This window comes from Brevundimonas sp. (genome assembly GCF_046299535.1).
GTDB lineage: Bacteria > Pseudomonadota > Alphaproteobacteria > Caulobacterales > Caulobacteraceae > Brevundimonas.
The window spans coordinates 1-57,671 of the sequence record NZ_JBKBIB010000011.1 but is presented as its reverse complement, the minus strand read 5'-3'; the positions used below and the strand labels follow the sequence as shown (position 1 = coordinate 57,671).

General features: G+C 65.5%; 45 protein-coding genes and 1 pseudogene (1 of these 46 running past the window's edge). 36 read left to right on the top strand and 10 right to left on the bottom strand.

Annotated elements, in window-relative coordinates; genetic code table 11:
• A protein-coding gene (locus tag ACK4FB_RS10560) for a RimK family alpha-L-glutamate ligase (protein WP_409751678.1) crosses the window boundary here: on the top strand, positions 1-561 show its 3' portion. 312 nt of this gene lie to the left of the window's left edge; only the last 561 of its 873 coding nucleotides appear in the window; its start codon lies beyond the left edge, outside the window; it ends in the stop codon at positions 559-561.
• Here ACK4FB_RS10560 and nth read toward each other — a convergent pair.
• The gene (gene nth, locus ACK4FB_RS10555; RefSeq protein ID WP_409751675.1) at positions 492-1,232 is read right to left on the bottom strand and encodes an endonuclease III; all 741 of its coding nucleotides are present in this window, start codon (positions 1,230-1,232) and stop codon (positions 492-494) included. The genes ACK4FB_RS10560 and nth overlap by 70 nt on opposite strands.
• 67 nt (positions 1,233-1,299) lie before the next feature.
• Here nth and ACK4FB_RS10550 point away from each other — a divergent pair, with 67 nt between their 5' ends.
• Positions 1,300-2,019 carry a hypothetical protein gene (locus tag ACK4FB_RS10550; RefSeq protein ID WP_409751673.1) on the top strand — a complete coding sequence of 240 codons (720 nt, stop codon included), beginning with the start codon at positions 1,300-1,302 and terminating at the stop codon, positions 2,017-2,019.
• Here the strand turns inward: ACK4FB_RS10550 and acs are convergent.
• Positions 2,000-3,934, bottom strand: coding sequence for an acetate--CoA ligase (gene acs, locus ACK4FB_RS10545; protein ID WP_409751670.1), 1,935 nt, complete (start codon positions 3,932-3,934; stop codon positions 2,000-2,002). The genes ACK4FB_RS10550 and acs overlap by 20 nt on opposite strands.
• Before the next feature lie 108 nt (positions 3,935-4,042).
• On the opposite strand from acs, the gene ACK4FB_RS10540 reads away from it, so the two are divergent.
• The 11 genes from ACK4FB_RS10540 (at position 4,043) to ACK4FB_RS10490 (ending at position 19,733) form a co-directional block, all read left to right on the top strand.
• Positions 4,043-4,792: a creatininase family protein gene (locus ACK4FB_RS10540; RefSeq protein WP_409751667.1), complete on the top strand. Its 750-nt coding sequence runs from the start codon at positions 4,043-4,045 to the stop codon at positions 4,790-4,792.
• A 43-nt stretch (positions 4,793-4,835) separates the two neighbouring features.
• Positions 4,836-5,300 (top strand): phasin, encoded by a 465-nt coding sequence (locus ACK4FB_RS10535; RefSeq protein ID WP_409751664.1) that lies wholly within the window; start codon positions 4,836-4,838, stop codon positions 5,298-5,300.
• 69 nt (positions 5,301-5,369) lie between these two features.
• A complete protein-coding gene (locus ACK4FB_RS10530) occupies positions 5,370-6,152 on the top strand; it encodes an enoyl-CoA hydratase (RefSeq protein ID WP_409751661.1) in 783 nt (260 codons plus the stop codon).
• Positions 6,153-6,263: 111 nt separating this feature from the next.
• Entirely contained in the window at positions 6,264-6,533 is a 270-nt protein-coding gene (rpsT, locus tag ACK4FB_RS10525) for a 30S ribosomal protein S20 (protein ID WP_409751659.1), read from the top strand.
• Positions 6,534-6,957: 424 nt separating this feature from the next.
• Positions 6,958-8,385, top strand: coding sequence for a chromosomal replication initiator protein DnaA (gene dnaA / locus ACK4FB_RS10520; RefSeq protein WP_409751877.1), 1,428 nt, complete (start codon positions 6,958-6,960; stop codon positions 8,383-8,385).
• 119 nt (positions 8,386-8,504) lie between these two features.
• Entirely contained in the window at positions 8,505-9,623 is a 1,119-nt protein-coding gene (gene dnaN / locus ACK4FB_RS10515; RefSeq protein WP_409751656.1) for a DNA polymerase III subunit beta, read from the top strand.
• A 136-nt stretch (positions 9,624-9,759) separates the two neighbouring features.
• Positions 9,760-10,932: a DNA replication/repair protein RecF gene (gene recF / locus ACK4FB_RS10510; protein ID WP_409751653.1), complete on the top strand. Its 1,173-nt coding sequence runs from the start codon at positions 9,760-9,762 to the stop codon at positions 10,930-10,932.
• Positions 10,933-13,362, top strand: a complete 2,430-nt coding sequence (gene gyrB / locus ACK4FB_RS10505; protein WP_409751648.1) for a DNA topoisomerase (ATP-hydrolyzing) subunit B — start codon at positions 10,933-10,935, stop codon at positions 13,360-13,362.
• Between the two features lie 433 nt (positions 13,363-13,795).
• A complete protein-coding gene (locus tag ACK4FB_RS10500) occupies positions 13,796-14,569 on the top strand; it encodes a Hachiman antiphage defense system protein HamA (RefSeq protein WP_409751646.1) in 774 nt (257 codons plus the stop codon).
• Entirely contained in the window at positions 14,556-17,996 is a 3,441-nt protein-coding gene (locus ACK4FB_RS10495) for a DEAD/DEAH box helicase (protein WP_409751643.1), read from the top strand. Before ACK4FB_RS10500 ends, ACK4FB_RS10495 begins: the two co-directional genes overlap by 14 nt.
• A 159-nt stretch (positions 17,997-18,155) precedes the next feature.
• Complete coding sequence (locus ACK4FB_RS10490; RefSeq protein ID WP_409751640.1) at positions 18,156-19,733, top strand: endonuclease NucS domain-containing protein; 1,578 nt, start codon at positions 18,156-18,158, stop codon at positions 19,731-19,733.
• A 328-nt stretch (positions 19,734-20,061) separates the two neighbouring features.
• Here the strand turns inward: ACK4FB_RS10490 and ACK4FB_RS10485 are convergent, their stop codons facing one another.
• Together ACK4FB_RS10485 and ACK4FB_RS10480 are read right to left on the bottom strand one after the other, a co-directional pair.
• Positions 20,062-21,477 (bottom strand): hypothetical protein, encoded by a 1,416-nt coding sequence (locus tag ACK4FB_RS10485; protein WP_409751637.1) that lies wholly within the window; start codon positions 21,475-21,477, stop codon positions 20,062-20,064.
• Positions 21,474-25,853: an AAA family ATPase gene (locus ACK4FB_RS10480; protein WP_409751634.1), complete on the bottom strand. Its 4,380-nt coding sequence runs from the start codon at positions 25,851-25,853 to the stop codon at positions 21,474-21,476. The genes ACK4FB_RS10485 and ACK4FB_RS10480 overlap by 4 nt, the downstream gene beginning before the upstream one ends.
• A 208-nt stretch (positions 25,854-26,061) precedes the next feature.
• Between ACK4FB_RS10480 and ACK4FB_RS10475 the strand changes: the two genes are divergently transcribed.
• From ACK4FB_RS10475 to ACK4FB_RS10450, 6 genes and pseudogenes are all read left to right on the top strand, one after another.
• The gene (locus ACK4FB_RS10475; RefSeq protein WP_409751632.1) at positions 26,062-26,886 is read left to right on the top strand and encodes a DUF2971 domain-containing protein; all 825 of its coding nucleotides are present in this window, start codon (positions 26,062-26,064) and stop codon (positions 26,884-26,886) included.
• Positions 26,887-27,877: 991 nt separating this feature from the next.
• Positions 27,878-28,696, top strand: coding sequence for a Tn7 transposase TnsA N-terminal domain-containing protein (locus ACK4FB_RS10470; RefSeq protein ID WP_409751629.1), 819 nt, complete (start codon positions 27,878-27,880; stop codon positions 28,694-28,696).
• A complete protein-coding gene (locus tag ACK4FB_RS10465) occupies positions 28,696-30,747 on the top strand; it encodes a Mu transposase C-terminal domain-containing protein (RefSeq protein WP_409751626.1) in 2,052 nt (683 codons plus the stop codon). Before ACK4FB_RS10470 ends, ACK4FB_RS10465 begins: the two co-directional genes overlap by 1 nt.
• Positions 30,744-31,805, top strand: coding sequence for a TniB family NTP-binding protein (locus ACK4FB_RS10460; RefSeq protein ID WP_409751623.1), 1,062 nt, complete (start codon positions 30,744-30,746; stop codon positions 31,803-31,805). Before ACK4FB_RS10465 ends, ACK4FB_RS10460 begins: the two co-directional genes overlap by 4 nt.
• Positions 31,805-32,182, top strand: a pseudogene (locus ACK4FB_RS10455) (TniQ family protein); the annotation flags it as partial. The gene ACK4FB_RS10460 and the pseudogene ACK4FB_RS10455, both read left to right, overlap by 1 nt.
• A 423-nt stretch (positions 32,183-32,605) precedes the next feature.
• Positions 32,606-34,477, top strand: coding sequence for a hypothetical protein (locus ACK4FB_RS10450; RefSeq protein WP_409751892.1), 1,872 nt, complete (start codon positions 32,606-32,608; stop codon positions 34,475-34,477).
• Positions 34,478-34,701: 224 nt separating this feature from the next.
• On the opposite strand, the gene ACK4FB_RS10445 is transcribed toward ACK4FB_RS10450, so the two are convergent.
• Positions 34,702-35,229 carry an NUDIX hydrolase gene (locus ACK4FB_RS10445; RefSeq protein WP_409751620.1) on the bottom strand — a complete coding sequence of 176 codons (528 nt, stop codon included), beginning with the start codon at positions 35,227-35,229 and terminating at the stop codon, positions 34,702-34,704.
• 404 nt (positions 35,230-35,633) lie between these two features.
• Between ACK4FB_RS10445 and ACK4FB_RS10440 the strand changes: the two genes are divergently transcribed.
• From ACK4FB_RS10440 to ACK4FB_RS10390, 11 genes are all read left to right on the top strand, one after another.
• Positions 35,634-38,147 carry a membrane-bound PQQ-dependent dehydrogenase, glucose/quinate/shikimate family gene (locus ACK4FB_RS10440; protein ID WP_409751618.1) on the top strand — a complete coding sequence of 838 codons (2,514 nt, stop codon included), beginning with the start codon at positions 35,634-35,636 and terminating at the stop codon, positions 38,145-38,147.
• 700 nt (positions 38,148-38,847) lie between these two features.
• A complete protein-coding gene (locus ACK4FB_RS10435; protein ID WP_409751615.1) occupies positions 38,848-40,461 on the top strand; it encodes an FMN-binding glutamate synthase family protein in 1,614 nt (537 codons plus the stop codon).
• 45 nt (positions 40,462-40,506) lie between these two features.
• Positions 40,507-41,706: an MFS transporter gene (locus ACK4FB_RS10430; protein ID WP_409751612.1), complete on the top strand. Its 1,200-nt coding sequence runs from the start codon at positions 40,507-40,509 to the stop codon at positions 41,704-41,706.
• Positions 41,707-41,898: 192 nt separating this feature from the next.
• Positions 41,899-43,380 carry a SulP family inorganic anion transporter gene (locus ACK4FB_RS10425; RefSeq protein WP_409751609.1) on the top strand — a complete coding sequence of 494 codons (1,482 nt, stop codon included), beginning with the start codon at positions 41,899-41,901 and terminating at the stop codon, positions 43,378-43,380.
• 10 nt (positions 43,381-43,390) lie between these two features.
• Complete coding sequence (locus ACK4FB_RS10420) at positions 43,391-44,239, top strand: universal stress protein (protein WP_409751606.1); 849 nt, start codon at positions 43,391-43,393, stop codon at positions 44,237-44,239.
• Positions 44,239-44,919 carry a hypothetical protein gene (locus ACK4FB_RS10415; RefSeq protein WP_409751603.1) on the top strand — a complete coding sequence of 227 codons (681 nt, stop codon included), beginning with the start codon at positions 44,239-44,241 and terminating at the stop codon, positions 44,917-44,919. The genes ACK4FB_RS10420 and ACK4FB_RS10415 overlap by 1 nt, the downstream gene beginning before the upstream one ends.
• Positions 44,920-45,218: 299 nt before the next feature.
• Positions 45,219-45,434: a hypothetical protein gene (locus ACK4FB_RS10410; protein ID WP_409751600.1), complete on the top strand. Its 216-nt coding sequence runs from the start codon at positions 45,219-45,221 to the stop codon at positions 45,432-45,434.
• Positions 45,431-45,637 carry a hypothetical protein gene (locus ACK4FB_RS10405; protein ID WP_409751597.1) on the top strand — a complete coding sequence of 69 codons (207 nt, stop codon included), beginning with the start codon at positions 45,431-45,433 and terminating at the stop codon, positions 45,635-45,637. Before ACK4FB_RS10410 ends, ACK4FB_RS10405 begins: the two co-directional genes overlap by 4 nt.
• The gene (locus tag ACK4FB_RS10400) at positions 45,634-46,200 is read left to right on the top strand and encodes a hypothetical protein (RefSeq protein ID WP_409751594.1); all 567 of its coding nucleotides are present in this window, start codon (positions 45,634-45,636) and stop codon (positions 46,198-46,200) included. Before ACK4FB_RS10405 ends, ACK4FB_RS10400 begins: the two co-directional genes overlap by 4 nt.
• Positions 46,197-46,580: a TraR/DksA family transcriptional regulator gene (locus ACK4FB_RS10395; RefSeq protein WP_409751591.1), complete on the top strand. Its 384-nt coding sequence runs from the start codon at positions 46,197-46,199 to the stop codon at positions 46,578-46,580. The genes ACK4FB_RS10400 and ACK4FB_RS10395 overlap by 4 nt, the downstream gene beginning before the upstream one ends.
• A gap of 87 nt (positions 46,581-46,667) precedes the next feature.
• Positions 46,668-46,868, top strand: coding sequence for a hypothetical protein (locus ACK4FB_RS10390; protein ID WP_409751588.1), 201 nt, complete (start codon positions 46,668-46,670; stop codon positions 46,866-46,868).
• Between the two features lie 15 nt (positions 46,869-46,883).
• On the opposite strand, the gene ACK4FB_RS10385 is transcribed toward ACK4FB_RS10390, so the two are convergent.
• Positions 46,884-47,120 (bottom strand): cold-shock protein, encoded by a 237-nt coding sequence (locus tag ACK4FB_RS10385; RefSeq protein ID WP_409751586.1) that lies wholly within the window; start codon positions 47,118-47,120, stop codon positions 46,884-46,886.
• A gap of 700 nt (positions 47,121-47,820) precedes the next feature.
• Here ACK4FB_RS10385 and ACK4FB_RS10380 point away from each other — a divergent pair.
• The 6 genes from ACK4FB_RS10380 to ACK4FB_RS10355 all read left to right on the top strand — a co-directional run bounded on the left by ACK4FB_RS10380 (position 47,821) and on the right by ACK4FB_RS10355 (position 52,348).
• The gene (locus ACK4FB_RS10380) at positions 47,821-48,450 is read left to right on the top strand and encodes a glutathione S-transferase N-terminal domain-containing protein (RefSeq protein WP_409751583.1); all 630 of its coding nucleotides are present in this window, start codon (positions 47,821-47,823) and stop codon (positions 48,448-48,450) included.
• 66 nt (positions 48,451-48,516) lie between these two features.
• Positions 48,517-49,584 carry a peptide chain release factor 1 gene (gene prfA / locus ACK4FB_RS10375; protein ID WP_409751580.1) on the top strand — a complete coding sequence of 356 codons (1,068 nt, stop codon included), beginning with the start codon at positions 48,517-48,519 and terminating at the stop codon, positions 49,582-49,584.
• A 53-nt stretch (positions 49,585-49,637) separates the two neighbouring features.
• Positions 49,638-49,961, top strand: a complete 324-nt coding sequence (locus ACK4FB_RS10370; protein WP_409751577.1) for a ribonuclease — start codon at positions 49,638-49,640, stop codon at positions 49,959-49,961.
• Positions 49,962-50,034: 73 nt separating this feature from the next.
• Entirely contained in the window at positions 50,035-50,547 is a 513-nt protein-coding gene (locus tag ACK4FB_RS10365) for a hypothetical protein (RefSeq protein ID WP_409751574.1), read from the top strand.
• Entirely contained in the window at positions 50,544-51,362 is an 819-nt protein-coding gene (locus tag ACK4FB_RS10360) for a phosphatase PAP2 family protein (RefSeq protein WP_409751571.1), read from the top strand. Before ACK4FB_RS10365 ends, ACK4FB_RS10360 begins: the two co-directional genes overlap by 4 nt.
• Positions 51,363-51,475: 113 nt before the next feature.
• On the top strand, positions 51,476-52,348 hold the full coding sequence (locus ACK4FB_RS10355) for a right-handed parallel beta-helix repeat-containing protein (RefSeq protein ID WP_409751568.1): 873 nt from the start codon (positions 51,476-51,478) through the stop codon (positions 52,346-52,348).
• Here the strand turns inward: ACK4FB_RS10355 and aguB are convergent.
• The 4 genes from aguB to ACK4FB_RS10335 form a co-directional block, all read right to left on the bottom strand.
• Positions 52,345-53,241 (bottom strand): N-carbamoylputrescine amidase, encoded by an 897-nt coding sequence (gene aguB, locus ACK4FB_RS10350; RefSeq protein ID WP_409751565.1) that lies wholly within the window; start codon positions 53,239-53,241, stop codon positions 52,345-52,347. The two genes, ACK4FB_RS10355 and aguB, sit on opposite strands and share 4 nt — an antisense overlap.
• Positions 53,238-53,633, bottom strand: a complete 396-nt coding sequence (locus ACK4FB_RS10345) for a four helix bundle protein (RefSeq protein ID WP_409751562.1) — start codon at positions 53,631-53,633, stop codon at positions 53,238-53,240. The genes aguB and ACK4FB_RS10345 overlap by 4 nt, the downstream gene beginning before the upstream one ends.
• Positions 53,630-54,625 carry an agmatine deiminase family protein gene (locus ACK4FB_RS10340; RefSeq protein ID WP_409751559.1) on the bottom strand — a complete coding sequence of 332 codons (996 nt, stop codon included), beginning with the start codon at positions 54,623-54,625 and terminating at the stop codon, positions 53,630-53,632. The genes ACK4FB_RS10345 and ACK4FB_RS10340 overlap by 4 nt, the downstream gene beginning before the upstream one ends.
• A gap of 135 nt (positions 54,626-54,760) precedes the next feature.
• Positions 54,761-57,277, bottom strand: coding sequence for a TonB-dependent receptor (locus tag ACK4FB_RS10335; RefSeq protein WP_409751556.1), 2,517 nt, complete (start codon positions 57,275-57,277; stop codon positions 54,761-54,763).
• Positions 57,278-57,671 lie beyond the last annotated feature (394 nt).

Sequence of the window (57,671 nt, the reverse complement as noted above, 5' to 3'; positions counted from 1 at the left end):
GGGCGGCTGGCCGAGGCGGGGGCGCCCATCGTGCCGACCGTCTATGCGGAGAACGTGACCCAGGATCCCATCGAGGCCGCCTTCACCGACTTCGACGCCGAGGCCCTGATCGTGAAGCCTGCGGTGTCAGGCGGGGCCTACCGCACCACCCGCCTGCGCCGGGGCGAGGCCCTGACCGAGACGCCCCACGGCACGACCATGATCCAGCCCTATCTGAAGGGGCTGGAGACCGAGGGCGAACTGTCGCTGCTGTTCTTCGGGGGCCGCTTCAGCCACGCCATCCGCAAGGTGCCGGCGGCGGGCGACTTCCGCAGCCAGCCGGATTTCGGCGGCCATGTCACGGCGATCACGCCGCCCGACGACGCCCTGGCCGTGGCGGAACGGGTGCTGTCCATCATCGGCGAGGATCTTCTGTACGCCCGCATCGATCTGGTGCCCGGCCCGGACGGGTCGCCCGTGCTGATCGAGGCCGAGCTGATCGAGCCGGACTTCTACCTGGGCTTCGACCCGGAGCGGGGCGCGGGCTTTGCGCGGGCGGTGGCGGCGCGGGTCGGGCGCTGAACCGCCGCCGCCTCGGCCATCAGGTCGGGCCGCGCCGGGCACAGATCGGAGATGACGCAGGCCTCGCACCTGGGCCGCCGCGCGATGCAGGTGTAGCGGCCGTGCAGGATCAGCCAGTGGTGGGCCTTGGGCAGCCAGTGGTCGGGCACCACGTCATGCAGCTGGGCCTCCACCTTGTCCGGGGTGTTGGCGTTGGCCAAAGCGAGGCGGTGTGAGACGCGGAACACATGGGTGTCCACCGCGATGGCCGGCTCGACGCCTAGTTCGTTGAGCACCACCGAGGCGGTCTTTCGCCCCACCCCCGGCAGGGCCTGAAGGTCGTCGCGGTTCAGCGGCACCTCGCCGCCGTGCCGTTCGATCAGGATCTGCGACATGGCGATCAGGTTCTTCGCCTTGTTCCGGTACAGGCCGATGGAGGCGATGTAGGGGATCAGGCCCTCGACGCCGAGCGCGGCCATTTTCCGGGGCGTGTCGGCCACGGCGAACAGCCCGGCCGTGGCCTTGTTCACACCGACGTCCGTGGCCTGAGCCGACAGGGCGACGGCCGAGACGAGGGTGAACGGATTGGTGAAGTTCAGCTCGGTCTTCGGCTCGGGCATCACCCGCGCCAGACGGGCGAAGATCTCCTCCACCCGGTCGGGGTCGGGGGGGAAGCGTGACACGGCAATCATGGCCCTTCATCCCGCGTGACAAGGATTTGAACAAGGGGCTTAATGGTCGAAACGGGGAGAGACGTTCATGAAGTCCGCAATCGCCTTGATCGCCGCCGCCGTCCTGCTGATCCCGCTCACGGCGACGGGCCAGGACTACGGCGAGGTGGACGAGATCGTCGTCACCGGCTCGCGCCTCGCCGGTTGGGGGCCCGAAGAGGTGCCCCAGGTGCGGCTGACCCGGCGGGCGGATAATCTGGTCATTCAGGTGCAGGTAATCTGCGACACGCGCGACCCCGCCAGGCGACGCGCCGAGTTGCTGGAGACGCTGAGAAACATGGCGCGGTCGGCGGCCGGTCGGGACGACATCGACCTCAGTACCGGATCGGACATCCTCTCATCCTTCGACGAGACCATGGCGGGCGGACTGACGATCGGCGTTGATCGCACGCGCGCCGACACCAGCTTGGTCACCCTGACGATCAAGACGCCCGTCCGCGCCGATGACACTCTGGATGCCGCCACGGCACGCATCGAGCGCTTTGTGGAACAGGCCCCCAAGGCCGGACGCACCGAAATCGTCCTGTCGGGGGACTGGGAGCTCACCCTGATCGGTCCCGACCGGTATCGCGCCGAGATACTGGCAGCCATCGCGGCGGACGCCCGTCGCACCGCCGAAGCCTTCGGAGATCAATATGCGGTACAGGTGGATGGGCTTGCCCACCGCGTGACGTGGACCCAGTCCGGGCCGCTCGATCTGTCGCTGTTCATTCCCTACCAGTTGACGGTCACCCCGGCCGGTTCCTGACCAGATCGTCCACCACAGCCGGGTCGGCGAGGGTGGAGGTGTCGCCAAGGGCGCCGGTCTCGTTCTCGGCGATCTTGCGCAGGATGCGCCGCATGATCTTGCCCGAGCGGGTCTTGGGCAGGCCGGGGGCCCACTGGATCACGTCGGGGCTGGCGATGGGGCCGATCTCGGCGCGGACGTGGGCGACCAGCGCCTTGTGCAGGGCCTCGGACGGCTCCTGATCCGCCTTCAGGGTCACGTAGGCCCAGACTCCTTGGCCCTTGATGTCGTGGGGATAGCCCACCACCGCAGCCTCGGACACCGCCGGGTGGGACACCAGGGCGCTTTCGATCTCGGCGGTGCCGAGACGATGGCCTGAGACGTTCAGCACATCGTCGATGCGCCCGGTGATCCAGTAATAGCCGTCCGCATCGCGGCGGGCGCCGTCGCCGGTGAAATACTTGCCGGGGAAGGTGGTGAAATAGGTCTCGATGAAGCGGTTGTGGTCGCCATAGACCGTGCGCATCTGGCCGGGCCAGGAGTTGGTGATGCACAGCGGGCCCTCGGCGGCGCCCTGCAGAATGTCGCCCTCGTTGGTGACGATGGCGGGCATGACGCCCGGGAGGGGCTTGGTGGCCGAACCGGGTTTGAGCTCGGTGGCGCCGGGCAGGGGGCTGATGAGGATGCCGCCCGTCTCGGTCTGCCACCAGGTGTCCACGACGGGGCAACGGCCGTCGCCCACGACCCGGTGATACCACAGCCAGGCCTCGGGATTGATGGGCTCGCCCACCGATCCCAGCAGGCGCAGGGACGAGCGGTCGTGCTTCGTCACCCAGTCGTCGCCCTCGCGCATCAGGGCGCGGATGGCGGTGGGGGCGGTGTAGAAGGTGTTGACCTTGTGCTTGTCCACCACCTGCCAGCAGCGCCCGGCGTCGGGCCAGGTGGGCACGCCCTCGAACACCAGGGTCGTGGCCCCGTTCGCCAGCGGGCCATAGACGATATAGCTGTGCCCCGTGACCCAGCCCACGTCGGCGGTGCACCAGTAGATGTCGCCGGGTTTGTAGTCGAACACCAGCTCGTGGGTGTAGGCGGCCCAGGCCAGATAGCCGCCGGTGGTGTGCAGCACGCCCTTGGGCTTTCCGGTGGAGCCGGAGGTGTAGAGGATGAACAGCGGATCCTCCGCGTTCATGGGCTCGGGCGCGCATTCCGTGGAGGCCGCCTCGCGCACGTCCTCATAGACCACGTCGCGGCCCTCAGTCAGGGGCACGTCGGCGCCGGTCCAGCGGATCATCAGCACCTTGTCGACGGCGACCTTCTCCAGCGCCTTGTCCACATTGGCCTTGAGCGGGATGCGCTTGCCGCCGCGCCTGCCCTCGTCGGCGGTGATGACGATGGTCGAGCCGCAGTCCTCGATGCGGCCACCGAGGCTGTCCGGCGAGAAGCCGCCGAACACCACAGAATGCACCGCGCCGATGCGGGCGCAAGCCAGCATGGCCACGGCCGCCAGCGGGATCATGGGCATGTACAGGGTGATGCGGTCGCCCTTTTTCGCGCCCAGATCCCTGAGCACATTGGCCATGCGGCACACCTCGGCGTGCAGCTCGGCGTAGGTCATCGCGCCGTCGACGGACGGGTCGTCGCCCTCGAACAGGATGGCGGTCTGGTCGGCGCGGTCGGGCAGGTGCCGGTCGATGCAATTGACGCTGGCGTTCAGCTCCCCGTCGGCGAACCAGCGGATGCGGAAATCGACCCGATCGAAGCTGACGTCCTTGACCTCGGTGAAGGGCTTCGACCAGTCCAGCCGCTCGCCCACGCCGCGCCAGAAGCCTTCCGGATCACGCGCCGCGCTCTCGACCGCGCGGGCATAGGCGGGGGCGTCCATGTGGGCGTCGGCGGCCAGCTCGGCCGGAACGGGGATGCGGGTGTGATCGGTCATTGGGGGCTCCGTGGGGGAGGTCGCGTCTTTGCGGCGCCGGTCAAACAGGCGTATGCGCTGGGCCGCCGCTTGCCAAGCGGACCACTGTCTCTAGTTCCGGAGTTTTCCATGCTGATCCACCTGTCGTCCTGGCCCGAGATCGACGCGCGCCTCAAGGCGACGAAGACCGTGGTCGTGCCGATCGGCTCCAACGAACAGCATGGCCCCACCGGCCTGCTGGGCACCGACTGGCTGTGCCCCGAGATCATCGCCCACGCGGCGGAGAAGCAGGACGAGGGTCTGGTGGTGGCGCCCACCTTCAATATCGGCATGGCCCAGCATCACCTGGCGTTCGCGGGCACCATCTCCCTGCGGCCCTCCACCTTCATGGCGGCGATCACCGACTGGGTCTCGTCCCTGACGCGGCACGGCTTCGAGCGCATCTATTTCCTGAACGGGCACGGCGGCAACGTGGCCACCATCGAGGCGACCTTCTCGGAGATCTACGCCGAATGGTCCTTCGTGGAGGAGCGCCCGCCCTTCGCCCTGAAGCTGGTCAACTGGTGGGACCTGCCGGGGGTGCACCGGCTGTGCACCGAGATCTTCCCCAAGGGCCACGGCATGCACGCCACCCCGTCGGAGATCGCCGTGACCCAGGCCGCCTATCCCGACCGCATCAAGACCGCGGACTATGCGCCGCAGATCGCGCCCGTGGGGCCGATCCGCGACGCCCTGGACTATCGGGCGCGGTTCCCGGACGGGCGCATCGGCTCGGACCCGGCCCAGGCCTCGCCGGAGAAGGGCCAGCGCATCATCGACGCGGCGGTCCCGGCCCTGCTGGCCGACGTGAAAGCGTTCTCCGCCGAGGTCGCCCCCTGACCGCCGCTTGCATGGCGGTCGCGTCCGCCCCAGGCTCGCGGGCATGAGCAAGCCTGAAAGCGACCTGAGCGCCGCCGAGATGAACGACCGCCTGATGCGTGACGCCGGGGCCGTGATCCAGCGGCGGCTGGAGATCATGGCCGAGGCCCTGTGCGACCCGGCCGGCGCCGACCTGACCGAACTGGCCCTGATGAGCGACGAGAAGCTCGCCGCCTTCACCGAGGCGTCCGGCCGGTCGGCGGCGGGCGCGGGCGCGGTGGCCGGGCGCCTCGCCAGCGCATGGGTCGCTGAGGCGGATATCGGCGCCAGGGCGCTGGATCAGGCCATGAAGGCCCCGGACGCGGCCCAGGCGGCGGTGATCCAGGCCCAGTGGGCCCTGGGCTGGTGGGGCCGCGCGGCGGAAACGGCCATGGGGCTGAACGCCGAAACGGCCCGGATCCAGGCCGAGGTGCTGGCCCCGGTGCAGGCGGCGGTCAGCGCCAATGCCCGCCGGTTGAAGCGCGACTGAGGTCCCCGCCCCGGTTCCAGTGGGGCAGGGGACGCGCTAGACGGGGGCGCGAACCCAAGGAGACAGATCATGGCCGACTATGAAACCCTGCTGATCGAACGGCACGCCGACGGCTATGCGGTCGTGACGTTGAACCGGCCCAGGGCGCTGAACGCCCTGAACAGCCAGGTTTTCGCCGACCTGACGGCCTTTCTGGACAGCGTCGAGCGTGACGACGCGGTGCGCTGCCTCGTCCTGACGGGGTCGGAAAAGGCCTTCGCGGCCGGCGCGGACATCAAGGAGATGGCCGACCAGTCCTATGCCCAGATGTTCACCGACAATTTCTTCGCCGCCGGGCACGACCGCATCACCCGGTTCCGGAAACCGATCATCGCGGCGGTGTCGGGCTATGCGCTGGGCGGCGGCTGCGAGCTGGCCATGCTGTGCGATTTCATCATCGCCTCGGAGACGGCGAAGTTCGGCCAGCCGGAGATCAATCTGGGCGTGGCGCCGGGCATCGGCGGGTCCCAGCGCCTGACCCGGCTGGTGGGCAAGTCGAAGGCCATGGACATGATGCTGACCGCCCGCATGATGGACGCCGCCGAGGCGGAGCGCGCCGGGCTGGTCAGCCGCGTGGTTCCGGGCGAGCGCCTGCTGGAGGAGGCGCGGGAAGCGGCGGCCAAGATCGCGGCCCACAGTCCCCTTGCGGTCATGGCCAACAAGGAGCTGGTCAATGTGGCCCTGGAGAGCACCCTGACCGAGGGCGTGCGCTTCGAGCGGCGGCTGTTCCATAGCCTGTTCGCCTTCGAGGACCAGAAGGAAGGCATGTCCGCCTTCGTCGACAAGCGAAAGCCGGAATTCAAAGGGCGCTGAGTCCAGAGTCGCGTTGACCCCTGCGCACCCATCGGCTATAGGCCCGCCCTCTTGAGATTTCCACGCCGTGGAGGAGTGCTCCGCGGCGTTTCCCGTTCGAAGGTTTGACTGATGGCTAATAACCCCGGCGCCAAGAAGGCGATCCGCAAGATCGCCGCCCGGACTGAAGTGAACACGGCTCGCCGCAGCCGCGTCCGCACCTTTCTGAAGAAGTTCGACACCGCCGTCGCCGGCGGGGACGTTGAAGGCGCCAAGACCGCCTTCCACAACGCCCAGTCCGAACTGATGCGCGCGGTGTCCAAGGGCGTGGTTCACAAGAACACCGGCGCCCGCAAGGTCTCGCGTCTGCACGCCCAGTTGAAGAAGCTGGCCGCAGCCTGATCTGACGGCCTGTCACGGGCCTGTCATACCAAAATCCAATGATTTCAACAGCGAAGGAGAGTTCTCTCCTTCGCTGTTTTGCCGTGTGCGGCTAAGTTGAGATAAAGAATTTCGCCTCCTCCCAGGCTGCCGATCGGCGGTTTCCCCAAGCGCGGGAGGCGCTTAGCGGAGTCAAACAATTTATCCGCATGACGCGCAGCGAATCAGCGTTGACGGCGACCCCGCTGAGCGTAAGTTTTGGGGTCTAACGCACTTCCATCCCAACACGGATGAAGACGGCGCGGGACCCTGTTCCGCGTCGGCGGGAGAAGTCCGTCTGCGAGGCCGACCCCACCGCCGGAACCCCTGTTCCGGCGGCCCGGAGAAGTCGTCCCGGAGATCAGGCGGGCTTGCGGCTGGTGGATTGAAAGAGGTGGCTTACCAAATGGCGGGCAGCGCGGCGGAACAGAGACTGACGGATCCGGAACGGATCTGGGACGAAGCGGCGACGCGTCTGCGCGCCGAGATCGGCGAGGGTCCGTTCAGTTCCTATATCGCGCCGTCGGCGGTGCGATCCGACGCGTCGGGCCGGCTGGTGCTGGTGACGCCCACCGCCTACGCCCGGGACTGGGTCCGCAGGAACGCCTTGCGCCGCATGAACGAGCTGTGGCTGGGCCTGGACGGTCTGTCACGCCATCTGGACGTGCGCTGCCGGGCCGAGTTCGGCTCGCCCGCGCCGACCGTTTCCGGCTCCGCGTCCCAGGGACAGGCGCCCGCGGCGCAACCCCGCGCCACGGTGGGTCCGGTCACCGACGGTCCCCGGGCCGTGCGGGCCGCGGGCCTGCAGGACCGCCTGACCTTCGACGCCTTCGTGGAAGGCCCCGGCAACGCTTTCGCCCTGGCCATCGCCAGACAGACCGCCAGCTGGGCCGAGGGCCATTTCAACCCGGTGTTCCTGTGCGGCCCCTATGGCCACGGCAAGACCCACCTGCTGAACGCCATCGCCTGGGAGGCGCAGCGTCTGCGTCCCAACGCAAAGGTGATCTATCTGACCGCCGAACGGTTCCTGTCCACCTTCGTGCGGGCCGTGCAGGACCGCCAGACGGCGGCCTTCAAGGAAAGCCTGCGCTCGGCCGACATGCTGCTGCTGGACGATGTCCAGTTCGTGGGCGGCAAGAGCTCGACCCAGGAAGAGCTGCTGAACACCCTGACCGCCCTGATCGAGGACGGAAAGCGCGTGGTCATGGCCGGCGACAAGCCGCCCACGGCCATGACCGACATCGAACCGCGCCTGCGCTCGCATCTGGCCGCCGGTCTGACCTGTCCGGTGGAGCCCGCCGACCGCGCCGTGAAGCTGGCCGTGGCCAGAAAGCGCTTCGAGGCCCTGGGCCGGCTGGGTCTGGTGTCCGGCGAGGCGCGTCCCGAAGTGCTGGAGCAGCTGGTGGACCGCACGCCGGGTTCGGTGCGCGAACTGGAAGGCGCAGTGAACACCCTGGCCGCCTCCGCCGGGCCGCGTCTGGCCGAGCTGACGGCGGACGAGGCCTCGGTGCTGCTGGGCGCCGCCCTGCGCGGCGGGCCCGAGCGCCGCATCACCGTGGACGAGATCCAGAAGACGGTGGCGGAGCACTTCAATCTGAAGCAGGCGGACCTGCTGAGCGAGCGGCGCACGCGCATCATCGCCCGCCCGCGCCAGATCGCCATGTACCTGTGCAAGCAGCTGACCACGCGCAGCTATCCCGACATCGGCCGCCGCTTCGGCGGGCGGGACCACACCACGGTCCTGCACGGGGTTCGCCGCATCGAGGAAATGATGCCCGCGGACGACCAGATCGCCCGCGATGTGGAGACCCTGACCCGCAAGCTGCGGGGATAAGCGCCCCCGGTCTGTGGAGCGCCCGTTTCCCCTGTTGAAGCGGGCGCGCAAGCCGCTAATGTCCAAGGCCCACAATTGCAGCGGCGGCGGTTGAGTCGTCGTCATCCGGGCGAGACCAAATGCAGCTGACGATCGAACGCGCGGCGCTCCTCAAGGCCCTTGGCCACGTGCAGAGCGTCGTCGAACGACGCAACACCATCCCGATCCTGTCCAACGTCCTGCTGTCGGCAGGCCGGGACCGCTTGAGCTTCGCGGCCACCGACCTGGACATGGAGATGGTGGATGAGGCCGAGGCCATGGTGCACACCGAGGGCCAGATCACGGCCCCGGCCCACACCCTGTACGAAATCGTGCGCAAGCTGCCGGAAGGCGCTGAGGTGTCGCTGCTGTACTCCGGCGACGATCCCCGTCTGGTGGTCCAGGCCGGCCGGTCCAAGTTCAACCTGCCGGTGCTGCCGGCCGGGGACTTCCCGGTCATGTCCGCCGACAGCGCCGGAGCCCGGTTCAGCCTGCTGAAGGAAGATCTGGTCCGGCTGATCGACAAGACCCGCTTCGCCGTCTCCACCGAGGAGACGCGCTACTATCTGAACGGCCTGTATCTGCACACCGTGTCCGAGGGCGGGCAGGCGCTGCTGCGCGCCGTGGCCACCGACGGCCACCGCCTGGCCCTGGCCGAGACCCCGGCGCCGGAAGGCGCGGCGGGCGGCCCTGGCGTGATCGTGCCGCGCAAGACCATCGATCAGGTGCGCCGCCTGCTGGACGACGGCTCCGGCCCGGTGGAGGTGCAGGTCAGCGCCCAGAAGATCCGCTTCGAGTTCGGTCAGGCCAGCCTGACCTCCAAGGTCATCGACGGCTCGTTCCCCGACTATCTGCGGGTCATCCCCAAGGGCAACGACAAGCGCGCCGACATCGACAACGCCGTGTTCGCCCAGGCCGTGGACCGGGTCTCCACCATCTCGGCCGAGAAGAGCCGCTCGGTGAAGCTGGGCCTGGACAACGACCGGGTCACCCTGACCGTACGCAACATGGAAGCCGGTCAGGGCGTGGAGGAGGTCGAGATCGGCTATTCCGACGAAGCCTTCGAGATCGGCTTCAACGCCCGCTATCTGCTGGACGTGGCCGGCCAGATCGAGGGCGAGACCGCCACCTACATGTTCGCCGACCCGGCCAGCCCGACCCTGGTGCTCGATCCGGGCGATCCGGGCGTGCAGTACGTGCTGATGCCGCTGAGGGTGTGATTCTGAGTGGCGCGTGGCGAGTGGCGAGTGGCGAGAAGGCTAGACTGACCGCTTTGGGGTGGTTGCGCCCGGGCCTTCTGAACCAGCGCTGGCCCGTCTCGCCACTCGCCACTCGCCACGCGCCACCGATCACGCAGTGATCACGTCCCTCACCCTCTCCGATTTCCGCTCATACGCCAGCGCCAGCCTGCGCGTGGGCTCGGGGCCCATCGTGCTTCATGGGCCGAACGGGGCGGGCAAGACCAATCTGCTGGAGGCGGTGAGCCTGCTGACGCCGGGGCGGGGGCTGCGCGGGGCGCCGGTGGCCGAGCTGGGACGGCGCGAGCCGGGCGAGGCCGCGGGCCGCGCCTGGGCCGTGGCGGCGGTGCTGGCGGGGGCGGACGGCGGCGACATCCGGGTGGGCACAGGGGTGCAGGCGCCGGGGGCGTCGCGCCGCATCGTGCGCATCGACGGCGAGACCGCCCCGCCCGGGCGAATGCTGGACTATCTGCGGCCGGTGTGGGCCACGCCCGAGCATGACCGGCTGTTCTCGGACAGCCGGGCCGAACGGCTGAAATTCTTCGACCGGCTGGTGTTCGCCGCCGACCCCGGCCACGCGGCCAGCGTCTCGGCCTATGAGAAGGCGCTTCGGGAGCGGCTGCGCCTGCTGACCGAGGCGGCTGAGGGCAGGCGGCCCGCCGATCCGGCCTGGCTGGACGCGCTTGAAGCAAGACTGGGCGAGCAGGGCGCCGCCGCCGCCACGGCGCGTGCGAGGGCGCTGAAAGACCTGCAGACCGGCATCGACGCGCGGGGCGACCGGCCCTTCCCCCAGGCCGATCTGGGCCTGACCGGCGAGGCCGAACAGCGGGCCGCCGCGGGCGCGGAGGCGGCCGAGATCGCCGCCGGAATCGCCGCCGGAATGAAGGCGTCGCGGGCCCGCGATTCGGCCTCGGGGCGCTCGCTTTTCGGTCCGCACCGGTCGGATCTGACCGCCCTTCACCGGGAAAAGAACCGCCCGGCGGCCGAAGGCTCGTCCGGCGAGCAGAAGGCCTTGGTTCTGAACCTGATTCTGGCGCAGGTCGGGCGGCTGAAAAGCATGCCGGAAAACCGGGATTCACTGGCCAATTCAGGCGCAAACCCTGTATTGTTGCTGGACGAAGCGCCGGCCCATCTGGATGCCCGCCGGCGCGCCGCCCTGTTCGAGGAGATCGTGGCGCTGGACCTTCAGGCTTTCCTGACCGGCACCGACGAAACGCTCTTCTCTGACCTTCACGGTCGAGGCCGGTTCGTGCGCGTCGACGCAGGAACGCTCGCCCCATCGGATGACTGAATGACCGACCAGAACCGCACCCCGGACACCGCCGAGGAAGCCGCCTACGGCGCAGAATCCATCAAGGTGCTGAAAGGGCTCGACGCCGTGCGCAAGCGGCCGGGCATGTACATCGGCGACACCGACGACGGCTCGGGTCTGCACCACATGGTCTATGAGGTGGTGGACAACGCCATCGACGAGGCCCTGGCCGGTCACGCCGATCTGGTGCAGGTGATCCTGAACGCCGACGGCTCGGTCACGGTCACCGACAACGGGCGCGGCATTCCCGTGGACATCCACGAGGGCGAGGGGGTGTCCGCCGCCGAGGTCATCATGACCCAGCTGCACGCGGGCGGAAAGTTCGACCAGAATTCCTACAAGGTCTCCGGCGGCCTGCACGGCGTGGGCGTGTCGGTGGTCAACGCCCTGTCGGACTGGCTGGAGCTGGTCATCTATCGCAACGGCAAGAAGCACCAGATGCGCTTCGAGCGGGGGGATACGGTCAAGGCGCTGGAAGTGGTGGGCGACGCGCCCATGCGCGACAACGGCAAGGTTCTGACCGGCACCGAGCTGACCTTCTTCCCGTCGGTGACCACCTTCAGTCACATCGATTTCGACCTGAAGACCCTGGAGCATCGCCTGCGCGAGCTGGCGTTCCTGAACTCGGGCGTGGTCATCAGGCTGGCCGACAATCGCGGCGCCGAGCCGTTCGAGGAGATCCTGCACTACGAGGGCGGGGTCGAGGCCTTCGTGCGTCACCTGGACAAGTCCAAGTCTCCCATCCTGAAGGACGTCATCGTCATCCGGGGCAAGAAGGAGAACATCGAGATCGACCTGGCCCTGTGGTGGAACGACAGCTACCACGAGACCATGCTGTGCTTCACCAACAACATCCCCCAGCGGGATGGAGGCACCCACCTGTCGGCCTTCCGCGCCAGCCTGACGCGGGTCATGAGCGCCTATCTCGACAGTTCGGGGATCGGCAAGAAGGAAAAGATCTCGGTCACCGGCGAGGACGCGCGCGAGGGCCTGACCTGCGTGCTGTCGGTCAAGGTGCCGGATCCCAAATTCAGCTCGCAGACCAAGGACAAGCTGGTTTCGTCAGAGGTGCGGCCCGCGGTGGAGTCCCTGTGCTCGGAAGGGCTGTCCACCTGGTTCGAGGAGCACCCCACCGAGGCCCGCCAGGTGGTGGCCAAGATCGTCGAGGCGGCCACGGCGCGCGAGGCGGCCCGCAAGGCCCGCGACCTGACCCGGCGCAAGTCGGCGCTGGAGATCAGCTCCCTGCCCGGCAAGCTGGCCGACTGTCAGGAGCGCGACCCGGCCAAGTCCGAACTGTTCATCGTGGAGGGCGACTCCGCCGGCGGCTCGGCCAAACAGGGCCGCAACCGCGAGAACCAGGCCGTGCTGCCCCTGCGCGGCAAGATCCTGAACGTGGAGCGGGCGCGGTTCGACCGCATGCTGTCGTCCGACACCATCGGCACCATGATCCTGGCGCTGGGCACCAGCATCGGGCGCGACGATTTCAACATCGACAAGCTGCGCTACCACAAGATCATCATCATGACCGACGCCGACGTGGACGGCGCCCACATCCGCACCCTGCTGCTGACCTTCTTCTACCGGCAGATGCCGGAACTGATCGAGCGGGGCCACGTCTTCATCGCCCAGCCGCCGCTCTACAAGGTCGCCAAGGGCAAGCAGTCCCGATACCTCAAGGATGAGGCGGAGATGGACGCCTATCTGATCGAGGAAGGATCGGACGGCGCCGAGCTGGACTTCCCCTCGGGCGAACGGCGCACCGGCATGGACCTGCAGGCGCTGGTGCGCGAGGCCAAGGGCTTCAAGTCGCTGGTGGACCGGCTGTCCTCGCGGGCGCCCGCCTTCGCCATCGAGCAGGCGGCCCTGGCCGGTCTGTTCGGCGAGAAGGGCGGTGATCCTGTCTATGCGGCCCGCCACCTGGATCTGTACGCCGAGGAAGGCGACGGCCCATGGTCCGGCGAGATGGGCGAGCAGGGCGCCATCGTGTTCCGCCGGACGCGCCGCGCCGTGGCCGAGCAGATCGTTCTGGAAGAAGCCCTTGTCCGGTCGCTGGACGCGCGCCGTCTGGGCGAGCGGGCGGTGGCCTTCGACGGCCTGTTCCGCGAGCCGGCGATTTTCCGCCGCAAGGACAAGTCCACCACCATCCGCGGGCCCATGGACCTGCTGGCCGCGGTTCTGGACGCGGGCCGCAAGGGTCTGGCCATCCAGCGCTACAAGGGGCTGGGCGAAATGAACCCGGACCAGCTGTGGGAAACCACCCTGGACGCCAACGCCCGCACCCTGCTGAAGGTGCAGGTGGACCACGCCGACAGCGCCGACGACCTGTTCGCCAAGCTGATGGGCGATGTGGTGGAGCCCCGCCGGGAGTTCATCCAGGAGAACGCCCTGGACGCCGAGGTGGACGTCTGACGCGGCCATGAAGCTTGGTCCGCGTCACAATTGATGAGAACTGAACCACAATTGATGAGACCTGGGTCATAGTGGATGAGAATTATCTGCGGGCCACCCACTCGCGGATGATCGGGCTCTTGTGCGCTGAAGCGAGCAAAGAGCGGTGACCTTCGACCACCCAATGCGAAGTGTGACCGAAGGCCAGCGAGAGCTGGCCTTCCTGCACCAGCCTCTCGTGGAGACGTCGACTTCGCGCCATAAGCGGAACTTGGCCTCGCGGCAGAACTGCGACATTCGTCTCAACCTAAGGGGTCGACGACCTGCAGCTTCATGAGCGTTCGTAGCCGCAAGTCGTTTAGCGTCAAATGATGCGCATTCTGCTACAGGTTGTCGCGGCGCAGACGCACACGGCCTTGGCGCATGGGATGATTATTGGGGCGGGGGTTTATCCATGTTTGACCAGTGGTGCCACACCACGGTCCAGAAGAATGGGCTGAAGCAGTACATCACCATCGTCGAGAAACCGGGCGGCCGGGCCGCCATCACAGATGCGCTCGCGGTGACGGTGCGAGGCCACTACGACGACCTGGGACGTATTGCCGACGATGTTGAAGCTCTCGGCTACGACGGCGCGGCGGAGATTCTCAAGGAACTGCTGCCCACCGGCGTGCGGGCGCGGGCCGGCGATCTCGGCGAAATCTTGGCGTCCGAACTGACGGTCGAACAACTGGAATTCGACGTGCCGGTGCGGCGTATGCGGTTCAAGGACGGCCGTGAAGTGCCCATGCGGGGCGACGATTTCATCGGCGTGAACTATGCGACCGACGATGGCGGCCTCTGGCTTCTCAAGGGCGAGTCCAAGAGCCGCCGGACCCTGGGCAAAACGACGATCACTCAGGCGCGCAAGGCGCTGCGCCGGGATGACGGTCGGTGCACGCCCTCGTCCCTCTTGTTCGTCGCCAACCGGCTGCTGGAGGGCGACGACGAGCATAAGGACTTGGGCCGGCGCATCCGCAACGAAGTGGGCCGCAAGGCGCTGGCGAAAAACCGTATCGACCACGCGCTGTTCACGATGTCGGGCAACGGTCCGATCCCAGCGTTGGTCGCGGACTACAACGACGCGGAGGCGGGCCGCAATCACGCGGTGATCAACCTGCACATCCGTGACTACACCGACTTTATCTCCGAGGTTTTTATCGCGGCAGGCGACCTTGGAGACGCCTGACGAACTTCAGGCGTACTTGGGCGAGATGATCCAGCCCGGGCTGTGGGGGCAACTCCTCGCACGCGGGTCGGCATGGTCGCTGATGCGGCAGGACGGCGTATTGCCCGATGGGGCGCCGGCATTCGGCCGGACCATCGGCGCGGACTTGGCCGAATATGCGTTCTCAGTGCTGCGCGCCGCGCTGGCGCTCAAGGAGACGGGCGAAGGTGACGAACTCTGCACCCGGGCTTTTGAACGCGCAGCGAATGCCTTTGAGTCACTGGTGCGCAACGGCGATGCCGCGTCCTCGGAGCGCGGCTTCTATCGCCTGCTAGCCGCCGCCGGCTATCACCTGGCTGGCTATTCGGCCATCGCCTTCTCGCTGTTCTCGGAGATTGAGGGGACGCTCAACACGACCGTCGGCGAAGACGCCGTGGTTCGGCTGATCCTGCGCGACCTGCGCGGGCTTCGCCGGTTGACACGCGATTGGCTGGAGGCCGAGGAGAATACGGACGACGCCATCACCGCGGCCTTGGAAGACGGTGAGATTGACGCCGACGACGCGATCGCCCTCATCCTGAACGGCGTCTTGTGCGGCAGTCTCGCCCACTACGATTTTGCCCTACAGACGGGGGACGGACGCCATTACGCCCGGGCCTTGGCGATCCTCGACCGTGGGGTGAGGCTGGCGAACCACGCGGCCAACGTCCCGATGTGGTGGGTGATTAGGATCTGCAGGGCGCTACTGTCGGACCTGTGGGGGCATTCGCTGCACCAGGTGCTGCCCGGCGAGCCACCCGAGGGCGGGGCCGAGCTCTACCCCCGCTATCGCGACCTCTTCATCCGCAGTCTATACGGCCGTCGCATGGCGGAAGTGGAACTTTGGCCCTCGCAACGGGAGGCAGCCGCCCGCTCCACCGACCTGACCGACGACCTCGTCGTTGCCTTGCCGACCAGCGCCGGGAAGACCCGCGTGGCCGAACTCGCCGCCCTCATGACCCTGTCGGTGGGCAAGCGCGTCCTGATCGTCACGCCGCTGCGCGCGCTGTCGGCCCAGACCGAACGCTCCTTCCGCAAGACCTTCGCGCCCCTTGGGTTCAAGGTCTCATCCCTCTACGGTGCCTCCGGTGTCTCGGAAGGTGACGCGGATGCGCTGCGTACGCGATCGATCGTTATCGCCACGCCAGAGAAACTGGATTTCGCCCTCCGCAGCGACCCGACGCTGATCGACGATGTCGGGCTGATCGTGTTGGACGAGGGCCATCTGATCGGGCCGTCGGAGCGGGAGATCCGCTACGAGATTTTGGTGCAACGGCTGCTCCGGCGCGGCGACGCGGCCGACCGCCGGATTGTCTGCCTGTCGGCGATCCTGCCGGAGGGAGAGGCGCTGGACGACCTGACGTCGTGGATCAGGAGCGACGCTCCGGGCGAGCCCGTCAAATCGATCTGGAGGCCGACCCGGCAGCGGTTCGGCTCGCTCACCTGGCAGGGGCACTCGGCGCGACTTGGGTTCGATCTCGAAGCGCGGGGACCGTACGTCGCCCGCTTCGTCGAGCAGTTGCCGCCGCGCGGCCAGGAGAAAAACCCCTACCCACGCAACGTCCAAGACCTCAGCGTCATGGCGGGCTGGAAGTTCGCCCAGCAGGGCAAGCGGACTTTGGTATTCGTCACCCAGGCCAATTGGGTCGAAGGCTTCGGCAAGGCGGCGCTAAACCTTGTTCGGCGGGGCTACCTGCCGAGCCTGGTGGAGGACCCGGCGCCGCTGGCGCGGGCCTTGGAGGTAGGCCGCGAGTGGTTGGGCCCGGATCATTGCGCCGTGAAGGCGCTGGAGATCGGCGTCGCCATCCACCACGGAAAGCTGCCAAACCCGTTCCTGCGCGAGCTTGAGTTGCTGCTCGGCGAAGGGGTCATCAAGGTGATCGTGGCCTCTCCGACGCTGTCCCAAGGCCTAAACCTCAACGCGGCGGTGCTCTTGGCTCCGTACTTGGTCCGCTCCGGCCAGCCGATTACCGGCGAGGAGTTCGCCAATGTCGCCGGCCGCGCTGGTCGCGCGTTCGTTGATGTCGAAGGTCTGGTGGCCCACGTCATAACCGAGAACGCCGACTACAAGATGGAGCAGTGGCGCCAACTCGTCGCGTCGGCGCGGGCGCGCAAGCTTGAGAGCGGCTTGGTCCAGGTCATCTCCGCCGTCATTGAGAAGTTGACCGCCACCGGCGTCTTCGCCCGAGCCGACGCATATGAATACCTGGCCAACAACCTGACGGGATGGCGTACCGCGGGGCAGCCTGCCGCCGCCGCTGGTGATGACGATGAAGAGGCCGAGGATAGCTTGCCGGTCCTGGTCGAGAAGCTGGACGCCATGGTGTTCGGCTTGGTCGAAGCCTTAGACGCCGACAGCGCCGAGCTGCCGAAACTCCTCGACGAGTCCCTGAACGGTTCGCTATGGGCGCGCCAGATCGCCCGCCTCGACGCCAACAAGGCCGACTGGCACCGGTTTATCCTGCGCACGCGAGCCGCCTTGATATGGGCGCACACCACGCCGGAGACCAGGCGCGGACACTACGCCATGGGGGTGGGCCTGGACTCCGGGCTCGTCTTGGACGGTTTGGCCGAAGAGCTTGCCGTCCTCATTGACCAAGCCGACTTGGCGGCGATCCAGGCCGACGCCGACGCGCTCGGCGACACCTTGGTGGAATTGGCGAGCCGTATCCTGGTGATCCGTCCCTTCGCGCTCGATGGCGGCTTGCCGGTGGGCTGGCAGGCTATCCTGCGCCAGTGGATCACCGGGGCGGATGTCGCCTTGATCGGTGCCGATCGGATGAAGACGGTCGAGGACGCATTCGCCTACAAGCTGGTCTGGGCGCTGGAGGCGATCCGCACGCGGCGTGTGACCCAAGGCTGGGAACCCGACTTGGTCGCTGGCGGAGCCGCCGCGGCGGTGGAGACCGGAGTCCCGAGCCTTATGGCGGCGATGCTGATTCGGGCTGGGTTGCCGTCGCGCCGCGCCGCGATGGCGGCCATCGAGGCCGGCGACGCGGCGTTCTTCGACCTTGATGGCATGAAGCTGTGGCTCGAAAGCGAGGAGATCGTGGCGCTCACGGCCCAAGCGAGTTGGCCGACAGCCGAAACCCAGGACCTTTGGCGCCGTTTCCACGCCGACGTACTGGGCGCCGCAGCACCCGCCTGGCGCACGACGAGCGTTCGCCGTCGGCTACATCTGCAACACGGCCAGCCGCGACCGGCCGATGGCGAATACAGACTGGAAATCGACCCGGCGACCAACTTCGCCTGGGTGTTGACGGCGGACTTCCGACGGCTGGCGCGGATCGAACGGTGGGTGATCGACGAGCACCCGGCGCTCTACCGCGTGTCCTTCATCGCCGGGGACAACCTTGCGCATGTCGAACGGGTCGGTCCCGGCTCGGCGACATGGGAGCCTACGGCATGACAGCGGCAAGAAGCTCCGCGCCTTACCGCCCGAAAGTGGATATCCCGAACTTCTCCTCGGATTCAGACCTGCACGCATTCGAAAGCTGATCGACGCCGTGCGCGCCTGCACCCACGTGGGGGCCAGGCGCAAGCGTCGCGGTGTGATAGACCCGATTAAATGAGCAGCACCGCGACATCCCCCGTCAAACCGGTACTTGGCCTCTTCGCGAACGAGGCCGAGATGCGAGATCATCTGATCGCGGACCTAGGCAGGATTGAGGGGGGCCTGACCTTCCTGAAGTCAGAGTATGTCGTTGCCAATCCGGACGGCGCTGGTGGGCGGATCGACATTCTCGCCCGTGATCCCTTTGGCCACATCGTTTGCATCGAACTCAAGCGCAGCGATCAGTCCGCACGAGACACCCTCAACGAACTCAGCAAGTACATCACCCTCCTCGTAGCGCGAGACCGAGTACCTCGGGAGATGATCCGGTGCGTAGTCGTCTCCACCCATTGGCATGAACTCCTCCTGCCGCTTTCCTATCTTGCTGCATCGACCGGCGTGGATATCACTGCGTTGAAAGCCACCGCGCAAGATGGTGAGCTCGCGGTCGAACCTGTCGAGCTTCAGCCCCTCCGCTTCCTCCCGCAGTTAGCCCCGGATTTCGATAGGATCTGGTTCCGGGATGAGAAAGCGCGCACCCGCTTCGTCGACCTGACCAGAGCCAGGTCCGCATCGATGCCATTTGTCCGCCTTGCATTACTCAAGTTCGCCGCGTCCGCGCCGGCCCCACTCGATAGGGATCCTTTTGCGCTGGTCGTCTGTGTCTGGCGCCTACGGCAAGAGGAGCATGCCCAAGTGGCAGCCGTGACTGGCAAACCGATAGGCGCAGACTTCCCTTATATGGCCCCAGGGTGGGAGGCTGAAGCAGACGCCAAGGACTGGATCGCCGATACCTGCCACCCCGATGCCCCGGAGACCTGCCAAGGCTGGGGACACGCGACTTCCGAGAGCCTGCGCGCAAGCTTTTCCGACTACCGCTTGGAAGGCGTGGAGCGCATCGGCGACTGGCCACGCCTTGAATTCATAAACGACGACGACGCCATCCTAGAACAGGTCCTCGCGGGCTCGCCGGTTCGTGGCTCCCATCGACAGGATCGCTATACCTTCACCGACACCCTCACGCCGAAGGTCCGCAGTTCGTGGAAGCTAGGAACGAAAGCATTCCTCGATTTCGCGAGATTCGAGCCCAGGTGGAGTGAACCACTTCGCTCGTTCATCGCAACCTTGGACGGGAGAGATGTCCCCGTCCGGCTGGAAGTGAGGGATCTCCGTCACCTGATGTACGCACTTTGGCAGGCTCACACGCGGCCAAATCTGACGACCAGCTACGCAGGGGTCGCCGTTGACGAGCGCGGCCCTCAGCCATCGGGTATCCGCTGCGGTTACTCCTGGGACGGACTGACGTGTCCGTCCGATCCAGGTGTCGCGCTGGCCGCAGTCTACGGAAACGCGTCTGACGCGGCCCATGCCTTCGGCAGCGCGGTCGACGAAAACCGATACGACTTGGCATTCAAGCTGCACGGGTTTCGCCCCTTCATAGCCACCCTCGAAGACGGCAAATGGGTCGTGCCAGCGGAGGAGTTTCCTATCCGCTCCATCAACGAATTCGCCAGCGCCAATCCAGCTTATGTCGAAACGCTCGCGAAGATATTAGGCAAGCACATGTTAATCTTGGGGTCGATCACCCACTAGAACTAGAAACTGCCAGGCCGCCGCCGCACTCTGCTCGCCACCTCTCCACACGTAGTGTGAGATGCGACGACACCAAAAGCCGTCATTCCGAACAGCCGCTTCGAGCCCATTGCGGACCAATGCCAGTCTGGACACGAGTGTCTTAGACGGGCTCACTGCATCAACTCCGGAAGTCCGCCCCCAGCACCCTTAAATGCAGTCTGTGTAATGCCACCATGTAAGGCGAATCAGACGATCGCGCTTGGCTGGAACTCGGGACTTGGCTCCGCGACTGGGCGGACAGACGTGTCGGCCCGCCCAAGGTTACGCGCATCCACTTTTCAGCTCTCTATGTTTCTGCCCAGAACGTCGCGTCTTGGACGATATAGTCTGAATAGGACTGCTTCCTGATTCCATGCCGCGCGCTGACCCAAACGCCGAGCTCGCCGCCCGAACCCTTTACAAGAGCTTCGATGTTTGCGGCCTTGGCACCAGTCAGACTGTTAATCGGCGACCGGAGATCCGCAGGCTGACCCGGACTCCACCCGTCGTACCAGTGCCGCCAGGTCGAGACGTTGTCTAAACCGAGGCGAAGCCTCACGACGTCCTCATGGCTGTCGAGGACGGCGGGCCCGAACAGCACGGGTGAGGCGAGCGACATGCCGGCCAGGATGTCGGAATGAAAGCGCCCGGGCCAAGCCGGATGGATTTCCTGGACTAGGATCAAGGGTGGATCGAGCGGGATATCCTGAGGGCGAACCTGTTGCGCAAAGAGCCGCACGAACTCCCCGGTTTCCCCGCCGATTATCGCCGGTTTCAGGATCATCGGCTTTATCCCGGTGCCCCTGAAGCCCGGCCGTCCGACCGCCAGCGACAGCTCGAGCTCGAGCCATTCATCTGCGCTCCGGCGAGTGACGGTCAGATGCAGCGGGACCTCGTCCACGGCAAGGTCGCTCCTTGCCGCGCTCCAGAGTCTGAGAGCTTCGGCCCTAACATCCTCTTCGACTTCGATTCCCTGTGGGCGGCCCGTGGCCCACTCCGGCGCTGGGACGGATCGGAGCGTAGCTAGGCCCGGGGTGAGGGTCAGGGCGTGGAGCGCGTGGCCCTCCGCGACGTCATTCGGTAGAGGACCGCGGAGGGCCGCATGGGCCAAGGTCCGCAAATAAGCCGAGATATAGAGCTCGCGCTGACCAAGGTCGATTTGACCCACGCCCTCCCGATCGTGGTCGAAGAAATAGTAGGGGCGATCCGGAACCGGCCGGGGATGAGTAGACTGCAGCCAACACCAGTCGTGCTTCCACTGCTTCAGGAAAGGCCAACCGCTCTCTTCTTCCAGTCGCTCGAGCGTGCGGCGGAAAACCGGCGGGACGGCTGCATGCCAGTAGCGTTCGAACCAGGCCGCCACCTCGTCCGAGATCGGCGCGGGCGCGTCCGGAGAAAGGGCGTACCGAAAGGGGAACAGGCGCTCCGCATCAGCGAAGTTTCGGGCGAGGAGCAGGTCCGATAGGAAGGATGGCGCTTTCACCGCTCGGGAGACCTCATCGAAACTGAAGGCCCCGCAAAGGTCGAAGCCGTCGATGACGCCTAGTCCCAGCATGACCTCGCTTTCGAGGTCTCGTCGGCTGATCCAGACCAGGAGGGCTTCACGCGCGACCTGATCGCCGGCGCGGATCAGCCGGGCCAATCCCCGTGCGGCTTCCCAGCGCACGCGCGGGACCGGCCAAAGCAGGCGTTCGGTTAATAGGGCGGTAGCCAAGGCGCTCATCTTGCCCACTCCGGCGTCTGGATCGGTTGGCCGCACACCTCGGCCTCCAGAATATCAACCATTGTGGAGACATAGGCCTTGGCGAGATCGGTCTGGCCTACCTCGAGAAGGAAGAAGACCAGACGAGAGATGCCAATTACTGCCCCCTCCTGTTCGACGCGCAGGGAAAACACGGATTCCGAGGACTGGCGGATGAAATCCCGCCAGCGGTCTGGATAGTGTCGGGCCGCCAGCCTCAGCCGCCGTTCGCCCTCCTCGCGACTAGTGAACCAGCGCTGCCAACCGTAGCGGAGCACTTGGGACCGAACGAGCCAGAAGAAGGCCTTCGTGCGTCCCTGGGTTCGGTGCGAAATCTCGAAGGCGACGTCTAAGGCGGTTTCGATGTCTAAGCGCGGCCGGTTGGCGGCGACTTCCGCCCTGAAGGAGTCGAGCGCGGCCTCGGCCTGGCCGGCGCGGTCCCAGTGGCGAAGCCATTCTGCAGTCTGTTCGCGACGGGCTTCATAGTCTGTCAGCTTGCCAAGGGCTCCGAGATAGGAGGCCAGCCGATCCGGCGGATAGTCGCCCGGGGAGGGCAGTGGAACTAGAGACTCTTCCTCCTCCCCCGCCGCATCGGAGACCAAGGCCGTCTCTTCCCTCGGCTCGGTGCGTAGTACTTGGCCGCCAGTTTGGATGTGCACCGTCTGCCAGGCGGCCTCCGCCATGGGGCGGGCGGGCCCGGCGATGTCGCGCAGGGCTGCGCGTTCGCGCCGGTCGAGGAAGGTCTCAAGCAACGCCTGGCCCGCAGGGGTCTCGAGTTCGGGCGAGGCGGCGAGAGTTGTTGTCAGGGCCTCGGCGTAGCGCCAGTCTTCGGTTCGGACGAGTGAGGCATAGCAAGCCGGGATGTGATCGGGCGCGAACTTGGCGAGGAGCTCATAATACCCCTCGCGGGCGTGGTCGGTCTCGTCGCCGTCCGTATAGTCTGTGATCCTCTCATAGGCTCCGGCCAGGCGTAGCAGGGCGGCGCGAGCCAGCGTCGGGTCTACCGCTCCAATCATCTCAAGCGATTCTAGTACCTCGAAGGCGAAGGGGTCCTTGCGGTAGCCATAACCGATCAGGCCTTCTATGGCGCGCCTCAGCGCGGTCCGGGCCAAGTCGTCCACCCCATGATCGTGGGCGAACAGTGCGAGGCGGGTCGCCTCGGCAGTGCGCTCGTCGAACTGGCTGACCTCGGCGTCGAGCGCCCCAATGCGCACCTCGACAAAGACCCGAACGGCCTCTGGCGCATGCAGACGCAGCCGCCGTTCGCAGAAGGTCTCGAGCCAGAGTAGATCCAGCCAATAGGGGCTCGACCGCGCCGCGGTAAGGTCGTCCGCGGTCACAAAGGCAGCGGGGTCGACGGCGCGGCGCAGCAGGCAGAGATCGACGGCGATGTCTTGGAGGGCGAGGCGGACGTCGATAAGGGGCCGACGCTCGCCATGGGAGAGGCCGTGCCGCGGGGGATGGACGAACTTCTCATGGATCTCGCCGAGCGCTGGGATGCCATGACCGGCTCGCCAGCCCTGGGCGATATCCCGTGCTAGCCGTTCGGCGGCACGGAAGGCACCTGCCAGCCAGGTCGTCGTTTTGGCCGCAGGGATTTGTGCCCAGCCCACGGCTGGCCGGCCCTTGAGTCCTTCGGCGAGGGCGGAGAAGAAAACGTCGTAGAGGGCTGCACGCGCCCGACCCTCCGTGCCGTATTTCAGCTCGATCTCGTCTTCGAACAGTCTGGCAAGGTCGCGCCTGACCCGCGAGCGAGCGGGTTTGTCGCCTTTGATGACAGCCAGACAGCGGATCGCGGGATGGCTCCGGCCCTGGAGTGCCGGACGCATCGAGGGCGACAATCCCTCCAGACAGAGGGCGGCGAAGACCTGTCGGTCGGCGTCGCGGCCGGTGAACTGGTCCCCAGCGGAAAGGACGTTCTCCGGCTTTCCGGCCGCAAGTGCCTCGCGCCCGTAGAGCCCGATCAAGCCATCCGAGGCGGCGGATTGCTTGGCGAAGTCCACGGCACGCCGTGCATCTCGTGGCGTCATATTAGCGACCACCTCGACGGCAGCCCGCGCAAGGACCTGGCCATGGTCGCTGCGCACGACCCCCTCGTCGTCGCGATTGGTCATGCGATGGTTCAGCTGCCGGATCGCCGCCTCGGCCAAGGCGGGACGGATGGAGGCGTCGGCGCCGCGCACCATGTAGGGAAAAAGGGTGGGCTCAGCCTGTTTGAGAGCGGCGCGAAGCACGGCTGTCGTCGTGGGGTCGCCAGACAAGCTGACAGCCGCCTCAGTCAACAGAGCCCAGACCTCATAGGCCTGGAACTCCGGGCCGTTAAGTGCCCGTGTCTTTAGCGAGCGCAGCTCCAGCGTCCGGGGCAGGTCCAAGGTCGCGAAACTCAGGGATTCCGCCCGCTCCAAGATGGTCGCCAGCTGATCGATCGGGAAGCCCGCGCAGAGGCCCTCGATGGCCCAAGCGCGGTCGGGTCCATGGAGTAGATCGTCCGGTTCGCCCAGCTGCGCCTTAGTGATCCACAGCCAGGCCCACCGCCACCACGCAGGCGCTTCTGTCTCCAACCAAGTTCGAACTGTCGTGGCGTGCGTCCGGAAGGCGGCGTCATGTCCCGGAAGGCCCCGTATGAAAGCGTAGAGGCTGCCATGGAAGGGCCGTACCTCGATCTCGCGATAATCGAGCAGGTGATTGATGCTGGCCTCCGCGGCCAAGGCGTCGGCGCCTTTGCCGAAACAAGCACCCATGGCGGAGGGCGGCGGGCCGAAACTCAACCCCGCCAGCACATGCAGCAGGGCCTGAGCCTTGGGCGACAGCCGTTTCCAGATAGCTTGGTAGTAGTCCCGGATGTCGCCGGTGGGACAGGCGGGCAGAGCGGCGACGGCGTCAGCGTTCACTGGCTCGCCCGAGCGTGCGATCGCCTCGAAAGAATAGATCAAATGCAGGGGCAGGCCGCCCGAAACTTTGTGGAAGGCGCGGGCCACACCAGCGAGTGCCTCGGCCGGGGTTCGGTGAGCCGGAATTTCCAAGTTCAGACGCCCTGCCTTGTTCTGTTTCTTGAGCCAGGCCGCCACCGCCGATGGCGACATCAGCGGCAGGGCGCGCCAATCCTCGGGCGGCAGGGCGCGCAGTAACCGAGCTGGGAGGTGTTCGGACGCGATCTTCTGGGTCCCCACCACGAGGCGCACATTGGGCGGGAGGGGCAGTAGGGCATTGAACACCTCCTCCATCTCCTCGTGGTTGCGGTTCTCGCGCCAGACATGATCCAGGCCATCGATAACCACGATCAGCCTGCGGCCTTCCGCCGCCAACCGGCCGGCGGCGGTCTCGATCAGCTCGCCGAGGCTCTGCCTCGCCCCGATCAGGTCGCGCCTCTCTTGCTCAAGCTGGTGTTCGAATGAGCGGGCGATTGCCTGATAGTGGAACCGGCCCTCGGACCGGTCGTCTAAGCTCAGGAAATAGTGGTGACGGATACAGACCGCAGCCTTGGGGTCGATCCTGTCGACGCAATGGCTAAGATAGGTGCTCTTGCCTCTTCCTGGCGGACCCCACAGGACGCTCACCCCGTCGCTCTCGACAATCTCTGCCCGGAAGGCCTTGTCGAAGCCCGCGTCAGGCACACTATAGGCCTTCGGCACCTCGAAGCCCTGAGGCAGAGGGCGAGCACGTTCCCGCGAAAGGGCTTGGCGCAGATGGATATGGCGGATTCGGCCGTCGGGACCGGGCTGGTTCTTCAGCGTTGCCCAAGTCTGCACCGCCAGCCGGAACTGGGCCCAGCCACCGCTGTCCGTATCCGAAGCTAACCGCGCCCGGAGTTGAGTCTCGAGATCCTCGATCAGCGGGCAGGAATGGACGAATTCAAACACCGAGAAGAAGGCCCGGGCGTCAGCCTCCGAGCCGATATGGTCATCCACCACTTCCCGTACCTCGGTTGGGATGCGGTCGTAACGAACAAGCGGTCCATCCAGACAGGCGAGCACGGCGGCGTCGGGCTTTCTGTCCGTGCGCAGCAGGGCGCGACGCAAGTTTCCTACCCTCGATTGTTTCAAGGTTGTCGCCGACCATTTCTGCAGGAGCGAGCGGCCGCTCTTTCTGCGCTCCGTCAACCAGTTCCAGCTCAGGCTGTTCGCCGTCGCGGACGGATCTGCCGTGAATTTGACCTGGGTCAGGTCGAAGCGCCCGTCGGGCAGACATGCCACGACATCCTCGACCGACTGAAAGGCGTCATCCCGGGAATCGATCTCGACCCATCGGTAGCGTTTGGAATCGCGATAGAAGTCGATCAGGGTCTCGATAGCCACGAGGTCCTGGTAGTGGAAGCCGGCCCGGATCAGACCCGGCGTCTTGTAGGCGTGTTCAGCCATTCTCGAGGTTCGGTCCCGCAGACTCACATAGCCCGACACTAGGCCGCGTGCCGCCCGATGACCATTGATCAGGCGGTGCGCGACTGCATGGCGGATCGCTGGCTGACGGCTCGTAAGAGTCGCCGTCGCGTGCGTTCTTAGAAGCCTTGCAGTTCCGCCTTGGCCCGTCCAAGGGCAAAGGATAGGGCGAGCCAGAGAGCGTAGGGACATGAGAGACTATTTCTACACCGACGCCTTCATGTGGGACGTCCTGAAGATCCGAGAGCTTCCCTCACGCCTGTGTCAGTTCACATCCGTGGACGCGCTGGAGAGGATCGTGACCAGCCGCAACCTGCGGTTTTCCCGGCTGGACCGTGTCAACGATCCCGAAGAGGCGATGGCCGAGGACCTCCCGCACGCGGCTACTTCGATTTTCGTATCCTGCTGGACCGGACCCGATGTGGAGACCCTGCCGATGTGGTCGGTGTACGGGGATCAGATGCGCGGTGTGCGGCTCACCTTGCCGACCGACCTTTTCCGGGGGCGGCCGAAGGCGGCCGTGCTTGAAGAAGGCGGCGCGATCACCTCGATCAACGACTGGTTCACCATTGAGCGCCCCTTTCCGGCCATGGGCGGGAAGGGGCGCCTCGTGATCGGCCCAAACAAGGTTTTCTATTCCAACGATCCCGCTTATCGGAGCCCTCGCATGGTGCATCGCCGCGAGGGGCAATCCCACGTCTATCCCTATGATCTCGGAATGGTGAAGGGGACCGACTGGGCGTTCGAAGACGAGTGGCGCTTCAAGATCGCCTTGATGTCCTTCGGTGCCATCTATCCCGACGACGACTACTTCAACACTGTAACCTTGGACCTGAAGACCTACCCCGTCACAACGGAAGCGCTGTTCGTACCGCTCGACCCCGGGGCGCTCGACGAGTTAGATGTCATGCTGGGGCCTAAGGCGGATCAGACGGTCGCGGACCGGGTCACCGAGATCCTTGCCGCCGCAGTGCCGAGGGCGACGATTTCCCGCAGCCGTCTGAAGGTGCGCTGACCGTCAGCGAACGGCCGGCCATCGTCGCTTCGGGTCGTCGCTGGCCTCGCCAGGTAGACGATTGCCGACCGCCTGCCTGCGAAGAAGCTACCCACTTCCCCCGCTTCATCCGCAGGAAAACTGGCGGCCGGTCGGGAAACTCCACCCCCAGCTCCAGTGCACCTCCAAGCGCCGTGACGTAGCGGTTGAGCGCCGACACCGGCATGTCTTCGGCATGCTCGATCCTGGCGACGCGGTATCGCGTCATACCGCCAGCTTTCGCCACTTGGCCCCGCGTCAGTCTCAAGGCCTTGCGGATCCCCTGCAAAGTGCACCCATCCGGCTGAGCAGCCTCTACAGGCGCGCCGAGACGTTCCACAGCGGGATCATCTGAGGTGTCGTCGCCTACGGCCATCGATATGCTCCTTAAGCGTCATTTTGATTAGGCCAACAGCTTACGTAGTAATGTCAATCACGCCATGATGCCCGTCATTATATACGATCGTATATCAATACTACCTTGGCTGACCTACAGCACCATTTGTGCGAATTTATTCTGTGACTCCAAAGGAGAGTCTTGCAAAAATCCTCATGTCGCAATCTCGGCTGCATGTCGAGTCGCTGACGCTTTCAGGCCGACCATTCGGCCCAACAGCAGAGGATCGCACCCGATGGACCCGCCGTAAAACCACGCATTTTCATATCTTTAGACCAGATACAACTCGAGCCCCAGGCTGGGCCGAGGGCTCGGTCGGGAAGCCTTCCGGCTCCAATCGTTGTGGAAGACGATGGAAGGATGTTCTCCCCGATTTAGCAGTAAGTCAACACGCTTCCAGAGAAGCGCGATGATCCCGGCTGGCCTGGTCCCAACGCACCGCCGATCAAGGAGCATCCAGATGGGTTACGTCCATCCTCGCACCCTGCTGCCCATCGGGCAGGCGCCTACGATAGCAACCGTCGCCAACTTTGCGGGCGAGAAGAGAGCGGCGTCGCTGCCCCAGGAAGACCTCCTATGAGCAGCGCCGCCGAAACCCGACTGATCGAGCGTGCGTTGGCGATGGGACCATCTTCGCCTCTGCTCGAATACCAAATGCCGCCCGTGCGTCGTCTTTGGCTGCCGAGGATAGGGGCGAGGCCGCTTATCGATCTTCGACGCCATCCGGAACTGTTCTCCGACATCTTGGGCGACTACCCAGAGGTATTCGAGATTCGGCGAAGCCGGAGCGCCTCAAGGGGCTGGCAAGGCAAGCTCGCCAGCTCGAAAATGGGGCGAACAGTGCGGACCCGGTCCCATCTCGAGCTGAGGCTGTGTGAGCGGTGTGAGGTTGATGGCGCTGTCTGGAGGTATCTCGAGCAGCCAATCAGCATCACGTACTACGACGCAGAGGGCAAAAAGCGCCGCCACACACCCGACTTGTACTACGAGACGAACGGCGTCGCTTCGTTCGTCGAGGTCAAATGGGAAAGCGACGCCCGGAGCGAGAAGAATGAAGCGCGGTGGCCTCATATCGCGGCTGCGCTTACAGGCCTGGGATTTCAGTATGAAGTCCTGACCGAGCGCCACATCCTTCGCCGCCCGATGGCCGACAACGTCGCACTCCTGCTTAGGACGAGGCGGAATGAGCCGCTACCGATTGGTGCTGCCGCCGCGCTTGAAGCCTTGCTGCGAAGAGGCCCGCTGATGATCGAAGAGGCGATATCCGCACTTCCAGGCGCCAGTTGGACCAGCATGCTCCGCGCCTTGGCTGACGGCTGGGTGCAGACAGACCTCGAGATCCTGCTGACCCCGGGATCGCCGGTGTCGCTGAGCCGCCCCAAGGATGGTGGCTGATGCGGTTCGCTTCGTTTTCGGTCGGATCGCTCTTTGACTTCGATGGCCGGCGCTATCGGCTGGTCAATCGTCTCGACGATGGGGCGTGGCAGGCTGTCGATATCGAGACCAACCGGCTGGTTGAGTGGCCTTGGAATGATATGGCGGCTGCCTACGAGGCCAATCACCTCTCCCTGGTGCCCACGCACTCTGACGGCCGCGCTGAGCCAGCAACTCCTGTTCGAGACATGTCTCAACCCCAACAGGAAAAAGTGCTCAGTCGTGCGAGATTCCTGGAAGCTGTCGACGCGCGCCTGCGTGGGCATCGCGTCAATCGTGCTGATCTGGCGGGCTTGCTCGCTGAGGTGAGCGAGGCGCTCGGTTTCGCCAAACCGGTCTCGGTCGCTTCGTACTATCGCTGGAGGAAATCGGCGGAACAGGGAGGCGCGCAGGGATTGGCCGGAAGGAAGATGGGGCCGAAGCGCCGCCGCTGCCCTGGTGTGGCAATCGCCAGGCAAGTTATGCACGAGCAAGTCGTACTCGCGTATCAGACCCGAAAGGTCGGAGCCGCTCCCGTCGTCACTTTGAATAGTATGCAGCGGGAAACGCAGCGCCGCATTCAGGCCGAGAACGCCCGCCGGATTGAGACTGGCGGTAGCCAGCAACTCTTGAGTGCACCGTCGCCCTCGACATTTCACCGAGTGTGGAATGAGTTTTCGGCGGAAGATCGATCAGTTGTCGCCGGGGGGAAGAACGCCGCAAGGCACCTATATCGCGGCGGGCGGGGTCTGGCCCAGCCGCAGGCGTGTCTCGATCTGGTGGAGTATGATGAAACGCGCGTGCCGATATTCGTTTTCGACGAGTCCTTGGGCATCCCACTCGGGCGCCCCTGGCTGTCTTGGTATGTCGATGTCTATTCGGGTGCGCCGATCGGATTTTATCTAGGATTCGAGCCGCCCAGTGATCTGATGCTCACGAGCGCGCTAAGGCATAGCTGCCTCCCCAAGGCCTATGTGGCGCGCGAGTACCCGGATATCGCAAACACATATGAGCCAGCCGGCATCCCTAGAAAGGTGACGTTCGACAACGGCTTGTCTCAGTGGAGCAACACCGTCGACGCGATCGGCCTCGATCTGAAAATGTCGATTCAGTACGCGACGCCCAGAACCCCGTGGTTCAAGCCGAGGGTGGAAGGCATGTTCAACGTGCTCAATCAGACGATATTACGAGAGCTTCCCGGCTTCGTGCTCGGCAAGGACATGCACGAGTACGACCCTCAAAAGCATGGATGCATAGGGCTTCGTCACCTCCTCTACATGCTCCACGTCTGGCTGGTGGATATTTACCTCCAGGAGCCGCGCGGCTTGCTTCTCAAGTCTCCTGCGGCGGCTTGGGAAGAAGGCACGCGCGACTTTCCTCCCGATTTCCTTCCAAGGTCGCACGACCTGGACTTTGTCTTCGGTGTCGTTCGTCCGGGTAGCCTTGATCATAGGGGCGTACGTCTGGAAAATCTGTGGTTCCAGTCTCCCGAGCTCCAGGCGCTGCGCAAGCAACATGGCGAGACACTCGACGTAGAGATCAAATTCGACCCGTCGAACCTAGCCTATGTTCATGCGCGCATTCCCAAACGCCCCACAGGCTGGGTTCGGGCTGAGGCTGTGTTCAAGGCATATGCGCAGGGGCTCAGCTTGCACAGACACAAGCTGAACCAACGCAACGCCAGGGAAAAGTTCGGCGAGGTCTCTGCTACGAACCTCGCTCGCGCTCACGACTTTCTGCATGAGCTGATCGCAGACGCGCTGCCCGCCGCCATGAGCATTAGAACAAACAGCCTGATTGCTCGAGCTATTGGCATCGGCACGCAACACGCGTTCAACAATTTGGACCATGACGGCCAACTGCAGAAGATGTCGGGGCCCTTCGCGGGTTCGACGTTGAACCCGCTGTCGGCACCGGAAATCGAACCCCGAACCCCGTCACTTTCTCCGTCCGCCCCCGCCGCTGTTCCGGAGCGGAAACGGATCATTCCAACTTTTGACGGCGACCGACTTCTCGGCAGGCGCGGCTCATGACGGTCTCCTGGAAGGATGCGTACGCCGCGATCGATTCAATTTTCGTCAATCATCCGAACTTCGCCTACGCCATGGAGGAAATTCGCGACCTGATCGAGCTTGCCCCAGCACGGACGGCGCCCTGCATCCACGTCAGCGGCCCTCCTGGCGTCGGCAAATCTACTTTGAAGGACCGGATTGCGGTCGAGTACCCGCCAGTGCCGAACGGAGCCCAGGTCAAGCTCATGGGCGGCCTGAAAATGACTGCCGATCGCCATCAGCTGCTCATTGCAACCATGCCGCCGTCGCCGACCGTGAAGGGCTTGGCCAGAGAGCTTTTGAAGGCTTATGGGGACGAGTTCTGGAATCGCGGCGATGAGTACACGCTGGGCGATCGGGTTGATCGGTTCGTGGCGGCGAACCAGACCGCTGCGATCCTGATCGATGAGGCGCAACGAGCTGTTGAACGATCAGGCACTGTAGTGTCGGACAAACTCATCGACTGGATCAAATCTCGACATGAGACCAACTCGGTCGGGATCATCCTGCTTGGGTTGGGTAATCTTCGCCACCTGTTCGACGCAGATCGTCAGATCGAGCGAAGATGGGACGCGGAGATCCGGCTCGAGCCATACAGGTGGTTCCAACCAAACGGCGACCCTGACTACGCCGGCCAAGATAATTTCATCGGACTCCTGGCGACCTTCCGCGACCTGTCACCCGTGCCGCTCGAGTTCGATGTCGAAGACGACGATATCGCCTTCCGCTTTTTTTATCTGTCTCGCGGCCTGGTCGATGGAATCAAGAAGGTGCTGCTAAAGAGCACCCGCCTCATGAAGCGGGGTGACAAGGTGGCCATTGATCTACCCCTTCTTCGGGAGGCCGCTGAAGGTGCTTTCCGACTGGAGAAGAACGGGATGCAGAATCCGTTCTGTCCGACTTTCATCGCCCAACCGCCGCCACCGCTAGACGACGACTACGAAATCAAGATCGCGAAGAAGCGTATCAAGGGTGGTTCCCCCACCTCGGGCTCCAAGCGGCGGAGAGCTCAAGCCGTAAACAAACACCTGATCCTTTAATGGGCGGCCACCTCGTTATTCGGGGGCCTATCCAGCCGGATGAGAGCCTGTGCGGCTACGTGGTGCGCCTGGGCGACGCCAACTGGCTCAAACCTCTGCATCTGCTGCAGCGTGCAGGACTGACGCCTGGCTTCGAAAGCAGGCCCGTCGATCTTGGCACCCTGAGCGAGCTTGGGAGTTCTCGCCCTGCCGACCTGAAAGCAGCTTCGTTCGCGCCCACTGAGGAAAGCGGCAAAGGCCTGACCTTCGGTCGCGAAGCCATTGCCCGGGTGCACCTACTCTCAGATGGTGCGAGGGTTTGCGCGGCCTGCCTTGAGGAACGGGGATACGCATCCAGGCTGTGGCATCTTAGGTCTTACGCAGCCTGTCACCGCCACGGGATACTGCTAGCTGACCGGTGCCCCCAATGTGAGCGGCCTGCAAACTGGCTGCGAAGGCGCCTGGATTGCTGCGACTGCGGGCATCGCTGGGCCAATGGGAGAAAGGCGCCCACAGGCGTTTTACGGATCGCAGAGCGGCTCGCTAGCGCAGCCGAAGCGCCTGACAGCGCTTCATGCTCCCAAGCTTCAGTCGGCGAAATTTCCACCCTGTGTTGGTTCTTCGGAGCGTCCCTTCTGGGAGGGCCTCGCCAGCGGAGTTCCATTTACAATTCCCGAGCTGAAATCCCGGCATCAGTCACCGTCATAGAGGCGGGCGCGCCCTTCGTACTGGATTGGCGAACCACCTTTGAGCGCTGGGCAACCGAACGCTTTCATCGCTCTGATGCGAGGATCGGTCTTCACAAGGAGTTCGGTCCCGAGTTGGTCCGGATCCGGAACACCTTCGAAGATGTCTGCCCTTTCGTCATCGACAGCGTGCGGGATTTCTTCTCCCGCAATTGGCAGGGCTTCATGCTCCGGCGGGAGAGCTACTTTTGCCTCAGCCCGACGACCCCTCGCTACATTACCGCATCGCAGGCGGCGAGGACGCTTGGCATCCGCACACCCAGAATCTGGGATTTTGTGGAGGCAGGCGAAGTTGTGGCGGTGGAGCGGTCGTCCGGCAGCCGCGTCTACCGCGCCATTCGGGCGGACGGGGTGGAGAAACTAAGGCGACATCTGGCGTCGCTCCTCACCCCCGTTGAAGCTGCGATGGTCATGGGGATTTCGAAAGCGAGATTACGGATTCTCGACCGCGTCGGCATGATCGCGCCGGAGCAAATTATCAGCCAGACGAAGCGCTACAATACGAAAACCCTGCACGAGTTCTGCACCAACCTTGTCAACGCAGATCGGCCAATCACCGAATCCTCGGCTCGGCTGACGGAGCTAAGGACGCTGCCGTTCCTGACACTCATACAGGGAATCCGGGACGGACGTCTGGCGGCATGGTTCGGTCCCGATGGGACCAACAGCTTGGCCAACATCTATCTGGACGGGGCTGAGATTGAATCCCTTAGCCGATCAGGCTCTCAGGAGAAGATGATGACCGCGAGAAAGGCGACCCAGCATTTGCGGGTTAGCCACAAAACGCTCGCCGCGTTGGTCAAGGCACAAGGAACGGCCGCCATGTGGCGAAAAGGCCATCTCATGGCGGTGTCGGCGTCCGAAGTGCAGCGCTGGTCGAGTACGATCACCACAGCGGCGATTGTGGCCCATCGCCTCGGCATCGCCCCGACATCGGTGACCCGACGCCTGAAGCAGGTCGGCCTTGTTCCCGTGCTTGCGACAGCTCACGCTGAGAAGATCACAGCCCTTTGGCTGCGATCGGATGTCGAGGCTGTCGACTTTTCGAAGCAGTGGCTCACCGAGTGTGGTCGACCGTGTAGAGCGCCCAAGGCCGCCAGATTGCAGAAGCTCGTTCGGCGTCCGGGCCGATCAATACCGGAGGGGAACATCTCCCTGGCGGGGCTCTCAAAACGGCTTCAGATCGACACCGAGACACTTCGCCACTTGGCGGCGGAGGGACTGCTCGAGGCCACCGAACTCACGAGTGCCGGACACCTTCGCGGTGTGACAAAGACATCTGCGGCCTCGTTCCAGCGCAAGTACGTCTCTAGCTCGGAGCTCGCTAGGCTGCACGGGCTTGCTGCGGTTGCCGTGACCCGTCGGCTTCTGCAGATCGGCATCAAGCCCATCCTCACGCCCGGCGCGCAGAGCCGCGTTCAGATGTGCTGGCGCCGACGAGATGTGAGAACGATCGATTTCGCGGCACAGTACATCTTGCCATGCGGCAGGCCTTCTTCGCCCCCGCGCAGCGTCGGCGCCAAACTGCTCGAACCCCGTCCAACGGGGAGTCCACGCCTCCCACCAGGTGCGGTGTACGTACATACAGCGACCGGTATTCTCGGCACCAACAGCTCCAGCCTTCGAGCGGCGGTTGAGGCTGGCTTCATTCGAGCATCGACGCGGTCGGCGACGGACAAGATTCTGACCGTGGTCGAAGCTGACGTCGACGCGTTCTCGTCCCGCTACATCTTCACGCCCAAGCTCGCCTCTAAACTTGGACTCTCGATCAGGTCTGTGAACCAGAATCTGGCGCGGCTTGATGTGAAACCGATCTGGCCTGGAAAACGTCCGGTCCACGCGCTTTGGGAAAAGTCATCCTACGATGAGGGGCAGCTCCTGGAGCGGTGGATTACCGCAGCAGGGGCGCTTTCCGAGCAGAGCTCGCTTTTCCCCGACGAAGCCTGATCGGCGCCAGCGGCCGGGTTTCTCAAAAATTGTGATCTCGAATGCAGGTTTCTCAGATTCCTACGTCAGCCTCTCGTGGAGACGTCAACGTCGCGCCACAACCGGTCATTCCCAGAGCGGCCACAACACGACACTCCGACTGGACTCCCTGACCCACATAAGACCTGATCCAAAGGTGTTTGCACGGCGCGTGCCTACGGGTCGGGCCCAGGGCAATGCACGGCCTAAACGGCGTTTTCCAGATCGTTCACCAGTTCCTCCAGCATGAAGGTTTCCCGCTGAATCGACAGCCCCATGGTGGCCTCGAGGCGTTTCATCACGCCACGATTGTGGGCGATGGCCTCGTGGAGCTCCACCCAGAGCGGCCGCATCCCGTTGGCCGTTTCATAGGCTTCCATTCTTGTGGCGCGCAGTTCAGGATCGATGTCGCAGAAAAAGAAGTGCGACGTCATGTGCATCAGTTCAAAACCCGACCGCCGATGCGGCCGCAGTTCTTCAATATATCCGAAGTTGCGCTGAACGCGGACATTGCTGGCGCCGGTTTCCTCTTCAAGTTCGCGACGCAGACCGTCGATCAGGTCTTCTTCCTCGGCGACGCCCCCACCCGGAAAACTGAAATCATTATATCGCTCGGTGAATAGCAGCAGGATCGAGGTGTCGCGCATCACGATTCCCCGCGCTGCACGGCGGGTGAGGATCGCACCCGTCACGGCCTTGACGTCGGGGTGGACGAGTTTCTTGATCAGTCTCATTGCGTGGTGTGGTCAGCCCAAATGATCGGCGCTGCCTCCGGAGCCTCTCGCTCCAGGACGCGGGCAGCATGACGGACTCTGAGCGAGCCCCCCGGGAGCAACGTCACGAAGAAGCTGACCTAGGCTACTCGATCCGTTTGGGCTGGCAAGGCAGCGCGCGAGATTAGCGTCGTTCTGCGTCTCTAAAGCCGCCTCCTGCAACGAGATGGGTCTTTCGGGGCCGCCCTTGTCTCACCGGCCGAAGCCAATCCTTCGTGCATAAATCAGGTACTTGTCATTGGCCACATCGTACCGACCGACCTGCGCTGACTATTCGTGCAACCAAATGCGCCCCCTCCCGTAAACAGAGATCGCTGGTACTCGATCGGAGTGCGGCGGCAATCCCTTCTGACGGAGATCTGGCCATGCCGGCGGACACTGCACAATCCGCACTTGCTGAACGCCGGGGCTGGCGATGGCTATACCTCGGCCTTGCGACGGTTGTCGGCGCGCTGGGCCTCGTCATGGCCGTTCTGGGCGTCTGGCTGATCGCGCTCGGAGGATCGTTCTATTACCTGCTGGCCGGCGCCCTTCTGACGGTCGGCGCCGGACTGGCGTGGCGCGGCCGCGACCGGATGGCACTGCTCCTGTTCGCGGCAGTTTTCCTTCTGACGCTCGTTTGGTCGCTCGTGGAAATCGGTGGAAAGGGCTGGTTGCCGGCATGGGGCATCGACCTGGCCGGACGGGTCGGGCTGCTCGGCGCCCTGCTGGCCGGCGTGGGACTGGCCTGGCTGATGTGGCGTGTCCCGCCGCGCGCGACGCCGCGCCGGGACGCACTGGCCGGGGTGGCGGTCGCGGTCGCCGCCCTGGTGATCGTCGTCTTCGTGAGCTGGGAACGGACCGAGGCGCCGGGCGGCCAGACGCTGGCGGGGAACGCAGGTCCTCCCGCAAACGGCGTCGGGCAAGACGCGGGCGCGGACTGGACCGCCTATGGCGGCACCAACGGCGGCCGGCGCTACTCCAGCCTCAGCCAGGTCTCGACCGCCAACGTGGGCGATTTGCAGGAAGTCTGGTCCTTCCAGAGCGGCGACCTGAACCCGCAGGAGGGCCGGGTTTTCTATTCGTCCCAGAACACGCCGATCAAGGTGGGGGATCTGCTCTACACCTGCACACCGACCAACCAGGTCTTTGCGCTGGATCCGGGTACGGGCGAGGTGCGCTGGAGCCACGACCCGCGGGTTCCCGCCAGCACAATGGAATCCCTGTTCACCGCCGCGTGCCGCGCGGTCGCCTACCATGACGACGGGGCGCCGGCCGGTCGGCCTGAAGCTGTCTCCACCATGCCAGCTGTTCCTGGCGCCGTCGGCCCCGTGCCCCGGGGCGGGAGCCAGTGTCACCGCCGGATCTTTGTCGCCACGGCCGATGGACGCCTCATCGCGCTAGATGCGGTCGGCGGCTTCCCGTGCCGCGAATTCGGTCAGGACGGCGTGGTCGACATGACCGCCGGCATGGGACTGCGCGAGGCTGGCTTCGCGTCTAACACCTCGGGAGCGACGGTGGCCGGCGGGCTGCTGATCCTGGGGCAGCAGGTCAGCGACAACCAGCGGCGCGATGCGCCGTCGGGCGTGGTGCGGGCCTATGACGCGCGTACGGGCGAATTGCGCTGGGCGTGGGACGCGCTGCGGCCGGACGCCCGGGCGGCGCTGGCGCCCGGAGAAATCTATCCGCGCGGCACGCCGAACGTCTGGAACATCATCTCGGCGGACGAGAGCCTGGGCCTGGCCTTCCTCGCCACCGGCAACGCGGCCGCCGACCAGTGGGGCGGCAACCGCACGGCCGAGGAGGACCGCTTCACCGACGCCGTGGTGGCCGTCGATCTGGAAACTGGCGCCACGCGCTGGGTCTACAGCACCGTCACCCACGATCTGTGGGACTATGATCTGGGCGCCCAGCCCATGCTCGTCGACGTCATGATCGACGGAGTCTCGCGGCGGGCCGTCATGCAGGCCAGCAAGACCGGCAATCTGTTCCTGCTGGATGCGGCCACCGGCGAACCCCTGCGCCCGGTCGAACAGCGGCCGGCGCCGCAGGGCGCGCCTCCGGGCGACTGGGTGGCGCCGACCCAACCCCAGTCCGTATTCTTCCCCAACATCGGCGGCGTCCCGGGCCGCGAGCCGGAGCGAATCGACGCGCGCCATGCCTTCGGCCTGACCCCGATCGACGCGGCGCTGTGCCGGATCAGTTTTCACCGTCAGCGCTACGAGGGCATGTTCACGCCGCCCACGGATGAACACGCCGGCATGCTGCTGTTCCCGGGAACGGTCGGCGGCCTGAACTGGGGTGGCCTGGGCTATGACCCCGAACGACGGTTGATCATCGCCAACAATTCCCGCCTGCCGAACCTGGTCGTTCTGCATCCCCGCGAGGAGGTGGTGGATCAGCCGGTCGGCTCGGGCGGGTCGCGTCCCGATCAGGCGGTCGCCCCCCACTCCGGCACGCCCTTTGGCGTGACCCGGCCGATCTGGTGGTCGGCGCTGCGGGTGCCCTGCATCGCGCCCCCGTGGGGCTACATCTCCGCGACCAGCATCGACACGGGCGAGGTGGTCTGGTCGCGCCCGCTGGGTACAGGGTTCGACTCCGGCCCGCTGGGCATTCCCACCTTCCTCAAGATCGCCACGGGCACGCCCAATCTCGGCGGCCCCCTGGTGACGGCAGGCGGCCTGACCTTCATCGGCGCGGCGCAGGATAACTTTCTGCGGGCGTTCGAGACAGAGACCGGCCGGCTTCTTTGGGAGGCCCGCCTTCCCGCCGGGGCCCAGGCGGGGCCGATGACCTACGAGCACCAGGGTCGCCAGTACGTGGCGGTCACGGCCACCGGCCACGCGCGTTTCGAAACCACTCCGGGCGACTATCTGAAGGTTTACGCCCTGCCCGAATGATCGTGTCCTCAGTAGATGTTCGACACGCGGGCCGTCAGTCGGAAGCTTCCATAGAGCAAGTAAGACGACAGAGCAGCTGTGGCGCCTACAGCCTTTCCCATGTTCGTCTCCGGGCAAACCTGAACGCAAAGGGAAGTCCAGAGTTATTGATGTAGTCGCACTCGAAGACGCTGTTCGGAGCCTACCCTGACCCGCCCATCAAGCTTCACAGAAGCCCGTGCGCGCTATGAAGCGTGGCTGATCAAATGCCTTAGAAATTTCACATGCTTGTATTGCGGCGACGCCGCGTCAGCGCATGATGTCGAGCTTCCGCGCTCGCTGTTTCCCGTTCTTTATCGTCTTGCCCAGCGCCATGGCGCAACGCCGGACGCGCCCATTTGCAAGGAGTGCGCCCGGGCTACGACAGGAATGGAATTCTCCACGCCCGGCCAGAAGCGCCGGGCCGCTCATGCCGCAATCCGACGATTGTACGCGGCGGAACTCCGCACGGCAGACTGGCGATCAGAGGAGCTGGAGGAGTTGGGCTATAGCCTGAAGACTGCCGTTACGGGCGGAACCCACCAGAAGTCTCGCCAGCTAAAGCGGCTCCGGTGGCCGCGGTAGGCCGTCGATCAATTGCCGGCCGGTGAGTGACAGGAAAGACGACGCCACGACCGGGGCCGCTGATGATCAGAGGCCGAAGTGATGCTAGCGTAGTTGAATGCGTTATCTTCCCTTGCTGCTCGTTTTTCTCGCGGGCGTCAGCCTCGCATTCTGGAATGCGTCCAACACAGTCTCTGTCTATTGGCCCCTCTTGATTCTGGGCCCGCTGCTGATGATCGGCGTGTGGGACTTGCTGCAGACCGGCCATACGCTTCGCCGAACCTATCCCTTGAGCGCGCACTTCCGGTGGCTCTTCGAATGGCTGCGCCCTTACATGCGGGCGTACCTTCTTGACAGCGACATCGAAGGTCGGCCGTTCAGCCATCGCCAGCGAGCGCTGGTCTATCGGCGGGCCAAGGGAGAGGAAGGCGTCAACGCGTTCGGCACGCAGCTGGATGTAGAGAAGCCGGGCCACGAGTGGATCAACCATTCGGTTGTCCCACACGAAAACATCGAGCCGGGGTTTCGCGTCCCGATTGGGGGCTCTGCTTGCACGGCGCCCTACAGCGCCTCGATCCTGAACATCTCGGCCCTCAGCTTCGGCTCACTGAGCGGCAACGCGATCGAAGCGCTGAACCTCGGCGCCAGGGCCGGGGGCTTCTATCACGACACCGGCGAAGGCGGCATATCGGATCATCACCTGAAGCATGGCGGCGATCTCGTCTGGGAGATCGGCACGGGATACTTCGGCTGCCGCACCGAAGACGGCCAATTCGATCCGGCCGAGTTCGCGCGCAAGGCGGCGCTTGAACAGGTCAAGATGATCGAAGTGAAGCTCAGCCAGGGGGCCAAACCCGGCCAGGGCGGGTTGCTGCCGGGACCCAAGGTCAATGACGCCATCGCCAGAGCGCGAGGCGTGCCCGTCGGCGAAACCGTGCACTCGCCGTCGCGGCACAGCGCCTTCTCGACCCCGCGCGAGATGCTCGAGTGGTTGGCGGATTTGCGGCGCCTGTCAGGCGGCAAGCCTGTCGGCTTCAAGCTCTGCATCGGTCACCGCTGGGAATTTCTGGCGATCGTGAAAGCGATGCTGGAAACGGGCATCACCCCCGACTTCATCGTCATCGACGGCGCGGAAGGCGGGACCGGCGCCGCGCCGAGCGAACTGTCCGACCACGTGGGAACGCCTTTGCGCGAAGGGCTCGTCTTTGTCGTGAACGCGCTGATCGGAGCAAACCTGCGCGACCACATTCGGATCGGCGTCGCCGGGAAAATCTTCGACGGGCACACCATGGCCGCCGCCCTTGCCCTGGGGGCGGACTGGTGCAATTCGGCGCGGGCTTTCATGTTCGCGCTCGGCTGCGTGCAAACCCGAAAATGCCACACCGACGCCTGCCCCACCGGGGTCGCTACCCAAAACCCCTGGCGCGAGGCCGGTCTGGTCGTCGAGCGGAAGGGACCTCGCGTCACGTCCTTTCACAAGGAGACCCTGGACGCCCTGGCAGACTATGTCGCCGCAGCAGGACTGTCGCACCCGTCGCAACTCCGCCCCGAACATCTGCGCGTGCGTCACGGCAGCGGCGAGGTGCGCAGCGCCGACATGATCTATCGCTACCTGAGCCCCGGCGCACTGCTGTCCAACGAGGCTCCCGAGGACTACGCCCGCTGGTGGGCGATGGCCGATGCTGGCAGCTTTCTGCCAAGAGAGCAGCGAGTGGACATCCGGCGCGCTTGAGCCGATGAGCTCTGTCACACCCGGCTCCAGCCCAAAGTCCTCTGATTGACCTTCCGCACCCTGCTTCGCCGCGACGGCCCGGTCCTGGGTTACGGGTTTGCCTTCACGTTCGGCTCCAGCGTCGGGCAGACGTTTTTCATCTCGCTGTTCATTCCAGGCATCGCTGTCGCGGTGAGCATGAGCGAGACGAGGCTGGCGGCGTTCTATGGCGTCGCGACCGTCGCCAGCGCCATGGCTCTGCCGTGGTTCGGGCGGTTGATCGACCGCGCGGACATCGCTCGCTACGGCCTGATGACCGGCGCGGCCCTGGCCGTCGGGTGCTGGCTGATGGCGGCGGCGATCAATCCCTGGATGGTGCTGGCGGCCATGTTCGTACTGCGGCTGGCAGGTCAGGGGCTCATGTCGCACGTGGGCCTGACAGGCGTGGCCCGATATTTCGACCGGGATCGGGGCAAGGCCCTGTCTCTGACCGGTCTGGGGCACGCCGCCGGCGAAGGCGTGCTGCCCATCCTGATGGTCACGGCGATCGCGGTGCTGGGGTGGCGCATGACCTATGGCGTGGCGGGCGCAGTGGTGGGTCTGGCGCTGGTCCCTCTGGCAACGTGGCTGATCCTCAACAACCCGGTCTTCCGCCGGGCGAAGGGCGCCGAAGGGGCGAGCGGCGTCCGACAACCGAATCCATTGCTGCGGTCAGGTGCTTTCTGGGCCCATCTGCCGCTGTTGCTGCTGTCGCCGCTGACGGTCACCGCCCTGATCTTCCACCAGGGCCTGATCGCCCAGTCCAAGGGCCTCGAGCTGACGGTCTTCGCAGCCGCCTTCGCCGCCTTCGCCCTGGTGCAGATTCCCACGTCGCTGATCGTGGGCCCCGTTGTCGACAGGATCGGATCACGGGGGCCGCTGCTGCTGCATCTGGCGCCGCTGGCGGTGGGGGCGGGCCTGCTCGCCACGTTCAAAGGCGCCTGGGCGGTCTGGGCCTTTCTGGCGCTGATGGGCGTCACCAACGCCGCCGGCGCCATCCTGCGCACCGCCATCGTCGCGGAATGGGTGGCCCCGGCCCGCATGGGAGAGGCGCGAAGCTTCCTGACGGCGCTGATGGTGCTGTCCACGGCCATCGGTCCTGCGCTTTACGGCGTGCTGATGGAGGCCGGCGTCAGCGTTTCCGGTCTGTTGTGGCTGGCGTCGGCGAGCACCCTCGCGGCCTTGGCCCCCGGCGTGATATATGGGCTGGCGGTTCGAGAACGATGATTTTCTGTTGCGTCGCACAAGCTATCTGTCTAGGAGGGCCGCGCACGTGCTGCTGTCCTTTCTGGACGGTCTAACTGCTGCGAAAGGGCCTCCCCGCCCTCGCCGCACCTGCGTGCACCGGAACAATTTAATCAGAACCGCCCTGCGGCGGTCACGCATGGCCGCGAGCGGCCGTGCGAGAGGATATCTTGAATGAATCTCGCAGTCCTGCGCCAGACCTGGTTCGGCAACGTTCGCGGCGATCTGCTGGCGGGCGTCGTGGTGGCTTTCGCCCTGATCCCCGAAGCGATCGCCTTCTCCATCATCGCGGGCGTGGATCCGGCGGTCGGGCTGTACGCCTCGTTCGCCATCTGCGTGGTCATCGCCTTCTCGGGGGGGCGGCCGGGCATGATCTCGGCCGCCACGGGCGCCATGGCGCTGCTGATGGTGACCCTGGTCCGTGAGCACGGGCTGCAGTACCTGCTCGCCGCCACGGTCCTGACCGGCGTCATCCAGATCATCGCAGGCTACCTGAAGCTGGGCGTACTGATGCGCTTCGTCTCCAAATCGGTCGTGACCGGCTTCGTCAACGCCCTGGCGATCCTGATCTTCATGGCCCAGATCCCCGAGCTGACCAACGTGGGCTGGCAGACCTACGCCATGGTGGCCGGGGGGCTGGCGATCATCTACCTGTTGCCGCGCCTGACCAAGGCCGTGCCGTCGCCCCTGATCGCGATCGTCGTCCTGACCGCCATGGCCATGTTCATGGGCATGGACCTGCGCACCGTCGGCGACATGGGCGAACTCCCCTCGACCCTGCCGATGTTCCTGTTGCCGGACATCCCGCTGAACTTCGAGACCCTGCTGATTATCCTGCCCTATTCGGCCACCCTGGCTGTGGTCGGTCTGCTGGAATCCCTGATGACCGCGACCATCGTCGATGACCTCACGGACACGCCCAGCGACAAGAACCGCGAGTGCAAGGGCCAAGGCCTGTCCAACATCGTGGCCGGCTTCATGGGCGGCATGGCGGGCTGCGCCATGATCGGCCAGTCGGTGATCAACGTGAAATCGGGCGGCCGTGGGCGTCTCTCCACCCTGGCGGCGGGCGTGTTCCTGCTGTTCATGATCGTGGTGCTGGGGCCGTGGGTGGCCCAGATTCCCATGGCCGCCCTGGTGGCCGTCATGATCATGGTGGCCATCGGCACCTTCAACTGGGGCTCGATCCGCAGCCTCAAGGACCATCCCAAGAGCTCCAGCTTCGTCATGCTGGCGACCGTGGTGGTCACCGTCGCTACCCATGATCTCGCCAAGGGCGTTTTCACCGGCGTGCTGCTGTCGGGCATCTTCTTCGCCCAGAAAGTGGCGCGTATCGTCGCCGTCCGCTCCACCGAGGTGGATGACGGGCGCGGCAGGGAATATGTGGTCCTAGGTCAGATTTTCTTCGCCTCGGCCGACGCCTTCGTGAACAGCTTCGACTTCAAGGAAGCGGTCGAGCATGTGAGCATCGACGTCAGCCGCGCCCACTTCTGGGACGTGTCGGCCGTCGCCGCCCTGGACAAGGCTATCTTGAAGTTCCGCCGCGAAGGCACGACGGTGGAAGTGATCGGACTGAACGAGGCCAGCGCCACGATGGTCGACAAGTTCGGCATCCACGATAAGCCAGGCGCGCTCGAACGCCTGCTGAGCCACTGAGGAAACGGCCATGACGAAAGTTCTCGCGTGTATCGATGCGTCAATCTATGGCGTCAGCGTCTGTGACCATGCGGTCTGGGCCGCACGCCTGCTCAAGACGGATGTTGAGCTTCTGCACGTGCTCGACCGGGCCCCGGACGCGGTGGCTGCGGACATGTCCGGCAGCATCGGCCTGGGCGCCCGCGAACACCTGCTCGACAATCTGACACGGCTCGATGAAGAGCGTGGACGTCTGCGGATGGAGCGGGGACGCGCCCTTCTTGAAGGCGCCGAAGCGCGTCTGCGTGACCAGGGCCTGACCGTTGAGACCCGGCTTCGGCACGGCAGCCTCGTGGACAATGTGACCGAGCTGGAGGGCAACACCCGCGTTGTGGTGCTGGGCAAGCGCGGCGAGGCGGCGGATTTCGCCAAGCTGCACCTGGGCGGCTCGGTGGAACAGGTGGTGCGGTCCACCACCCGGCCCGTGCTCGTGGCCTCGCGCGCCTTCAAGCCGATCCAGCGCATCCTGCTGGCCTATGACGGCGGCGCCAGTTCCCGGAAGGCGATCGAGTTTCTGGTCTCTGATCCGGCGTTCAAGGACTTCGACGTACACGTGGTCATGGCGGGCTCGGCCCGTGCCGAGAACGAGACCCACATGGCCTGGGCCGACGCCCAGCTCAAAACCTGGGGCGGCGCCTTCACCCTGGAGCTGCGCGCCGGCGATCCCGAGAGCGTCATCTCCGACTATGTGAAGTCGGCGGACATCGACCTGCTGACCATGGGCGCCTACGGCCACTCCCCGATCCGCCGCTTCATCGTCGGCAGCACCACCACGGCGATGATCCGCACCTGCATGGTTCCGGTGCTGCTGTTCCGCTGATGATCTCCGACCGGAAACGGCCGCAAGCTCTGGGCTACGCCACGCCCTGGCTGTTGGTAGTGGCAGCCATCACCATTATCGCATGGCCGATCTTGCTCCCGCCAGACGCCGTGACAGGCAGCCTCGTGGAGAACGGGCCAGTCGAAATCGCCAGCGGTGTCGCACATTTCCTGACCGCCGTTGTCGCGGCGATTCTAGCGCTGAAGTTTGGAGGCGTGCTGGCGTTTCTGGCCGTGCTGTCGGTGCTCATGGGCCTGCGCGAGCTCGACATGCACAGCGCCGCCACGACCCACGGAGTGTTCAGCCTGAAGCTCTACAGCAGCCCCGATGTGCGGCTCACCGAAAAAGTCTCCTCCTTCATCTCGGTTGTAGTCCTCATCGGGGCACTTGCGGTTCTGGCTTGGCGCAATCGCCGTGGGATCCAGCGATTGTTCGCCAGGGGAACGCTCACGCGCGCCTCTGCCGTAGCCTTTGTCGCTGCCTTGCCGGTGCTCAAGATCGTTGATGGTCTGCCGCGCAATCTCGCGGATTTTGATGTGATCTTGTCAGACATGACCCTGCTCCGGCTACTGTCGTTCGAGGAAATCGGCGAAATGTTCCTCCCGGCCCTGGTTCTACTGCTCGTGGTCCAGATCGTGGCGACGAGCCGCCGCCCCAACCTGGATCCAGCGCAACGCTGAGAGTTTTCAAGAGACATTCAGGCTGCTAAAAGCCTGTACCGGTTCCAACAAGAGAACCATGGCATCCCGACAATCTGTCGGGCGTCCATCTTCATAGCCTGTACGCGCGAGCGCCAGCCTGCGGGTCCTTTGTGATCCGTTCGAACGCTGACCGCCGCGCGCTCTATGTCTCCGCTTCGGCGAGGGCTTGAAGATCGTGGCGTCTTGCGTTCGGCCCCTCCCAAGGGCGGCCGACGTCTCCGCGTATTCATGTGGGTTCGCCCACCCGGAGATGCATTCGCATGCGCGAAGACCAACCAATGCCCCGGTCCCTGCCCGAGGGCGCATCCGAAATCGCGGCGCCCTGTGAGCACGATCGCTGCCGCGAGCTCCGCCTGAAGCTGAGGGAGCTCGTGTGGCGCGTGGATCAGGCCCGTGCACAGCTGGAATCAAAGGATCGGGCGATCGACGACCTGACGCTGGCCCAGTTTCTCGACACCTCGGACCTGCATCCTCTGATGGAGGCTCCCCGATGAGACGTTCAGGACCGTCAGGCCCCTCCGACACCCTGCTCATCACCAACGTCCTCAAGATCAAACCAAACGCCACGCCCGAACAGGCTTCGCGGATTGCTCCGGCCCTGGCCAAGCTCAACCCGGCGGATCTCGCGGAACGCATGAATCAGGCCCGCCAACGCCTGAAGATCGAATCCCCGAAATCGCAGAGGAGCGCAGGATGAGCCTGACCAAGGCGCCGCCGAGGGGCCGCATCGAAACGACACACGGCCTCTACCGCATCGTGGCCGCGACGCGGGGCATGACCGCCAAGGCCGTCGCCTACGCCGGCATGCGCCGTATCCTGCAGACGGATGGCGACGATGAGGAAGCAGCCACAGGCGAGGCCCTGCGCCAGTTGGATGCGCGCACCGAAGCCCTGCGCATCGCCAGAGTCGAAGGCGTCCCGACAGCCGAGGAATACCTGGACGCCCTGTCCGCGCTGGCCCCGGCGAATGCCCGTGGCGAACTGATGCGGATGCTGGGCGTACATATGCGCCTGCCGGACGCCGAGGTCACGGCGGCGCGGCTGGCGCGGATCTCAAGCCTGGACGAGGGTGAAGTCTGGCGAACCTACGGGCGGCTGGGCAGACGGATTTCCGCCGCCCTCACCTTGGGTCGTGAGCGTAGGCGCAGCGGCGACCGCTATGTGGTCGATGCTTTCGCCGCGGTGACGGAACAGGATGATGACCTTGTCATTCGACTTCATCCGAGCTTCGTCGAGGCTGTCAGGAGTTTCCGATCATGACGCAGGATTCGCAGGGCCAGGGCAATCCAAACCAGGAGCCGTCGGAAGCCGTCGTGGCGGAGTTCAAGGCGCTTCTCGAGCAGCGCCTGATCGACCTGGACTCTCTGGACACGGCCACCGAGCAGAATCGCAAGCCGGTCGAACTGGATCAGCAAAGCATTGGGCGGCTGTCACGGATGGACGCCATGCAGCAACAGGCCATGTCGTTCGCTTCGCAGGGACGCAGACACGGCGAAAGACGGCTCGTACAGGCGGCGCTTGCGCGCATCGCTGATGGGGAGTTCGGCTGGTGCGCGGCCTGCGGTGAAGCCATTGCCCCCCGCCGTCTGGCGATCGACCCCACAACGGCCACCTGCATTCACTGTGCGACCAGTGGGTAAACGACCGCGTCCAGCGCCGATGAAGACCCAAAAGCCGCGCGAGGCGTTCAGCCTGCAAGCAGCCAGGATAATGAAAAGGAGACCTGCATGCCTGTGACCCAGGCCCTTGATGACCACGCCTATCGAACCTTGGCGGCGATGGCAGCAGCGGAACTCGGCTACTATGTCCTGCTCAGTCCGCATTCATCGCGGCGGGCAAAGAATAGCGGATGGGCCACTCCGCACGGCGTATTGTCGGCCTTTGGCCAGGCCCTGTTCCTCGCGGAGCAAGGACGCCGTCACTCTTGAGCCTGACGCGCGCACTCAGCGGCGCGAAGCGGGACGCGATCCTGGTGGCAGCGGAACCAGTCTCACTGCGCCCGGTCGACCCTCATCGTCCGGTGCGATCTCGAAGGAAAAGCGAAGACCCTTTTCGAGGCCTTCGAGGCCGATCTTGTGAACCTCCTTGACGTGGACGAACACCTTGGGTTCCCGGTCATCCCTGGAAATAAAGCCGTAGTCGCGCTCCGGACTTACGAATTTGACGGTTCCAACATGCATCCAGGACGACTCCGACTCTCGGGGGACAGGGACACGCAGCCCCATCACAAGGCTGACTGCGTCAGGTGACCCACGTCAGTCTGTGTTAAACCAACACAGTCCCGGCTAACAGGTTCAGAAGGCCACGGCAGTGGGCCGTCATTGTCGCGGCAATACGGGCCGGTGGAAGGCCTTGCGTCCCAGCGGCGCCTCTACTGAACGAATCCCGATTCGACAGGGCCGAGCCCTCTGTGAGTAGGACGCAGATGTTCGCTCCGCTGAGGAACGCATGCGCGCCAGCATGGAAGCGGGCATCTTGGCGGTCCGCTTTGAGCCCATTCCGGACTCTGGGGTGTAGAGGTCGGAATGGCGGCAACGGGCTCTTAGCTGACGTTCGGAAGGTCCACACCCGGGTTTGTCTGAACCGCGCCACTCACAACCCGTCAGTGCCCGGTCCGGGCGCTCTGGAAAATCATCCTACGACGAGGGGCAGCTCCTGGAGCGGTAGGCGACCGCAGCTGGGACACTTTCCCGGCAGAGTTCGTTATTCCCCGACGAAGCCAGATAGGTTCGGGCGATAGCTGGCAGGGCTCTCAAAAATTGTGATCGCGAATACAGATTTCTCAGAGATTGTGACCGCATCCCGCCGCAGTCTCAGATATTCTGAATTTTCGGCCTCTGGGATTGTGAATCTTGTCGCGAGAACCTGATTCAAATCAAAGTGTGGGGGTCTCAGATTTTACGACTCGGACCAAAGCTCTACATCACCACGCCGTCACCCTTCGCCCGCAAGTGCCGCATCGTGGCGCGGGAGAAGGGGCTGTCCGATCGCATCGAGGAGATCACGGCCGACCCTTACGGCGACGCGCCCGCCCTGCTGGCGGCCAATCCGCTGGTGCAGGTCCCGGCCCTGATCGCCGGCGATGGCGAAGCCATCACCGACAGTCCGGTGATCTGCGAATACCTGGATACGCTGGGCGAGGGGCCGCGCCTTGTGCCCGCTGACGGCGCGGAGCGCTGGCGGGTCAAGCGGCTGGAGACCCTGGCGAACGGCGTGCTGGAAATGGGCGTCAAGCTGGTGCTGGAGAAACGCCGGCCCGAGCATGAACGCTCGCCGTCGTGGATCGCGCGCTGGAGCCGCAACATGGCGCTGGGGCTCGACGCGCTGGAGGCCGCCGCGCCCCGGGCCGAGCCGCTGGACGTGGGCGTCATCACCGCCGGGGTGGCCGTGACCTGGATCGGATTCCGGCACCCGGACATTGACTGGCGCGCCGGGCGTCCGAATCTGGTGGCGCTGCAGACGGCGCTCGAGGCCAGGGACAGTTTTCGCCAGACCCGGCCGGAGGTCTGAGGCCGGATCGACAGGCGCCGTGCGAACGGCGTAAACAGCGGCCTTCCCGATCCACGGAGACGTTCCTTGCGACTGCCCCAGGCCCGCCTAGACCAGGTGCTCGACCGCTTCCATCAGGTGGAGGCCCGCATGGGCGCGGCTTCGGACGGCGCCGAGATCGTGCGCCTGTCCAAAGAGCACGCCGAGATCAAGCCGGTGGCCGACGCGGTCAACACCCTGTCGAAGGCGCGCCAGGACCTGGCCGATCTGGAGATCATGGCCCGCGATCCGGAAATGGCGGCCATGGCGGGCGAGGAACTGGAAACCCTGAAGGAGACCTTGCCGGAACTGGAACGGCAGGTGGCCCTGCTGCTGGCGCCCCGCGACGCGGATGAGAACGCCAGCGCCGTGCTGGAAGTGCGCGCCGGAACTGGCGGGGACGAGGCGGCCCTGTTCGCGGGCGACCTGTTCCGCATGTATTCCCGCTACGCCCAGACTCGCGGCTGGCGCGTCGAGGTGGACTCCGCCTCCGAGGGCGAGGCAGGCGGTTACAAGGAGATTGTTGCCACCATTTCCGGCGACGGGGTCTTCGGGCGGCTGAAGTTCGAGAGCGGCGTTCACCGGGTCCAGCGGGTCCCCGCCACTGAAGCGGGCGGTCGCATCCATACCTCGGCCGCCACCGTCGCGGTGCTTCCGGAGGTGGAGGACGTGGAGATCGAGATCCGCGATCAGGACATCCGCATCGACACCTACCGGGCCTCGGGCGCCGGCGGTCAGCACGTGAACAAGACGGATTCGGCGGTGCGCATCACCCACCTTCCCAGCGGCATCGTGGTGACCTCGTCAGAGAAGTCCCAGCACGTGAACCGGGACAAGGCCATGAAGAACCTGCGCGTGCGCCTGTACGACATGCAGCGGCAGGCCAAGGACATGGCCCGCTCCGACGCCCGCAAGTCGCAGGTGGGCTCCGGCGACCGGTCCGAACGCATCCGCACCTACAATTTTCCGCAGGGACGTGTGACGGATCACCGGATCGGCCTGACCCTGCACAGCCTGCCCCAGATTCTGGAGGGGGACATCGACCCCGTTCTGGACGCGCTGATCGCCGAGGACCAAGCCGCACGTCTCGCGGACCTCGAAGCGCAGTTCCAGTAAAGGGAACCGGCGACCCGGCCATGCTTTGAATCGGCACAGGCAGGAGACCACCCATGAGCGACGATACGAGAAAGACGACGGACCATGGGGAACGGCCGGACATGGGACATACCCCCGATCAACTGGCCGAGACCCTGGACCAGGCCCTGACGGGATCGAACGGCGGATCAGACACGCGCGCGGGCTCGCTGCGGGGCGGATCGGCGTCCGGCTCGGACATTGATCCGGACCAGCAGGCCATCGACCGGGTTCTGACCAGCGAAGGCATGGCCGCCGCCGAGACCGGGGATGACGGCGATCAGGATGGCGCCAGCGCCATCCGGAACACCGGGCGCAAGGGCGGTCCAGGCGACGACGCGGACGCCGCCACCGGCTGAGCATGATCTGGCCGCTTGCCCGCTCCCCGGCGATGCGCCACGGTGCGCAACGTATTGATAGAGGACGGTCTTCATGCGGCGTCTGAGCCTGACCCTTGCAGTTGTTTTCGTTCTGGGGGCTTGTGGCGGCGGCGATCCCGAGCCCGAACCCTCCCCGGCTGAAGCGGGGTCCGAATCCGCCGCCGACGAATCGCCGGCGGCTGAAAATTCCGCCACCCCCGCCGTGTCGGTGGAGGCCGGGACGCCGATCCCCACGGAGGGGCGACGGGCGTCCCCTGACGCTCCGGCCTTTGCGGTCATCTATCCCGGGGGCGTGATCGACGAGAGCGCCGCCCCGACCCGGAGCGAGGCCGGCCCCGGCGGCATCGTCACCTATGTGACCGCAGCCTCGCCGGATGATGTGATCGCTTTCCACCGGGCCCGGGCGGAGGCCGAGGGCCTCGCCTCCGTGATGGCCATGAACCAGGGCGAGGCGCGAGCCTATGGCGCCCATTCCACCGCCGACGGCGGAAACCTTTCGGTCTTCGCGACGCCCGTCGAGGATGGCGGCACATCGGTTCAGCTGGTCTGGAGCGAAGGGGGGTGAGACGGGCGCGTCTGCTCGCGGGCGCCGTCGCCGCGGCCTTGCTGGCGGCAAGCTGCGCCGTGAACGCCTCCTTTCCCGCGCCGTCCCGTGTGGAGTCAGCCGCAGCACCGCAGCCCTACCTGGCCCCCGAAGTCCTGGCGTTCCTGGCCAATGAGGTCCCGCCGCCCGTGACGGACGGTTCGCCCGAGGCGGCGGCTGACCTGCGCGAGTCCCTGCGATGGACGGCGCTGGAGGACAGCGACCGATGGCGTCTGGCCCAGACCCATGCGGAAGTACGGCCCCATCTGGCCGTTCAGCATTTTGACTGTCCCTTGAACACACGCCTGGCCGATGCGCCCCCGCCCGCGCTGTTGCGCGTTCTGGGCCGGGCCCTGCAGGACGCCTCGGTCGCCTCCAATGCCGCCAAGAGCGTCGGCTTCCGCCCGCGGCCGATCGCCGGGGACCCGGACCGCCGCGCCTGCATTCGCGTGGATGACGACCTGAGGGCCAGCGCCTCCCACCCCTCCGGCCACGCCACGGTCGGCGCCCTGTGGGGACGCATCATGGCCGAGGTCGCGCCTGACGAAGCCGAGGCGCTCACCCGCATCGGCGAGGAGATCGGCGTCAGCCGCGCGGTGTGCGGCCTGCACTATCCCTCGGACGTGGCGGCGGGCCAGGCCCTGGGCGCGGCCCTGTTCGAGGCCCTGCGCGAGACGCCGGACTACCAGGCTGATCTGGTCGCCGCCCGCCTGGAGGTGGCGCAGGCGCGTACGTCGGGTCATCTGAACCCCGGCTGCGCGGCCGAACGGTCCGCCCTGGGGCAGAGGCCGTCCTGACACTGATCGTCGCCCTGATCGCCCTGCAACTGGCGGCCGAACCGCCGGCGCGGTCCTGTTCGCCGGAAGAGACGGCCGCTCTTCTGGCCCCCGGCGTCCATGACGATCCGCCGGTGCGCCTGACGTGCCGGGCGCGCCTCGGCCCCGGAGACCGCGTCACGCGCCGCGTCCTGATCGAGGGGGCGGAGGCGTCGGGGGCGGGGCTGATCTGCGACGGCGCCGTGGTCGGTCGGGAAGGACAGGCGACCACGACCCGGGCGCCCACCATCGCCATCTGGTCGCGCCGCGACGGGGAGGACTGGAGCCGCCCCCGCAATATCCTGATCCGGGGCTGTCATGTGCACGGCGCGATCCGGGTCTGGGGCGTCGGCGCGGGCCAGCGGATGGACGAGCTGCGCCAGTCCTCCTACCGGGCGGACCACACGGGGCGCTTGCAGGCCGCCGCGCCGGCGACGGTGCGTCTCGAGGACGTGACCATCACCGGCACGGGCTCTATTCCCCTTTATGTGGGCCCCGGCGTCACCGGCCTGAGCCTGACCGGCTCGCGGCTGGACGGACGGTCCGTGTCCACGGCCATCTATCTGGACGCCGAGAGCGGGCTGAACACCGTGAGCGACAACACCATCGCCGTGCGTACCGGGCGCGAGGTCATCGCCGTGGACGGCTCGGCGGGCAACGTCATCAGCGGCAACAGCATCGCCCTCAGCGCAGGCGGCCTGACCAACCGGGGCGGGGTGTTCCTGTACCGCAACTGCGGCGAGGGCGGGATCGTCCGGCATCAGACGCCGTCGAACAACCGCGTCACCGGCAACACCTTCCACGCCTCATGGTTCGGCCCGGCGCGCGCCGTGGTGGTCGGGTCGCGCGAGGGGAACCGGCGCTACTGCGACGCCGACGCCGGCCATCCCTTCGGCAGCAGTGTGGACGACGGCGACGGCGCCACGGGCAATGTGGTCGAGGACAACCGGATCGAGCGGGGCTTCTAGGCGGGCTTGCCGGTCAGGGCGCCGTACAGGTCCGTGCGCCGGTCGCGGAAGAAGCCCCAGGCGGCGCGGTGGCGGTCCAGGAAATCCAGATCGAAGCTGTGCACCAGCACGCCCTCGTCATGGCGGCCCAGGGTCTCCACCAGATCGCCCCGGTGGTCGGCGATGAAGGACGAGCCGTAAAAGGTCTGGCCCGCCTCCGTGACCTGCTCATGGCCGGTGCGGTTTGCGCCCACCACGGGCACGACGTTGGAGACGGCGTGGCCCTGCATGGCCCGGCGCCACGGCTCGGCGGTGTCCAGCGAGGGGTCGTGGGGCTCGGACCCGATGGCCGTGGGGTACATCAGCACCTCGGCGCCCATCAGCATCATGGCCCGCGCCGTTTCCGGGTACCACTGGTCCCAGCAGATGCCGACGCCCACCTTGCCGAAGCGGGTGTTCCAGACACGGAATCCCGTGTCCCCCGGCCTGAAATAGTACTTCTCCTGATAGCCGGGTCCGTCGGGGATATGGCTCTTGCGGTAGACGCCCAGCGCCTCGCCGTCGGCGTCCAGCATGACCAGCGAGTTGTAGTAGTGCGGCCCGTCGCGCTCGAAGATCGAGACCGGGACGGCCACGCCCAGATCCTTGGCCACCGGGGACAGGGCGGTCACGCACGGGTGTTGGCGCCACGGATGGGCGGTGGCGAACCAGTCCTCTTCCTGCGTCACGCAGAAATAGGGTCCCTGGAACAGCTCGGACGGCAGGATCACCTGCGCTCCCTTGTCGGCGGCCTGACGGACCAGATCGATGGTCTTGTGGATATTGGCCTGTAAGTCGGTCCCGTAGGACGTCTGGAGCGCGGCGACGGAAATCGTTCGAGTGGCTAGTGGCGAGTGGCGAGTGGCGAGTGTCATTTCGGACGCCTTTTCAGGGCTGCGATCAGGGCGGCCAGCATGCGGCTGATCTCATCAGCTTCGGCCAGGATGGGCTTAGAGGTTGCGTCGTCGAGATATCCGAGACGCGCGGCGAGAATGAGAAGGGTCTCGACCTCGGCCAACGAGCCGCGTGCGATGCCCAGAAACTGAAGAAACTCGCCGGTCGAGCGTCGGGCGCAACCCTCGGCGATGTTCGCGGGAACCGAGACGGCGGCTCGTCGCACCTGGCTTGCCAGGCCAAAGCGTTCATCCGACGGCCATGTGCGACTGGCGCTGTAGACCACCGTGACCCAATCCATCGCCCGCTGCCAGACGATCAGGTCCCGGTAGTGGCGAACCTCGCCACGCGTCACTCGCCCCTCGTCACTCATTCCGGCTCCTGCTGGGTGATGCAGTGGAAGGACCCGCCGCCGGACAGGATGGCGAGGGAGGGCAGGGGGATGATCGGGCGGTCGGTGATGACCGTGGCCAGCGCCTCGCAGGCCAGGCGCGCGGCGGTCTCGTCGCCATAGGTGGGCACGATCACCGCGCCGTTGGCGATGAGGAAATTCATGTGGCTGGCGGGGACAACCTTCTCGTCCTCGTCCACCACCACGCCGGGCGAGGGGATGCGGATGACGCGCAGGGCGTTGTCGTCGGCGTCGGTCATGGCGGCCAGATCGCGGGCGGCCGCGTCATAGACGTCGGCGTTGGGGTCCTTCGTCCCCCAGGCCACCGGGCAGGCGACCACGCCGGGCGCCACGAAGCGCGCCAGATTGTCCACGTGGCCGTCGGTGTGATCGTTGAACAGCCCTTCGCCCAGCCACAGCACCTTGCGGGCGCCCAGCGCGGCGGCCAGCGCCGTCCCGGCCGTCGCCTCGTCCCAATCGGCGTTGCGGTTGGGGTTCAGCACGCACTGGCGGGTGGTCAGGATCGTGCCGGCGCCGTCATGATCCACCGCGCCGCCCTCGAGGATGAAGGCGTGAGGCGTCAGGGCCGCGCGGGCGTGGGCGGCGATCTGACCAGCCACGGCATCATCGTGCTCAAGCGCGTACTTGCCGCCCCAGCCGTTGAACTCGAAGGCGTGGGCGACGCCCTTCGCATCGAAGATGGGTCCGGTGTCGCGCAGCCAGATGTCGCCGAAGCGGCCGTCCACCACCTCAACATTCGCCACGTCGGCGAAGCGGGCGCGGGCGTCATCCAGCGCCTCGGCCTTGCCCACCAGCAGGCGGACCTGCTCGCGGCCGGGCCCGGCCAGGACGCGGACGAGGGCCTCCACCTCGGCTTGCGCCGGTTCGAGGTTCTCCTCCCACAGTTCGCCATGGCTGGGCCAGCCGACCCACATGGCGCGGTGCGGGCTCCACTCGGCGGGAATGACGGTCATGGCGGGATCCTGAAACGCGAAAGAGGCGGCGCGCGCACATAGCCACGCCTGTCCCGCCATTCAACCTGCACCGCGCCCAAAGAAAAAGGGCGGACCCGAAGGCCCGCCCTGATCCCTTGTGCCTGAGCGGCAGCCCTAGAAGCTGTAGCGCAGGGTGGCCATCATGGTGCGCGGCGCGCCCACATTGGCGAAGCGACGGCCGTAGCCGAGCTGGCCGGGGGTGGCCGAGGCGCCGGTGCCGAGGTTGCCGTAGTACTGCTCGTCGAACAGGTTGGTCACGTTGAACTGCAGATAGGTGCCGTCCATGCCGAAGGGCGCGAAGTCGAAGCGGGCGTCCAGATCGACCACGGTGTAGGCCGGAACCGACAGGTCATTGACGTCCGTGACAAAGCGCGAGCCGACGTACTTGCCCTGGAGGCCGGCCGAGAACACCTCGTTGAACTGGTACGAGGCGCGCAGGGCGAACATTTCCTCGGGAGTTTCAACCTGCTTCTTGCCGGCGGTCGGCAGAACCGCGCCGGCGGCGTTGAAGACGTAGTCGTCCTGCAGTTCGCTGTTGAGGAAGGTGGCCGAGGCGTAGAGGCTCAGGTCTGCGGTGGGGGACCAGCCGACGGAAGCCTCGAAGCCCAGGGACTCCACGTCGCCGACGTTGCGGTCAACAAAGGTGTCCAGGTCGGGATCGAAGGTGCTGACGATCCGGTTGCTGAACTCGTTGAAGAACACGGACGCCTGGGCGACCACGGTCGGGGTGGTGAAGCGATAGCCCACATCGAAGTTGCGCGAGGTCTCGGGCTGCACCGTGGAGTTGCCCACCGTGCCGTCGGCCAGGCGCGCCACGGTGTAGAGGCTGTCAGTGCGGGGCGCCGACAGGGACTCGTTGTAGCTGCCGTAGATCGAGTGGCCGCCGGCGAACCGGTAGCTGGCCATGACGTTGGGCAGAACGTCGTCGTACTTCACTTCGCGCGAGTAGGGCGCGATGTACTGTGTCGTTCCGCGGCCAGCGAAGGTGACATTGCCGTTGGCCAGCGTGGCATTCGGCACTTCAGTGGTGCAGAGCACGTTCGACGAGGCGTTCTGGCTGTAGCAGTACTGGTTCAGCTCCCGCTTGAAGAACGGCGCACGCACACCCAGGGTCAGGGTGAGATTGTCGTCCAGGAACAGGCCGCGATATTCCAGGGAGATCTGGTTCAGAGTGGCGTAGGACAGACGATCGCGCGCCTGCAGAACATTGCCGTCGAGCCCGATGACGCGGTTCTCGCGGTCGTTGCGACCACCGAACCAGTCCACGAAGCGGGGCTCGCTGGGGTTCGAGAAGTCGATGAATCCGAACTCGCCGGTCTGACGGTGACGGCCCTCGTCGAAGGCGTAGGCGGCGCGAATCCGGTGGCTGGGGCTGAAGTCCCAGATCAGCGAGGTGTTCAGGCCGTAGCGGTGGGTGTTGGTGTTGGAAGGCGTCATCACCCGAACGCTGTCCAGGATGTCGCCGTCGCCGTTCAGGTCCACGCCGCCGACGCCGGCAGCGCCACGAAGACGAAGGTCGGTTTCGGACAGGACCGCCTGCTGGGTGCCGCCGTTGGCCAGGGTGTACTGGAACGAGGGGTCCACCGTCAGCAGCAGACCTTCAGCCAGGGTGAACCGGGAGTTGAGGCGGATGTTGCCGGTGTTGGACGGGTTGATCCGCAGACCCCAGTAGCCAGTGCCGTTGGGATCGGTGTCGGCCACCCCGGCGCGCACGGGCGCCGGCGTGTAGAAGCGGTCGAAGTCCAGGTCCCAGCCGAAGGGGTTGGCGGGATCGTCCACCTGATCGCCGCAGACGACGGTCTGGGCCACGTCACAGAAGCCGGTGGCTGTGCGCAGGTTCGGGCCGGTGTAGGAGAAGTTGCGGTTCTCGTTGTAGTGACCCGAGAGGGCGACGAAATCGCCGTTGGATCCGAAGGGCTGGAAGACGCGGAAGTTGTACTGGGTCTTCTGCAGGTCGCCCTTGCCCTTGAACTTGTCGTACTCCTGACGCGACACGGCGAACCAGGCGCTGGTGCCCCACGGACCGATTTCACCGGTGTCGATCAGACCCATGATGCGGCGGTAGTTTGAGTCGCCCAGCGAACCCTGGACCCAGCCGCCGAACTCGTTGGCGGGGCGGCGCGTGATGTAGTTGATGGTGCCGCCGGTGGCCGAAGCGGTCGGGCTGTCCACGTCGGTGGAGCCGGTGTTGACCGAAGCGCGCTCGATCAGTTCCGGATCCAGCTGCTGGTTGGTGTAGGTGGCGTAGTTGCCGGTGTCGTTCAGCGGGATGCCGTCGAACGTCAGCGACACGCGGTTGCCGTCGAAGCCGCGCAGACGGATGTTGCCGCCCGAGGAACCGTAGGGGTCGGCGTTCGTGAAGTTCAGACCCGGAGTCAGGTTCAGGGTCTGCAGGATGGTTTGTCCCGCCGGCTGGGTGGCGATGAATTCCTGATTGACGGTGTTCCGGGTCTTGGCGATCGTCTCGCCGACGGCCAGGCCATCGATGTTGGCGGGGCCACGGGCGCCCGTCACGATGAGTTCCTGCACCTCGGTGGCTTCGGTGCCGGTGGACTGGGCGGAAGCGGCGGAAGCCGCGGCCAGGGCGATGACGACGGCGGAGGCGCCGTAGGCCAGATGGTTGAGTCTCATTCTCAGAGTATCCCCTCTCTGCGGTCGTGCAGCGCCCGGCGGGCGATGATGATGCGTACGACCATGATGGATAGGCGCCGTTTAGGCCCCACTCCCGACACTCGGAAGACAGATATGCCTCGTTTTTGTGACAACGGGGGACGTGTTGCAGTGCAGCAACATTGTCGGGACGCTCACCCCGAACGACGATCCGCCGTGAGGTGAATGAATTCAGCCGCATACGGATAATCTCGACCCGGCGGCGTCAAGTTGCGTTTTTAACCTGCTTCCGGCCGCGTCGCACAGGAAAACGCCCGCCTGGCGTGAGCCGGGCGGGCGTTTGAAGTCTTTGGCCGAAGGCCGTCGACATCTTCGGGAACCGTTCCCCTCCCGGCCGGAGCCGGGAGGGGCTGGT

What these genes read in the sequence shown, in the direction of transcription:
- ACK4FB_RS10470 (WP_409751629.1), top strand. Translation starts at nt 27,878, where the DNA reads ATGAGCAGCGCCGCCGAAACCCGACTGATCGAGCGTGCGTTGGCGATG.
- ACK4FB_RS10490 (WP_409751640.1), top strand. Translation starts at nt 18,156, where the DNA reads ATGAGCAGCACCGCGACATCCCCCGTCAAACCGGTACTTGGCCTCTTC.
- ACK4FB_RS10445 (WP_409751620.1), bottom strand. Translation starts at nt 35,229, where the DNA reads ATGAGACTGATCAAGAAACTCGTCCACCCCGACGTCAAGGCCGTGACG.
- ACK4FB_RS10405 (WP_409751597.1), top strand. Translation starts at nt 45,431, where the DNA reads ATGAGACGTTCAGGACCGTCAGGCCCCTCCGACACCCTGCTCATCACC.
- ACK4FB_RS10425 (WP_409751609.1), top strand. Translation starts at nt 41,899, where the DNA reads ATGAATCTCGCAGTCCTGCGCCAGACCTGGTTCGGCAACGTTCGCGGC.
- dnaN (WP_409751656.1), top strand. Translation starts at nt 8,505, where the DNA reads ATGCAGCTGACGATCGAACGCGCGGCGCTCCTCAAGGCCCTTGGCCAC.
- ACK4FB_RS10385 (WP_409751586.1), bottom strand. Translation starts at nt 47,120, where the DNA reads ATGCATGTTGGAACCGTCAAATTCGTAAGTCCGGAGCGCGACTACGGC.
- aguB (WP_409751565.1), bottom strand. Translation starts at nt 53,241, where the DNA reads ATGACACTCGCCACTCGCCACTCGCCACTAGCCACTCGAACGATTTCC.
- ACK4FB_RS10530 (WP_409751661.1), top strand. Translation starts at nt 5,370, where the DNA reads ATGGCCGACTATGAAACCCTGCTGATCGAACGGCACGCCGACGGCTAT.
- ACK4FB_RS10550 (WP_409751673.1), top strand. Translation starts at nt 1,300, where the DNA reads ATGAAGTCCGCAATCGCCTTGATCGCCGCCGCCGTCCTGCTGATCCCG.
- ACK4FB_RS10400 (WP_409751594.1), top strand. Translation starts at nt 45,634, where the DNA reads ATGAGCCTGACCAAGGCGCCGCCGAGGGGCCGCATCGAAACGACACAC.
- rpsT (WP_409751659.1), top strand. Translation starts at nt 6,264, where the DNA reads ATGGCTAATAACCCCGGCGCCAAGAAGGCGATCCGCAAGATCGCCGCC.
- acs (WP_409751670.1), bottom strand. Translation starts at nt 3,934, where the DNA reads ATGACCGATCACACCCGCATCCCCGTTCCGGCCGAGCTGGCCGCCGAC.
- ACK4FB_RS10370 (WP_409751577.1), top strand. Translation starts at nt 49,638, where the DNA reads ATGAGCGACGATACGAGAAAGACGACGGACCATGGGGAACGGCCGGAC.
- ACK4FB_RS10485 (WP_409751637.1), bottom strand. Translation starts at nt 21,477, where the DNA reads ATGAGCGCCTTGGCTACCGCCCTATTAACCGAACGCCTGCTTTGGCCG.
- ACK4FB_RS10410 (WP_409751600.1), top strand. Translation starts at nt 45,219, where the DNA reads ATGCCCCGGTCCCTGCCCGAGGGCGCATCCGAAATCGCGGCGCCCTGT.
- ACK4FB_RS10345 (WP_409751562.1), bottom strand. Translation starts at nt 53,633, where the DNA reads ATGAGTGACGAGGGGCGAGTGACGCGTGGCGAGGTTCGCCACTACCGG.
- ACK4FB_RS10440 (WP_409751618.1), top strand. Translation starts at nt 35,634, where the DNA reads ATGCCGGCGGACACTGCACAATCCGCACTTGCTGAACGCCGGGGCTGG.
- ACK4FB_RS10365 (WP_409751574.1), top strand. Translation starts at nt 50,035, where the DNA reads ATGCGGCGTCTGAGCCTGACCCTTGCAGTTGTTTTCGTTCTGGGGGCT.
- ACK4FB_RS10395 (WP_409751591.1), top strand. Translation starts at nt 46,197, where the DNA reads ATGACGCAGGATTCGCAGGGCCAGGGCAATCCAAACCAGGAGCCGTCG.
- ACK4FB_RS10500 (WP_409751646.1), top strand. Translation starts at nt 13,796, where the DNA reads ATGTTTGACCAGTGGTGCCACACCACGGTCCAGAAGAATGGGCTGAAG.
- ACK4FB_RS10480 (WP_409751634.1), bottom strand. Translation starts at nt 25,853, where the DNA reads ATGGCTGAACACGCCTACAAGACGCCGGGTCTGATCCGGGCCGGCTTC.
- ACK4FB_RS10475 (WP_409751632.1), top strand. Translation starts at nt 26,062, where the DNA reads ATGAGAGACTATTTCTACACCGACGCCTTCATGTGGGACGTCCTGAAG.
- ACK4FB_RS10465 (WP_409751626.1), top strand. Translation starts at nt 28,696, where the DNA reads ATGCGGTTCGCTTCGTTTTCGGTCGGATCGCTCTTTGACTTCGATGGC.
- ACK4FB_RS10415 (WP_409751603.1), top strand. Translation starts at nt 44,239, where the DNA reads ATGATCTCCGACCGGAAACGGCCGCAAGCTCTGGGCTACGCCACGCCC.
- gyrB (WP_409751648.1), top strand. Translation starts at nt 10,933, where the DNA reads ATGACCGACCAGAACCGCACCCCGGACACCGCCGAGGAAGCCGCCTAC.
- ACK4FB_RS10535 (WP_409751664.1), top strand. Translation starts at nt 4,836, where the DNA reads ATGAGCAAGCCTGAAAGCGACCTGAGCGCCGCCGAGATGAACGACCGC.
- ACK4FB_RS10540 (WP_409751667.1), top strand. Translation starts at nt 4,043, where the DNA reads ATGCTGATCCACCTGTCGTCCTGGCCCGAGATCGACGCGCGCCTCAAG.
- nth (WP_409751675.1), bottom strand. Translation starts at nt 1,232, where the DNA reads ATGATTGCCGTGTCACGCTTCCCCCCCGACCCCGACCGGGTGGAGGAG.
- ACK4FB_RS10460 (WP_409751623.1), top strand. Translation starts at nt 30,744, where the DNA reads ATGACGGTCTCCTGGAAGGATGCGTACGCCGCGATCGATTCAATTTTC.
- dnaA (WP_409751877.1), top strand. Translation starts at nt 6,958, where the DNA reads ATGGCGGGCAGCGCGGCGGAACAGAGACTGACGGATCCGGAACGGATC.
- ACK4FB_RS10340 (WP_409751559.1), bottom strand. Translation starts at nt 54,625, where the DNA reads ATGACCGTCATTCCCGCCGAGTGGAGCCCGCACCGCGCCATGTGGGTC.
- ACK4FB_RS10390 (WP_409751588.1), top strand. Translation starts at nt 46,668, where the DNA reads ATGCCTGTGACCCAGGCCCTTGATGACCACGCCTATCGAACCTTGGCG.
- ACK4FB_RS10335 (WP_409751556.1), bottom strand. Translation starts at nt 57,277, where the DNA reads ATGAGACTCAACCATCTGGCCTACGGCGCCTCCGCCGTCGTCATCGCC.
- ACK4FB_RS10435 (WP_409751615.1), top strand. Translation starts at nt 38,848, where the DNA reads ATGCGTTATCTTCCCTTGCTGCTCGTTTTTCTCGCGGGCGTCAGCCTC.
- ACK4FB_RS10420 (WP_409751606.1), top strand. Translation starts at nt 43,391, where the DNA reads ATGACGAAAGTTCTCGCGTGTATCGATGCGTCAATCTATGGCGTCAGC.